The 56,068-nt window shown below is 68.0% G+C and carries 44 protein-coding genes and 13 pseudogenes (1 of these 57 running past the window's edge); 29 read left to right on the top strand and 28 right to left on the bottom strand.

The genetic code is table 11. The features are described from left to right. Positions 1-12 precede the first annotated feature (12 nt). Complete coding sequence (locus LRS04_RS18455) at positions 13-903, bottom strand: aldose 1-epimerase (RefSeq protein WP_257819184.1); 891 nt, start codon at positions 901-903, stop codon at positions 13-15. 387 nt (positions 904-1,290) lie between these two features. Here LRS04_RS18455 and LRS04_RS18450 point away from each other — a divergent pair. After that, positions 1,291-2,075: pseudogene (locus tag LRS04_RS18450) on the top strand (IS3 family transposase); the annotation flags it as partial. On the opposite strand, the gene LRS04_RS28280 reads toward LRS04_RS18450, so the two are convergent. Next, complete coding sequence (locus LRS04_RS28280; RefSeq protein ID WP_374577254.1) at positions 1,978-2,280, bottom strand: hypothetical protein; 303 nt, start codon at positions 2,278-2,280, stop codon at positions 1,978-1,980. The pseudogene LRS04_RS18450 and the gene LRS04_RS28280 sit on opposite strands and share 98 nt — an antisense overlap. A 101-nt stretch (positions 2,281-2,381) precedes the next feature. After that, a pseudogene (locus LRS04_RS18445) lies at positions 2,382-2,617 on the bottom strand (transposase); the annotation flags it as partial. Positions 2,618-2,877: 260 nt separating this feature from the next. Between LRS04_RS18445 and LRS04_RS18440 the strand changes: the two are divergent. From LRS04_RS18440 to LRS04_RS28275, 10 genes and pseudogenes are all read left to right on the top strand, one after another. Next, on the top strand, positions 2,878-5,340 hold the full coding sequence (locus tag LRS04_RS18440) for a TonB-dependent receptor (RefSeq protein ID WP_257817578.1): 2,463 nt from the start codon (positions 2,878-2,880) through the stop codon (positions 5,338-5,340). 60 nt (positions 5,341-5,400) lie between these two features. After that, positions 5,401-6,450, top strand: a pseudogene (locus tag LRS04_RS18435) (carboxylesterase/lipase family protein); the annotation flags it as partial. A 9-nt stretch (positions 6,451-6,459) separates the two neighbouring features. Beyond that, positions 6,460-6,984, top strand: coding sequence for a carboxylesterase family protein (locus tag LRS04_RS18430; RefSeq protein ID WP_308238392.1), 525 nt, complete (start codon positions 6,460-6,462; stop codon positions 6,982-6,984). A gap of 3 nt (positions 6,985-6,987) precedes the next feature. Continuing rightward, positions 6,988-7,989: a sulfatase-like hydrolase/transferase gene (locus LRS04_RS18425; RefSeq protein WP_308238178.1), complete on the top strand. Its 1,002-nt coding sequence runs from the start codon at positions 6,988-6,990 to the stop codon at positions 7,987-7,989. Continuing rightward, on the top strand, positions 7,935-8,768 hold the full coding sequence (locus LRS04_RS18420; RefSeq protein WP_257817577.1) for a sulfatase-like hydrolase/transferase: 834 nt from the start codon (positions 7,935-7,937) through the stop codon (positions 8,766-8,768). Before LRS04_RS18425 ends, LRS04_RS18420 begins: the two co-directional genes overlap by 55 nt. Positions 8,769-9,002: 234 nt before the next feature. Then, positions 9,003-10,241: a sugar MFS transporter gene (locus LRS04_RS18415; RefSeq protein ID WP_257817576.1), complete on the top strand. Its 1,239-nt coding sequence runs from the start codon at positions 9,003-9,005 to the stop codon at positions 10,239-10,241. Positions 10,242-10,264: 23 nt separating this feature from the next. Further along, a pseudogene (glk, locus tag LRS04_RS18405) lies at positions 10,265-11,298 on the top strand (glucokinase). A 102-nt stretch (positions 11,299-11,400) separates the two neighbouring features. After that, positions 11,401-11,991 carry a LacI family DNA-binding transcriptional regulator gene (locus LRS04_RS18400; protein ID WP_257817574.1) on the top strand — a complete coding sequence of 197 codons (591 nt, stop codon included), beginning with the start codon at positions 11,401-11,403 and terminating at the stop codon, positions 11,989-11,991. A 70-nt stretch (positions 11,992-12,061) separates the two neighbouring features. Then, positions 12,062-12,358, top strand: coding sequence for a LacI family DNA-binding transcriptional regulator (locus LRS04_RS18395; protein ID WP_374576603.1), 297 nt, complete (start codon positions 12,062-12,064; stop codon positions 12,356-12,358). 253 nt (positions 12,359-12,611) lie between these two features. Continuing rightward, a pseudogene (locus tag LRS04_RS28275) lies at positions 12,612-13,570 on the top strand (formylglycine-generating enzyme family protein). Positions 13,571-13,666: 96 nt separating this feature from the next. On the opposite strand, the gene LRS04_RS18385 reads toward LRS04_RS28275, so the two are convergent. Together LRS04_RS18385 and LRS04_RS18380 are read right to left on the bottom strand one after the other, a co-directional pair. After that, entirely contained in the window at positions 13,667-14,230 is a 564-nt protein-coding gene (locus tag LRS04_RS18385) for a hypothetical protein (protein WP_257817571.1), read from the bottom strand. Between the two features lie 357 nt (positions 14,231-14,587). Beyond that, a complete protein-coding gene (locus tag LRS04_RS18380; RefSeq protein WP_257817570.1) occupies positions 14,588-14,716 on the bottom strand; it encodes a hypothetical protein in 129 nt (42 codons plus the stop codon). A gap of 350 nt (positions 14,717-15,066) precedes the next feature. On the opposite strand from LRS04_RS18380, the pseudogene istA reads away from it, so the two are divergent. Further along, a pseudogene (gene istA / locus LRS04_RS18375) lies at positions 15,067-16,503 on the top strand (IS21 family transposase); the annotation flags it as partial. A gap of 289 nt (positions 16,504-16,792) precedes the next feature. Then, positions 16,793-17,239 (top strand): ATP-binding protein, encoded by a 447-nt coding sequence (locus LRS04_RS27090; RefSeq protein WP_308238177.1) that lies wholly within the window; start codon positions 16,793-16,795, stop codon positions 17,237-17,239. Between the two features lie 372 nt (positions 17,240-17,611). On the opposite strand, the gene LRS04_RS18360 is transcribed toward LRS04_RS27090, so the two are convergent. From LRS04_RS18360 to LRS04_RS18345, 4 genes are read right to left on the bottom strand one after another with little or no spacing between them, the layout of a single operon-like run. Beyond that, positions 17,612-18,343, bottom strand: coding sequence for a hypothetical protein (locus LRS04_RS18360; RefSeq protein WP_257817569.1), 732 nt, complete (start codon positions 18,341-18,343; stop codon positions 17,612-17,614). Beyond that, positions 18,307-18,714: a hypothetical protein gene (locus LRS04_RS18355; RefSeq protein WP_257817568.1), complete on the bottom strand. Its 408-nt coding sequence runs from the start codon at positions 18,712-18,714 to the stop codon at positions 18,307-18,309. Before LRS04_RS18355 ends, LRS04_RS18360 begins: the two co-directional genes overlap by 37 nt. Beyond that, complete coding sequence (locus tag LRS04_RS18350; RefSeq protein ID WP_257817567.1) at positions 18,714-19,241, bottom strand: NAD(P)/FAD-dependent oxidoreductase; 528 nt, start codon at positions 19,239-19,241, stop codon at positions 18,714-18,716. Before LRS04_RS18350 ends, LRS04_RS18355 begins: the two co-directional genes overlap by 1 nt. Continuing rightward, the gene (locus LRS04_RS18345; protein ID WP_257817566.1) at positions 19,238-19,420 is read right to left on the bottom strand and encodes a hypothetical protein; all 183 of its coding nucleotides are present in this window, start codon (positions 19,418-19,420) and stop codon (positions 19,238-19,240) included. Before LRS04_RS18345 ends, LRS04_RS18350 begins: the two co-directional genes overlap by 4 nt. A 688-nt stretch (positions 19,421-20,108) precedes the next feature. On the opposite strand from LRS04_RS18345, the gene LRS04_RS18340 reads away from it, so the two are divergent. The 3 genes and pseudogenes from LRS04_RS18340 to LRS04_RS18335 form a co-directional block, all read left to right on the top strand. Beyond that, positions 20,109-20,273, top strand: coding sequence for a hypothetical protein (locus LRS04_RS18340; RefSeq protein WP_257817565.1), 165 nt, complete (start codon positions 20,109-20,111; stop codon positions 20,271-20,273). Positions 20,274-20,279: 6 nt separating this feature from the next. Beyond that, positions 20,280-20,507 (top strand): annotated as a pseudogene (locus LRS04_RS28270) (alpha/beta hydrolase fold domain-containing protein); the annotation flags it as partial. A gap of 7 nt (positions 20,508-20,514) precedes the next feature. After that, positions 20,515-20,967 (top strand): annotated as a pseudogene (locus LRS04_RS18335) (prolyl oligopeptidase family serine peptidase); the annotation flags it as partial. Positions 20,968-21,143: 176 nt separating this feature from the next. Here the strand turns inward: LRS04_RS18335 and LRS04_RS18330 are convergent. Then, on the bottom strand, positions 21,144-21,467 hold the full coding sequence (locus LRS04_RS18330) for a mobilization protein (RefSeq protein ID WP_257817564.1): 324 nt from the start codon (positions 21,465-21,467) through the stop codon (positions 21,144-21,146). A 394-nt stretch (positions 21,468-21,861) separates the two neighbouring features. Here LRS04_RS18330 and traA point away from each other — a divergent pair, with 394 nt between their 5' ends. Further along, positions 21,862-24,906, top strand: a complete 3,045-nt coding sequence (gene traA / locus LRS04_RS18325; RefSeq protein WP_257817563.1) for a Ti-type conjugative transfer relaxase TraA — start codon at positions 21,862-21,864, stop codon at positions 24,904-24,906. 18 nt (positions 24,907-24,924) lie between these two features. Then, on the top strand, positions 24,925-25,629 hold the full coding sequence (locus LRS04_RS18320) for a DUF6118 family protein (protein WP_257817562.1): 705 nt from the start codon (positions 24,925-24,927) through the stop codon (positions 25,627-25,629). Positions 25,630-25,659: 30 nt separating this feature from the next. Here the strand turns inward: LRS04_RS18320 and LRS04_RS18315 are convergent, their stop codons facing one another. Together LRS04_RS18315 and LRS04_RS18310 are read right to left on the bottom strand one after the other, a co-directional pair. Next, complete coding sequence (locus LRS04_RS18315; protein ID WP_257817561.1) at positions 25,660-26,361, bottom strand: phospholipase D-like domain-containing protein; 702 nt, start codon at positions 26,359-26,361, stop codon at positions 25,660-25,662. A gap of 156 nt (positions 26,362-26,517) precedes the next feature. Further along, on the bottom strand, positions 26,518-26,766 hold the full coding sequence (locus tag LRS04_RS18310) for a helix-turn-helix domain-containing protein (RefSeq protein ID WP_257817560.1): 249 nt from the start codon (positions 26,764-26,766) through the stop codon (positions 26,518-26,520). A 100-nt stretch (positions 26,767-26,866) separates the two neighbouring features. On the opposite strand from LRS04_RS18310, the gene LRS04_RS18305 reads away from it, so the two are divergent. Together LRS04_RS18305 and LRS04_RS18300 are read left to right on the top strand one after the other, a co-directional pair. Continuing rightward, the gene (locus tag LRS04_RS18305) at positions 26,867-27,406 is read left to right on the top strand and encodes a helicase (RefSeq protein WP_257817559.1); all 540 of its coding nucleotides are present in this window, start codon (positions 26,867-26,869) and stop codon (positions 27,404-27,406) included. A 54-nt stretch (positions 27,407-27,460) separates the two neighbouring features. After that, positions 27,461-27,853 carry a helix-turn-helix domain-containing protein gene (locus LRS04_RS18300; protein ID WP_257817558.1) on the top strand — a complete coding sequence of 131 codons (393 nt, stop codon included), beginning with the start codon at positions 27,461-27,463 and terminating at the stop codon, positions 27,851-27,853. 792 nt (positions 27,854-28,645) lie between these two features. Here LRS04_RS18300 and LRS04_RS18295 read toward each other — a convergent pair. Then, positions 28,646-30,016, bottom strand: a complete 1,371-nt coding sequence (locus LRS04_RS18295; protein ID WP_257817557.1) for a hypothetical protein — start codon at positions 30,014-30,016, stop codon at positions 28,646-28,648. 31 nt (positions 30,017-30,047) lie between these two features. Here LRS04_RS18295 and LRS04_RS18290 point away from each other — a divergent pair, with 31 nt between their 5' ends. Together LRS04_RS18290 and LRS04_RS18285 are read left to right on the top strand one after the other, a co-directional pair. Beyond that, the gene (locus LRS04_RS18290; protein WP_308238388.1) at positions 30,048-30,398 is read left to right on the top strand and encodes an amidohydrolase family protein; all 351 of its coding nucleotides are present in this window, start codon (positions 30,048-30,050) and stop codon (positions 30,396-30,398) included. A gap of 48 nt (positions 30,399-30,446) precedes the next feature. Further along, positions 30,447-31,040, top strand: coding sequence for an exopolysaccharide biosynthesis protein (locus LRS04_RS18285; RefSeq protein ID WP_257817556.1), 594 nt, complete (start codon positions 30,447-30,449; stop codon positions 31,038-31,040). Here the strand turns inward: LRS04_RS18285 and LRS04_RS18280 are convergent. The 8 genes and pseudogenes from LRS04_RS18280 to LRS04_RS18245 form a co-directional block, all read right to left on the bottom strand. Further along, complete coding sequence (locus tag LRS04_RS18280; protein WP_308238176.1) at positions 31,037-31,507, bottom strand: GNAT family N-acetyltransferase; 471 nt, start codon at positions 31,505-31,507, stop codon at positions 31,037-31,039. The two genes, LRS04_RS18285 and LRS04_RS18280, sit on opposite strands and share 4 nt — an antisense overlap. 53 nt (positions 31,508-31,560) lie before the next feature. Further along, positions 31,561-34,258, bottom strand: a pseudogene (gene ppdK, locus LRS04_RS18275) (pyruvate, phosphate dikinase). A 38-nt stretch (positions 34,259-34,296) separates the two neighbouring features. Next, positions 34,297-36,307: pseudogene (gene glyS / locus LRS04_RS18270) on the bottom strand (glycine--tRNA ligase subunit beta). Beyond that, entirely contained in the window at positions 36,307-36,810 is a 504-nt protein-coding gene (locus LRS04_RS18265) for a DUF2314 domain-containing protein (protein ID WP_257817555.1), read from the bottom strand. Before LRS04_RS18265 ends, glyS begins: the two are co-directional and overlap by 1 nt. Then, positions 36,810-37,694, bottom strand: coding sequence for a glycine--tRNA ligase subunit alpha (locus LRS04_RS18260; RefSeq protein ID WP_257817554.1), 885 nt, complete (start codon positions 37,692-37,694; stop codon positions 36,810-36,812). Before LRS04_RS18260 ends, LRS04_RS18265 begins: the two co-directional genes overlap by 1 nt. A gap of 88 nt (positions 37,695-37,782) precedes the next feature. Further along, positions 37,783-38,208, bottom strand: coding sequence for a hypothetical protein (locus LRS04_RS18255; protein ID WP_257817553.1), 426 nt, complete (start codon positions 38,206-38,208; stop codon positions 37,783-37,785). Between the two features lie 136 nt (positions 38,209-38,344). Next, positions 38,345-38,743, bottom strand: coding sequence for a hypothetical protein (locus LRS04_RS18250; protein ID WP_257817552.1), 399 nt, complete (start codon positions 38,741-38,743; stop codon positions 38,345-38,347). Between the two features lie 54 nt (positions 38,744-38,797). Further along, entirely contained in the window at positions 38,798-39,571 is a 774-nt protein-coding gene (locus tag LRS04_RS18245) for a fasciclin domain-containing protein (RefSeq protein ID WP_257817551.1), read from the bottom strand. A gap of 379 nt (positions 39,572-39,950) precedes the next feature. Between LRS04_RS18245 and LRS04_RS18240 the strand changes: the two genes are divergently transcribed. Then, positions 39,951-40,289 (top strand): P-II family nitrogen regulator, encoded by a 339-nt coding sequence (locus LRS04_RS18240; RefSeq protein WP_257817550.1) that lies wholly within the window; start codon positions 39,951-39,953, stop codon positions 40,287-40,289. 29 nt (positions 40,290-40,318) lie between these two features. Further along, a complete protein-coding gene (locus LRS04_RS18235) occupies positions 40,319-41,866 on the top strand; it encodes an ammonium transporter (RefSeq protein ID WP_374576602.1) in 1,548 nt (515 codons plus the stop codon). A gap of 68 nt (positions 41,867-41,934) precedes the next feature. On the opposite strand, the pseudogene LRS04_RS18230 reads toward LRS04_RS18235, so the two are convergent. The 4 genes and pseudogenes from LRS04_RS18230 to LRS04_RS18215 form a co-directional block, all read right to left on the bottom strand. Further along, positions 41,935-42,817: pseudogene (locus LRS04_RS18230) on the bottom strand (4-(cytidine 5'-diphospho)-2-C-methyl-D-erythritol kinase). A gap of 3 nt (positions 42,818-42,820) precedes the next feature. Then, entirely contained in the window at positions 42,821-44,497 is a 1,677-nt protein-coding gene (locus LRS04_RS18225; RefSeq protein WP_257817548.1) for a tetratricopeptide repeat protein, read from the bottom strand. A 91-nt stretch (positions 44,498-44,588) separates the two neighbouring features. Then, positions 44,589-46,263 (bottom strand): annotated as a pseudogene (locus LRS04_RS18220) (electron transfer flavoprotein-ubiquinone oxidoreductase). A gap of 157 nt (positions 46,264-46,420) precedes the next feature. Next, complete coding sequence (locus LRS04_RS18215) at positions 46,421-47,782, bottom strand: sialate O-acetylesterase (protein ID WP_257817547.1); 1,362 nt, start codon at positions 47,780-47,782, stop codon at positions 46,421-46,423. A gap of 157 nt (positions 47,783-47,939) precedes the next feature. On the opposite strand from LRS04_RS18215, the gene LRS04_RS18210 reads away from it, so the two are divergent. From LRS04_RS18210 to LRS04_RS18200, 3 genes are all read left to right on the top strand, one after another. Then, entirely contained in the window at positions 47,940-49,142 is a 1,203-nt protein-coding gene (locus tag LRS04_RS18210) for a cation:proton antiporter (protein WP_257817546.1), read from the top strand. Positions 49,143-49,175: 33 nt separating this feature from the next. Then, positions 49,176-50,012: a uracil-DNA glycosylase gene (locus LRS04_RS18205; RefSeq protein ID WP_257817545.1), complete on the top strand. Its 837-nt coding sequence runs from the start codon at positions 49,176-49,178 to the stop codon at positions 50,010-50,012. A 183-nt stretch (positions 50,013-50,195) separates the two neighbouring features. Beyond that, on the top strand, positions 50,196-51,854 hold the full coding sequence (locus LRS04_RS18200) for a lytic transglycosylase domain-containing protein (protein ID WP_257817544.1): 1,659 nt from the start codon (positions 50,196-50,198) through the stop codon (positions 51,852-51,854). Here LRS04_RS18200 and LRS04_RS18195 read toward each other — a convergent pair. Next, on the bottom strand, positions 51,777-52,235 hold the full coding sequence (locus LRS04_RS18195) for a hypothetical protein (RefSeq protein WP_257817543.1): 459 nt from the start codon (positions 52,233-52,235) through the stop codon (positions 51,777-51,779). The genes LRS04_RS18200 and LRS04_RS18195 overlap by 78 nt on opposite strands. A 100-nt stretch (positions 52,236-52,335) precedes the next feature. Between LRS04_RS18195 and LRS04_RS18190 the strand changes: the two genes are divergently transcribed. Then, positions 52,336-53,391 (top strand): PA0069 family radical SAM protein, encoded by a 1,056-nt coding sequence (locus LRS04_RS18190; RefSeq protein WP_257819178.1) that lies wholly within the window; start codon positions 52,336-52,338, stop codon positions 53,389-53,391. On the opposite strand, the gene LRS04_RS18185 is transcribed toward LRS04_RS18190, so the two are convergent. After that, positions 53,388-54,392, bottom strand: a complete 1,005-nt coding sequence (locus tag LRS04_RS18185; RefSeq protein WP_257817542.1) for an LLM class flavin-dependent oxidoreductase — start codon at positions 54,390-54,392, stop codon at positions 53,388-53,390. The two genes, LRS04_RS18190 and LRS04_RS18185, sit on opposite strands and share 4 nt — an antisense overlap. A 27-nt stretch (positions 54,393-54,419) precedes the next feature. After that, positions 54,420-55,621 (bottom strand): annotated as a pseudogene (locus tag LRS04_RS18180) (class I SAM-dependent RNA methyltransferase). Between the two features lie 232 nt (positions 55,622-55,853). Between LRS04_RS18180 and LRS04_RS18175 the strand changes: the two are divergent. Further along, positions 55,854-56,068: the 5' portion of a glycine zipper domain-containing protein gene (locus LRS04_RS18175; protein ID WP_257817541.1), read on the top strand. It continues 430 nt past the right edge of the window; the window shows 215 of its 645 coding nt (coding positions 1-215); its start codon is at positions 55,854-55,856; its stop codon lies beyond the right edge, outside the window.

Genomic DNA, 56,068 nt, shown 5'->3' with positions numbered 1-56,068 from the left:
TTGATGGTGATGTCAGGCCGTCTCCGTCACTTCGACAGCGATCGTCCAGATGTAGGCGCTTCCCGGCTCTAGTCGGATCAGGCCGTCGCCGCTCGCCAGCGAGTTCTGCTTGCCCACCCAGGGCTCGGGGCTGAAGAACCCGGCGCCCGGATCTCCCCACAGGTTGAACAACACGGGCTCTCCGTCAGGAAGACGGTCGGGAGTGTGCCGAACCGTAATCGTGAGGCCGCCCGCGTCGCGGAGTCTCGCCCAGATATCGCCGGAGCGATAGCCGCCCATCGAATATGCTGTGCGCGGGGCCAGGGTTCCGAGCGGTACGGCGCCTGGCTTCCCGAAGGGGCGGACTTCGCCCGTGGGGCGTCCTTGCGAGTCGGTAATAATCTGGCGTGTGGCTGGGGTTTCCACCAGCACAGAGGACGCGCTTCCACCCGGCAAGAGGGGGACACGGAAGGCAATATGATTGCCAATTGAGAAAGGCATCGGGGCAGTGTTGGTTCTGTCCGCGACGATACGCTGGCGCAGCGTGAGCGATTCGCCTTGGGCGACGTAATCGGCGCTGAAGATGAATCCGAACGGGTAGTATCGGCGGATTTCAGCGGTGTCTTTGAGAACAAGGCCCACCGAGGCGGGCGTGCGACGGGCGACCCGCCATGCCTGCGCTCTGGCGAAGCCGTGGATCGGCATAGGGTAGGTCCGGCCTTGCCAAGTCCAGCCGAACTCCTCGCTCATCGCAGAGATGAAGTTGCGCCCCGTAGCTGGCCAGAGGATCGGCGCGCGGCCCTCAAAGTCAGTGGTGGGGGTAAAGTCCCCGCCGCGGTAGAGAAGCTCAAGCCATCGGCCATGACGGCGGATCTGCAGGCTCGTAAGCTCGGCCCCCTCGTTGGGGCGACGGCGGCGCGCAATGTCGCCGAAGCGAAAGAGTGCACCGGCGGTGGGGGCCCCGCCGCGGCGAGGAGCGGCGCCACAGCAAGCAGCCGACGCCGGGTGAGCGGAAACTGACGCCCGTTTCGGGTCTCAAGGGTCATGGAGCGGCTCTCCACAAAGACAGGGCGCATTCGCGATCGTCGAGCAGACTACTGCGCGGCACGATTTGCGACAACGCTGTCAATGCATGTCGTGATCTCCTCCGTAGCGTCCACTGACGTGGCAACCATCATCCGCCACGACCAGAGCGCGGATCGCTACGGTAGGTCATTTCCGCTCGATGAGCGTGGGAGTGCGCGACGTCGTGACCTGCCCCCTTCCTGATCCCGCGGTTTGAGTGAGAGTCCGTCACCAGAGGAGACGGACGTGAAGAAGAGCAGGTTCAACGAGGCGCAGATCATCGGCGTGCTGCGGGAGCAGGAGGCGGGGAGCCCGACGGCGGAAGTTTGCCGACGGCACGGGATCAGCGAGCAGACCTTCTACCGCTGGAAGGCCAAGTACAGCGGCATGAACGTGTCGGATGCCCAGAAGCTGAAGGCGCTGGAGGACGAGAACCGGCGGCTGAAGAAGCTGCTGGCGGAGTCGATGCTGGACGTCTCGGCCTTGAAGGATCTTCTGGGAAAAAACTGATCGGGCCCGCATCGCGTCGGGAGGCCGTGCTTCGCCTGATGGCGGAGCGCGGCTTCTCGCAGCGGCGCGCCTGCGGGCTGGTCCAGGTCGATCCCAAGACGGTGCGCCGCGTGGCTGAGCCGGGCGATGCGGACGTGCGCGAGCGGCTGCGGGGCCTGGCGGCGGAGCGTCGCCGCTTCGGCTACCGGCGGCTGGGCATCCTGCTGCAGCGTGAGGGCGTCAGCATGAACAAGAAGAAGCTCTTCCGGCTCTACCGCGAGGAGGGTCTGGCGGTGCGCCGGCGGCGCGGCCGCAAGCGCGCGACCGGCACGCGGGCGCCCATGACGCTGCCGGACGGACCCAACCAGCGCTGGAGCCTGGACTTCGTCGCCGACACCCTGTCGTGGGGCCGGCGCTTCCGGATCCTGTGCATCGTCGACGACTTCACCCGCGAAGCCCTGGCGCTGGTGGTCGACACCTCGATCGGCGGCCATCGCATGGCCCGCGAGCTGGACGCCCTGATCGCCCGGCGTGGCGCTCCACGCTGGCGATCAGGAAGTCCAGGTGCCCCGCCAGCTTGCCGCCGCCCGTCGGCCGACCCTGCCGCGCCGGCGCCGCCGACCCCGTCCGCTCCACCCGCGCCAGCAGCTTCACCGAACAGCTGTCGCTCACCCCGAACTGCCGCGCCGCGCCCCGACGGCTCCCGCCGGCCGACACATGCGCCACGATCCGCTCCCGCAGATCCATCGAGTACGGCTTGCCCATGATCCACCTCCAGCCATGGTGAATCACGCTTCGGCACATCAGGGAATCCTCTCGCTTCCCGTTTCAAGCACGATGCTCTAGCCGCTGTCGTTGAGGGCCGCCAGCAGCGCGTCCCAAGCCGGCCAGCGTCCAGCGCCGGAACTGGCGGTAGACCGAGCTCCACTTGCCGAAGTGGTCGTGCAGATCCCGCGAGGGCGAGCCCGTCCGCGCGATCCAGAACCCCGTCCAGCACCAGACGGTGGTTACGCGGTCTCCGACCGCGCCGGGGGCCGCTCTCGATTACGAACGGCGCGAAGAACGCCCACTCCTCGTCGGACATCAGGCCACGAACCACGAAGCACAGCCGCCCTCCCCAAAGAGCGGCCTTGAATCAGCGATTACCTGATTTGGGAATCCACTTCGTCAACAGGACCTAGCTCAAGTGGAGGGAGCAGGAAGGCGCGCAGGTCAAGCAGCTTGACCACACCCGAATTATCGAGGAAAGTTTAGACAACGCTGTCAAAACAATCGCAGCGGGAGGGTCTCTGCTAACGAAGCTGCTTTGTTAGTGCCGAGGCGAACGGTTGAAAGGGGGGCGGAATGGAAAAAGTTCGTGTTAAGATCGTCAGCTTCGCGGCTTTGGCGGCTTCCATGGGAAGCCTGCCGGCGATGGCGCAGACGACTTCTTCGACGACGCAGGATAAGCAGCCGGCGCCGACATCAGACTCACGTGGCATCGCACCGGCGCCTTCTGTCGCTGCCAGCCTGGTCGATCATTCGGTCGGGGAGATTGTCGTCACGGCGCAGAAGCGAACGGAGCGCCTGATCGATGTGCCGGTCGCGGTTTCGGTAGTCACTGGTGAGAGGTTAGCCAGCCAGCAGATCAACGATTCGCAGTCGCTAACCCGCGCTGTCCCCGCGCTTACCTATCAACAAGGCGGTGCTCCAAACAACAGCAGCTTCCGAATTCGTGGCGTTGGCACCTCGCTTTTCGGACAAGGCGTGGAGCCGTCTGTTTCAGTGGTCGTCGATGGCGTCGTGGCGCCGCGGGCCAGCTCAGGCTTCGCCGACCTGCTCGACATCGAACGCGTAGAGGTGCTGCGGGGTCCTCAAGGCACATTATTCGGCAAGAACGCCACCGCTGGAGTGATCAATATCGTCACCGCCCGGCCTGCCAACGAATTCGGCGGCCATGTGGAAGCGACCATCGCCGAGCGGCAAGAGTATCGGGTTAAGGGCACACTGACAGGATCGATTGCAGAGGGCCTGCGCGGCAGGCTGTCCGGCTACTACAACAATGTGGGCGGTCATCTCTATAACATCAAGACCGACAGCTACCAGGGTGGCTTTGAAAGCTGGGGCTTGCGCGGCAAGCTTGAGTGGGACCCGACGTCTTCGCTGAACTTTCTGCTCAGCGCCGAAGTGCGCGAGTACGATGCGAATTGCTGTGCCACGCCATTTGTGCGGGTCGAGAATCCAGTTCTGGCCCAAATTCTCCGTCCGCTAGTAGTTACCTCATCTGACAATCATACGAACAACAACGACAATTTGAGCTACGTGAAGACAGATCTGACGCAGATCTCGCTCCAAGCGGACTGGGATATTGGACCCGTGACCATCACATCAATCACGGCCTTCCAGGGCTACCAGGAACTCAATCAACTCGAACAGGACCAGATCGTGAGCGATCCGACTCCGTTCGTGGGTGCGGCCGCCTTTGCGTCGTGGAACTTCCAGCCGGCCCGTCAAAAGCAAAAATCGTACACCGAGGAGGTCCGGATCGCATCCAATGGCGGCGGCGATCTGACCTATGTCGCGGGCATCTTCCTCAGCAAGCTCGATCTGCACCGCAATCTGGTCCGCCGCCGGCAGACCTGCTCGGCCGGCGTTGTCGGGCAGCCTTGCACCGGCACGATCGTCAACCAAAGCGGCGGCTTCGACGCGCAGTTCGACAGCGAAAGCGCCTCGATCTTCGGGCAAGCCGACTATCGGATCTGGGGCGGACTGCACGTACTTGGGGGACTTCGCGGCCAATATGAGAAGCAGAGGGTCGAGGGCAGCCAATTCGGGCCTTTGATGACCGGTGACGTGCTGTTCCCTGGGACCACTGTTAACGAGGGGATCAGCGAGCGCGACGGCACCGCGGTGACTGGTAAGGCAGGGCTGCGCTACGAAATCGACCGAAACTTGCAAACATATTTTAGCTACACGCGCGGCTACAAGGCATTTGCCCTCGATCTGGGGGCCACAACGATCTTCACCAACAATCCCGGTCTGAACCCGGAGCATGTCGACGCCTACGAGCTCGGTGCCAAGTGGCGGCATGCAAGCGGCGTCTTCGATCTAAACGCCGCGCTCTTCCGATCGGACTACAAGGATCTGCAGACCCAGACCGTCATCAGCGACCCGGTTACCGGCGTTTTCACAGTCCAGCAGATCAATGCCGGAAAGTCCCGGACGCAGGGCTTCGAAATCGAGTCGACCATGAGGCCGTCCGACACCCTGTCCATAGCAATGAGTTTTTCCTACACAGATGCGACCATCGATGTCGATGGCCTCCAGTGCGCCCTTCAGCAGCAGGCGGCGGCACCGATCCTCACGGCTAACTTTCCAATCAATTCATGCTACCGACGCCGTATAACAACCAACGGCGTGGTGACGACCTCACCTCCGATCGTCGATGTTCGCGGCGGGCAACTTCCAGTTGCCCCCAAGTACCGCGTGAGTATTCAGCCGCGCTATGAAGCCGAGTTCGGCTCAACCTTTAGGGCTTTTGCTCAAGCGAGCATAAATTTCCAAAGTTCATCGCTCTTTGCGGTAAACCAGGATCCATTGCTGAAGCAGAAATCCTATGCCATAGTGGATTTAACCGCAGGGTTCAGCGATGCCAGCGAGCGATACACTGTGTCAGTGTTCGTTCGGAACCTGTTCAATACAAACTATTACACGGGCCTCGCCCATGCCGCCATCCTGCAGTCGACGACCCAGCCCTTCGATCTGCAAGCCAGCTACGCCAAGGATTCCCAACGCTATGCGGGTGCAACACTTAGTCTTCGGTTTTGAGAATGCCGGGCCGTGACATCCAGGCTTGCGGATGTGCCGATCCGAGCGGGAGTGAAATCAATGCGCAAGAAGATGGTGCTGGTCACCGCGGCCCTTGCTTTCGTGTTCATGGCGCCGGCAGCACGGGCAGAGAAGGCCCCACAGGTCAGAATTTCCGCTGGCGTTCTCGCCGGTGCAAGCGAGAACGGCGTCGAGAGTTTTAAGGGCGTACCTTTCGCTGCGCCGCCCGCGGGTTCCTTGCGCTGGCGCGCTCCCCAACCCGTCCGCCCGTGGTCTGGGCTGCGGCCAGCGACCGGATATGCCCCTGACTGTATGCAGACCCCGGTGCCTGGAATCGCTGCGCCCTTAGGCGCGCCCTCGTTGTCGGAGGATTGCCTTTATCTGAACGTCTGGCGCCCGGCGGGCGCCGGGCAGGCGGTGGTTTGCCGGTAATGGTCTGGATTCATGGTGGCGGCTTTGTAAATGGGGGGTGCCTCGCCAGCCGTATTCCGTGGCGACAGTTTCGCTCAGCATGGCGTGATCATGGTGGGCATCGCCTACAGAGTGGGCAGGTTTGGTTTCTTCGCCCATCCCGCACTGACTGCCGCGAACGAAGATGACGGGCTGCTCGGCAATTATGGTTACATGGACCAGATTGCTGCGCTCCATTGGGTCCGGGACAATATTGCGGCGTTTGGCGGCGATCCGAAGCGCGTCACGATCTTTGGCGAGTCAGCAGGCGGCTGGTCGGTTCAGATGCTGCTCACCTCCCCTCTCGCGAAGGGCCTGTTCGCCGGAGCCATCGTACAGTCGGGCGGAGGCCGAGGTGACCTGATGGGAACACGGCACGTCCGCCAGGATAGCGGCCAGGTCCCGTCCCTCGAGACCGTCGGCGTAGCGTTCGCACGGTCGAATGGCATTGAAGGCGAGGGGCCGGAGGCGCTGCGCGCGCTGCGCGCGCTCCCCGACCAACAGGTGAACGCCGGCCTCAACATGAGGACGATGATGGAGCACAGGGCCACTTATGGCGGCCCATCCATCGACGGCAAGATCGTGATCGCCTCGCCCGATCAAAGCTATCGACGTGGTGCTCAAGAGCGCGTGCCGTTGATCATCGGTGCGACCAGCGCCGATATCGGAATGCTCTCGGGATCGAAGGAACGTTTGTTCGCAATGTTCGGGCCCCGAGCGGCCGCCGCGCGCCGCGCTTACGATCCGACCGGAACGGCCGACGATGTAAGCGTAGCGGCAGCGGTCGGAGGCGACATGGCGATGGTGGAGCCGAGCCGCTACGTGGCGGCGCTGTTCAGCGATCAGGGACTTCCGGCATGGCACTTCCGCTTCTCCTACGTGGCGGAAAGCCTTCGCGACAAAATGAAGGGCGCTCCCCACGCTTCCGACATCCCATATGTGATGGACACCGTTCGCTACCGCTATGGCGAGGCCACCACGGCCCGCGATGAAGCGATGGCCAAGATCATGAACCGTTATTGGGCGAATTTCGCCAAGACGGGCGACCCCAATGGCTCGGGACTTCCGCAATGGCCCCGTTACGATCGGAAAACCGACATCTTGATGGACTTCGCGGAGGAGGGCGAGGCGGTGGCAAAGCCTGACCCGCGACGGGAGAGGCTTGATCTGATCGCGAGCATGGCGAAGGAATAGCTCATGCCCCAACGGGAGCCAGTAGGACGCCGCCGCTTCCTGCGGCAGCTGGTGGGCGCCACAACGGGCGCGGTGGCGACCTTAATGCCTATCTCAAGAGTCAGTGCGGCTGCTGCGGCGAACCCGCCGGCGAACCGGCCCAATGTAGTCGTGATTGTGCTTGACGATGTCGGCTTTGCCGATCTCGGCGCCTTTGGTTCGGAAATCAGAACGCCGAACATCGACGCTCTGGCTGTCGCCGGCATCCGATACAACCGCTTCGACTCACGCGCGATCTGCTCTGCGACGCGTGCTTCCTTGCTGACCGGGCGCAACAATCAAACGGTACGGATGGAGGATCTTGCTTCCAAGCTAAGGGAACCAGATTCCGACGATAAGAGCGCGAGCAAGGGAGAGATGCCGACCAATGCCGAGACGCTGGCGCAAGCGCTAAGGCATGTCGGCTATGGGACCGATGCAATCGGGAAATGGCATCTCGCACCAGACTACGACGAGGCTCCCGGTCAAAATCGGCGTTCGTGGCCGTTGCAGCGCGGCTTCGATTATTTCTACGGGTTTCTCAAGGGGTGGACCGACCAGTACAAGCCGCTGCTGATCGAGAACAACGCCCGCCTGCCCGCGCCGACCGCTCAGAGCTATCACTTTTCCATCGACATCACCGATCGCGCGATCGAGCGCTGGCGGGCCGGCCGGGCTGCGCGGCCTACGGCGCCGCGCTTCCTCTATCTCGCGTACGGCGCGGCGCACTCGCCGATCCAGGTACCGCGGTCATATATCGATGCCTACCGCGGAATCTATGACAGGGGTGGGATGCCCTGCGCGAGGAGCGGTTCGCGCGGCAGAAACGGCTGGGGATTATCCCGGCCACCACCATTCTGCCGCCACGCAATGCCGGCGACGTGGCATGGAGCACGCTTGATACCGAGCATCATCGCGTGTTTACCCGGTTCATGGAAACCTACGCCGGGTTCCTCACGCATGCCGACGAGCAGATCGGTCGTCTGATCGACTTTCTCAAGCAAACCGGAGAGTACGACAATACCCTATTCGTTCTACTTTCGGACAACGGCGCGGCCTCTGAAGGCGGCGCCAACGGGGCGTTTTGGGAACATTACAGCGACTCGACCCCAATTGCCGAGATGGCCGCGAACCTGGAAAAATTGGGGGGCCCGAAAACACATTCGCTTTACCAACGGCCGTGGGCAATGGCCGGTGTCACTCCGTTTCGACGGTACAAATTGTGGCCGTATGCTGGCGGCGTGCGAACCCCGCTCATCATAACGTGGGCCGACCGGATCAAAGCCGCGGGTGCGGTTCGCCAGCAACCTGTGGACACTATCGACATCGCGCCCACCATTCTTGAAGCGGCGGGAACGAAATTTCGGGATGTGATCGACGGCAACAAGCAGATTCCGGTGGCTGGGCGCTCGATTCTTCCGACCTGGGCTTCACCAACCGCAGCCACCCGGCCGTTGCAGTTCTTCGAGTTGCGCGGCAACCGGGCAATCCGGTCGGGAAAGTGGCGAGCGGTCGCCGTTCACCGGATCAATACCGATTTCAGCCGGGATCAGTGGGAGCTCTATGATACCGAGGCGGACTTCTCCGAAGCTGTCGACGTGTCGGCCAGATACCCGGAAAAGTTGCGCGAGCTTCAACAGCTTTGGTGGGCAGAAGCGCAGCGTTTCAGCGACCCGCCGTTGACGGAGCCGGTCGAAAGTCTTTATCGCGCGAACCGCATCGAGGACCACTTCGCGGAGCCGTCAGGAGTTCATCGACGCCAGTAGCGTCATGCTTCGACATCTAAGGCCGTTCCGCCCTTCTCTGCCAGCAACTGCTCTCCAGGATGACTGTGATCTGCTGACAGAGCAGATTGACAACGCTGTCGAGGGCTCCGTACGGTCGAAACATTGAACCCAGCTTCAACCTTGGCGCTGCAAGCGTCGGAGAGGAACACAGTCATGGTAGGCACGCCGCTGCGACCGCCGGCAACAAGCGGCGGGACCGGTCCGGGCGCTGGCGTGCTCGTCCCCGCCGTCGTCACTCTGTTCTTCGCGTGGGGCTTCGCCACGGTCCTCATCGACACCTTGATCCCGAAGCTAAAGGGGCTCTTTGCCCTTAGCTACGCGGAGGCCATGCTGACGCAGTTCGCCTTCTTCATAGCCTACCTGCTCGTCTCGGTCCCCGCGGGCATGTTGCTGGCGCGCATCGGCTACCTGCGGGCGATCGTCACCGGCTTGGTGGTCATGGCGGGCGGCTGCCTGATGTTCGCGCCCGCCGCACAGGCTGGCCTCTATGGCGGCTTCCTGGCCGCCCTGTTCATCATGGCCTGCGGGATCACCACCCTGCAGGTGGCGGCAAATCCGCTGATCGCGAACCTGGGCTCGACGGAAACGTCGCACAGCCGGCTAAACCTCGCCCAGGCGTTCAACTCCTTCGGCACCTTTGTCGGTCCCTTCGTCGGCGCGGCGCTGATCCTGCGCGGCGGAGTCGAGACGCCCGATCCAGCGAGCATGTCAGCAGACGCGCTGGTCGCCGTTCGCGCCGCGCACGCCCACCAGGTGCAGTTGCCCTTCCTGGGCATCGCCGCCCTGCTCGTTGTGCTCGCCGCGACGATCTGGGTGCTCCGCAACTCGCCCGCGGTCCCCAGCGCCGCACCCAATGAAACCCGGCTGTCGTCGTTCTCCCTCCTAACCAAGCGGCCGCGGCTGGCCTGGGGGGTCCTGTCGATCTTCCTTTACGTAGGCGCCGAGGTCTCGATCGGCAGCCTGATGATCAACTATCTAATGGAGCCGCGCACTCTTGGCGCCACCGCAGAGGCCGCCGGGCGCCTCGTCGCCTTCTACTGGGGCGGGGCGATGGTGGGGCGCGCGATCGGTTCCGGTCTGATGCTGCGCGTGCCGGCCGGCCGAGTGCTGATGGCCTGCGCCTTGGGCGCGGTGGCGCTCGTCGTCGCCTCCAGCGCCTCGTCAGGGTGGCTGGCGGCGGGGAGCATCATCGCGGTCGGCCTTTGCAACTCGATCATGTTTCCGACGATCTTCAGCCTCGCGATCGAAGGTCTACAAGCCGATACCCCGCAAGGCTCCGGACTTCTGTGCATGGCCATCGTGGGCGGCGCCGTCGTGCCGGTGCTGACCGGTAGCCTGGCGGACCACGCAGGTCTGGCGCTGGCGCTTCTGGCGCCCGCCGCCTGCTATCTAGGGATTGCCGCCTTCGGCCTGCTTGCCTCCACCGGCAAGCTCGACGCGCGGCCCAGATAGCCACACTTCGGGAGATACACACTTTGACTTCCAACCAGTGTCTCGTCGGCGACATCGGCGGCACGAACGCGCGCTTCGCGGTCGCCGACCCCGCCGGCGCGAGGGCAGAACTCCGCCAACCGTTGAGCCTGGTCTGCGCGGAATTCGCGAGCCCCGAAGAGGCCATCGACCGGTATTTCGAGACGACGGGTTTGCTGCGGCCCTCTTCCGCCGTTATAGCGATTGCTGGTCCGGTTAGAGGGGGGAGGCGTCAACCACGAACGGAGCCTGGCGACTGTCGGAAGAACGTCTGCGCGCCGCCGGCTTCCAAACCGCGAGGCTGATCAATGACTACACGGCGCTCGCGGCGGCCTGCCCGGTCCTTGTTCAGGACGATGTAGCCGGGATCGGTCCTGACCTGGAGCGAAGCCCGGGCGAGAACATCGCCATTGTCGGGGCCGGCACCGGGTTCGGCGTGAGCGCCCTCGCACGCTGCGATGGCTGCTCCATGACTGTGGTGAGCGAGGGCGGGCACGCGGCATTCGCACCCTGCAACGATCTTGAAATCGAGATCCTGAAGGTCCTCACCGGTCGATACGGGCGCGTCTCCGTCGAGAGAATCCTGTCGGGCGGCGGCATCGGGGACCTTCACTGGGCGCTGGCGCGCGTCCATGGCCGCGACGAGACGCGGCTCAAGGCCCACGACATCGTGAGTCGGGGCCTGACGGGCGACGCGGTCTGCGCCGAGACCCTTGAGCGGTTCTGCGAGGTCTACGGCTCCGTCGCCGGGGATTTCGCGCTCGCCTTCGGCGCCCGAGGCGGGGTGTTCCTCGCCGGCGGCATCGCGCCGCGCATGGTCTCCCTCCTGCAGTCCGGCGGATTCCGTCGCCGTTTTGAAGACAAGGGACGCTTCAGCGCCTATACGGCCCAGATTCGGTCCGACGTGATCGTCTATCCTCATGCCGCCCTGATCGGCGCCGCCACCCTCGCACCGGTGACTGCCAAGCCCGCCGACGCCGGAGCTTGTCGTCCGGTGAACGCCCGGGCACTGGGTTGTCGGAACGATCGCCCGGTTTAGAGTGATCCCGTGATGGTGAGGCTTCGCACCGCGGGGCCCAGACATGAGTAAGGCACTGAATTGGCGACCATCGAAGACGTTGCGAGACACGCGGGGGTTTCGATGAAGACTGTCTCGCGGGTCTTGAATAATGAGCCTCACGTCCGCGAGGAGCTTCGCAAGCGCGTTCAGGGGGCGGCAGCGGCCCTCAATTATCTGCCAAACCAGGCGGCCCGCCGCCTGGCGGGCAAGCGGTCCTTCCTGATCGCCTATCTCTATGACAACCCCAACCCAGCCTACGTCTTCGCGGTGCAAGCTGGCGCGGCGCGGCGCTGCCGGGAGCTCGGCTGTCACCTCGTCGTCGAACCCATCAACAGCAGGTCGGAGACGTCGAGCGACGTCATCCACCGGCTGATGGTAATGCTCGCCCCCGACGGGATCATCTTGACGCCACCGCTGTCCGACAACGCCGACTTGGTTGCCGCGCTCAAGCGACAGAACGTCCGCGTCGCACGCATCGCGGGCGCCGTTCCCGGGAATGACATCCGCATCTTCATGGACGAACAGGGCGCGGGCCGCTCGGTGACCGCGCATCTGCTGTCGCTCGGGCACCGGCGGATCGGCATCATCCGGGGACACCCTGAGCATTCTGCCGCTGCGAAGCGGCTCGACGGCTATCGCGAGGCGCTGACGGCGGCGGGCGTGCGATTCTGACGCAAAGCTCGTGGCACAGGGTTATTTTGACCTGCAGTCCGGTGTCGAAGCGGGGCGCAAACTGTTGTCGATGCGCGAACGGCCCACCGCAGTGTTCGCGACCAACGACGAGATGGCCCTGGGCGTCGTCATCGCCGCCCGCGAGCAAGGCATCAGCGTGCCGCAGGACCTTTCGCTCGCGGGGTTCGACGACATCCCGCTCAGCCGTCAAATATGGCCGGCGCTGACCACCATCCGCCAGCCTCTGGAGGAGATGGGATGGTCCGCGGTCGAGGCGCTGCTGAACGGCAAGTCGGTCAAGGCCGAGATCGAGCTTCCATTCGAGCTCGAGGTCCGAGCCTCCACCGCCCCGCCTCCGCGGGACTGAGCGCGTGGGTGTCGTTTCCAACGAGCTTGTCACGGCTTTAGGGGGCAATGCGGTTGCGTGGCAGCCGGCGGCGCCTTGTCGGCGGAGTTGATCATACGATGTCAGGTGCGCCACGTGCCTTGCTCGGCCAGGGCGTCATGCGCGATGATACACCCGCGATTGGGCTGAAAGACCTACAAGTCTGCGCCGCCTGTCCCCATCTCCTCCCTCCGCCGCCTTGTCTCTTTGCCATAGCAGCATCGTCAACCACCTGATGTCGCGAATCCTGAAGTCCAAGCCGGCTCGGCGCTCAAAGCTTTTGGGCATGCGCCTCATCCGCGGTGGCGTATTCCTAATGGGCGCTGCCGACCGATATCCCGAAGAGGCGCCTGTGCGCAGCGCCAGCGTCGGCGACTTCTGGATCGATGAGCATCCAGTGACAAACCGCGAGTTCGCCGCTTTCGTAAACGCGACAGGATACCGGACTTTGGCCGAAGTCGCCCCCGATCCACGAGATTACCCAGGCATGCCGCCGGAGATGGCGGTCGCCGGGTCGGCCGTATTCATGCCGCCGGATACGCCAACCGGGACGGAAGACCCCACCCGTTGGTGGAGCTTCGTCTTCGGCGCTGACTGGCGGCATCCCCTCGGACCCCATAGCCGCGCCGAGGATATCCCCGATCATCCGGTGGTTCACGTGAGCTATGGGGACGCGATGGCCTACGCCCGTTGGAGGGGAAGACGCTGCCTACCGAGGCGGAATGGGAGTATGCTGCGCGGGGCGGCCTCGCCGGGGCCACCTATTCTTGGGGCGAGACGTTCGAGCCGGATGGCAAACCCCAAGCCAATTACTGGCAAGGCCGCTTCCCCGAAGAGAATACGCTTGCCGACGGCTATGAGCGGACCTCGCCCGTCGGAGTCTATCCGCCGAACGGCTATGGTCTCTACGATATGATCGGCAATGTATGGGAGTGGACGACCGATTGGTATGCCGAGGGGGCCGCAGAGACGGGGCGGAACTGCTGCGCGCCTGCCCGCGCGCGCACCGCCGCCGAACACGAAAGCTACGATCCGGCGACGCAGCACATGCGGATTCCGCGGAAGGTGCTCAAAGGCGGCTCGCATCTGTGCGCTGAAAACTATTGCCAGCGCTATCGGCCTGCCGCCCGCCACCCGCAGCCGATCGATAGCCCGACCTCGCACATCGGGTTCCGCTGCATCGTGCGGCGCTAAGTTCATAGCTCAGCGCCTACAACCTCCACCGCCCCAACGCCGGCCTCGAAGACCTCAGCCCCTGGCAAAAACTGACAACGTTCTTGGCAAGGACATCTAGGCTGGAATCGGCTCTTTCTCGCCGAGCGCGTCGAACTCCTTCAGGAATGCCTTGCCCTTAGTGTCGCCGAGTCCGGCGATGACCTGGCAGCCGATGTCGGCGCGGGTGCGTTCGCGGGCGAGCTCGCGCTCTCGCCGGCCGTGCCACTCGACCATCTGGGCCCAGAGGGGATCAAGAACCGCTGCGGCAGGCTTCATCCCGCCGGAGACTGTTTTGAGCGTGAAGCTGCGGAGCTCGGAAAGCGCCACGCGGAGATAGGCTACGTGAATCGCCTCGTCTTGACGGATGCGCTCAACGATCTGCGCGGCCTGCTCGGCCGCCGCCCGGCGGTCGGTGAAGTTGGCCGGACTGCGGAAGACGGCGCAGCAGAAGGCGAAGAAGCTCTCGGCGCGCACCTCGATGAGAAGCACGTTCATGAGCATCTTGATCAGCGCCTCGAACTGCGGCGGCAGGTCGGGCAGCTCGCGCTCGCCGGACTCGGGGCGCGAAATGTTCTCCGGGACCTCGGGCAGGGGGTAGGCGTCCTTGCCGAAGACGGCGTCGCGGACGGCGAACCACATCTGGTCGTGAGCCCGAGGCCTGGCGTGCGCGGATCGCCCCCGCCCTCGTCCCAGCCGTGGGCTTCGAAGAGGCCGCTTGCAGGTGGCCGAGCGTCGTTTCGGAGAGGTCTTCGACCACGACGTCCTGGATGTTAGGCATGGCGGTCGTGGCAAGCACCTTGCCGCGCGCCTCGATCACGCCGGTGACGGTGAGCGAGTTCCAGAGCAATTGACCGAAGCCCGCCGAAAGCAAGAGCCGCTCCTGGGCGACGTTCGGATAGTTGGGGAGCTTGAGCAGGCTCGTGGTGGCGTCGAGTAGTGGGAAGCCGCGCGCCTGAAGCGCCGCGCTCCAGGCCGCCACCGCCGGCCAGCGATTCTTCACCCGGGGCGAGACATAGGCGCCCGCGGAATCCAGCCCGCCGTGCAGCCGGTAGCCGCCGCCTCATGAGGCCGGGCGAAGGTGTGGCTCTCGATCAGCTCGTCCCGGCTGTAGCGCAGCTTGGCCATTGGCGGTCCTCCGCAGAGTAGCCTGATACCGCCGCAAGGCGCTGTCAACGTGACGCTGGCGTCAGGATTGGCTGAGACGATATGCAGTGACGCAATCCTGACCCGACGCACTTTCCGGCGCTACAAACGGATCGGTCGCACCGAGCTTTTCGAAGGGTGTCGCGACGTGCCGGAAGTGCTTCAGCTTGAGAATAAGGTGCGAATTCCACGTGATGGTGGGCACGGACTCCACGCGAAGGTGGGCAGCCATTCCACGGGATGGTGGGCGCCCCTGACCTGAAGGGGTGAGCACGGTTCGGCCGACAATCTGAGGGCTAAGGAGCCCCTCTGTGTGTGAGCAGGGGGACCCGATGCCGAGCGAGAGATTGTCGATGCGCCGGATACGAGAGTTGTTGCGCCTGAGGTTCGAGGTCGGCCTGAGCACCCGGCTGATCGCGAGGTCGCTGGGGATCAGCAAGGGCGCGGTGAGCGACTACCTGCAGCGGGCCCAGGTGGCGGGGCTGGGCTGGCCGTTGCCCGAGGCGCTGGACGACACCGCGCTGGAGCGGAGGCTGTTCCCCGGCCAGCCGCCGAGCAAGGCGCCGCGGGCCGAGCCGGACTGGGCGGCCGTGGACCGGGAGCTGCGGCGCAAGGGCGTGACTCGCTCGCTCTTGTGGCAGGAGTACCGGGCGGAGCATCCCGAAGGTTACGGCTACGCCTGGTTCTGCCAGCACTACGACGCCTGGAAGGCGCGGCAGGCGCCGACCAGGCGCCAGCGGCACGTGGGCGGCGAGAAGGTCTTCGTCGACTACGCCGGCGACACCCTCGAGGTGATCGATCCCGAGACCGGCGCGGTCCGGCCGATGAAGCTCTTCGTGGCCGCCATGGGGCGTCGAGCTACGTCTATGCCGAGGCCCGGCCGAGCGAGGGCCTGGCGGACTGGATCGGCTGCCATGTCGGGCTCTTCGCCGCCCTCGGCGGGTCCCGGCGACCATCGTCTGCGACAACCTCAAGGCGGGCGTGGCGCGCGGCGACCGCTACGAGCCGCAGATCAACCGCACCTACCAGGACCTGGCGCGGCACTACGGGACCGCGGTGATCCCGGCGCGGCCCTACAAGCCGCGCGACAAGGCCAAGGTCGAGCAGGCGGTGCTGCTGGCCGAGCGCTGGATCCTGGCGCGGCTGCGCAACCGGCGCGTCTTCGGGCTGGCGGAGCTCAACGCCGCAATCGCCGAGCTGGTGGCCGAGCTCAACGGGCGGGTGATGCGCGCCTACGGCCTGAGCCGCGCGGAGCTCTTCGCCCAGGTGGACGCCCCGGCGCTGAAGCCGCTGCCGGCGGCGCCCACGCCTTCGCCGAGTGGAAGGTCTGCCGGGCGGGGCTCGACTACCACGTCGAGATCGACGGCTCCTGGTACTCCGTCCCCTACCGGCTGATCCGCGAGCAGGTCGACGTGCGGATGAGCGAGCGCACGGTGGAGGTCTTCCACAAGGGCCAGCGCGTCGCCAGCCACGCCCGGTCCCCAGGCCGCCGCGGCCACACGACGATCCCCGAGCACATGCCCAGCTTGCACCGCCGGCACGCCGAATGGACGCCGGCGCGCCTCATGGCCGGCGCGCAGAAGATCGGCCCGGCGGCGGCGGCGCTGGTCTCGGCCATCATGGCCGAGCGGCCGCATCCGGAGCAGGGCTTCCGCAGCTGCATGGGCATCCTGGCCCTGGAGAAGAGCTACGGCCGCGCCCGTCTGAAGGCGGCCTGCCAGCGCGCTGTCAACGCCGCTCGAAAAATCCGCGGAACCGCCGAAGTAAAAATCCCCACTTCCGCCGGTCAGCCCACTGGGTTGGCGTAGCCATTTTTCGGAGGGCGACCCCGAGGAGGCGGGATGGGCGTCACGGCGGGCGGCGCGATGCTGGCCTTGGAGCGGACGTGCTCGGGCATTAGCTCGGCGTGCTGGCGCAACCGGTAGCTTGAGCCCTCGATCTGGATGACGACGGCGTGGTGTACCCTCGCGCGAGATCCGCCGCTCCAGGCGCAGTACCGAGCGGAACGGCGCCAACGGCAGCGGTCTGAGGTGCGGCCGCTCTTCGCCGAAGGCCTCGTTGACGATCCCCGCGTTCAGCTTCGAGGAGCGCATCGGCATCATGGCCGACCGCGAGGCGGCCGAGTTCGACAGCAAGCGGCTGACCGCACGGCTGAAGTTTGCCGCGCTCCGCCAGGACGCCTGTGTCGAAGACCTCGACCTGAAGACGCCGCGCGGCCTGGACCGCGCGCTGCTCGCCCGCCTCGTCGCCGGCGATTGGATCGGCCGCCATCAGCAAAATGATCGGCACGTGCTTCTCACCACGGCCGGTGGAGTTCCGCAGGTCCTCGACGACGTCGAGGCCAACCTGCCCAAAGGACCTGGACGTCCGCTCGGTCATGGACAACTACGCACAGAGAAGATCCCGCTCCGCGCATGGCTGGAGAAGCGGCGCCGCTGGCACGTCCACCTGACCCACAAAGCTCCTCCTGGCTCAATCAGGTCGAACCGTTCTTCGCCCTGCTAACGGAGAGGTATATCTGCCGCGGCGTCGATCGCATGTCGCCGATCTTGAGGCGACATCTCAGCCTTCATCGACCGCCACAACGCCGATCCTAAGCCCTTTCGCTGTGGACCAAGTCCGCTGAGACTGACTGAGGCCGTGTAAAAACTCGCCGCGGCCAAAATCCCGCGCAAGATCCCGCCGCGCAACAGGCGAAACATGGCTGGATTTTGCGCCGACCGGCCCGCGAGTACATGCGCGAGCAAGATCATTGCGCCGAAGATTCCGGCGGCTGAGCTTTTACACGGCCTCGACTCCTTGCTTCCCGTCGAACGCTTGTGCGTCTACAACGCCATCGCGAGCAATCACGAGCCGGCGAACTTCTGAAGTGGGGCACTAGCGGAACGCCAGTCCCTCGAAGTCGCCGCTGCTGCGCCAGCCCGCCAGATAGCGGAAGAAGGCGGTGGGGCCAGCCGGAAACCCAACGTTGTAGCGTGCCGCCGCTCCTGGATCCTGGCCCTCGTTATTGTAGTAGCCGGGTGTGCAGTCGGCGGAGCCCACGATGCGCCCCATGCCGGTCAGCAGCAGCTCTACCCAGGCCTCCTGCGCCTCCCTCGTGACCTCCACCTCCTTGGCGCCCCGCTCCAGCGCGGCGGAGACCACGGCGGCGATGGTGCGGCCCGATTCCGTCAGGTTGTGCGGCACGTTCGAGATGAGGTTCGCGCCCTGCGTTGGTTGGACGAAGAAGGCGTTGGGGAAGCCGTGCACGTGGACGCCGTGCAGCGAGCGCATCCCCTCGCTCCACGCCTCTGACAGCTTCAGCCCGTGGCGCCCCGTCAGGTCGAAGCCGGCGCGGCGCCTGTACTCGGTGCCGACTTCAAAGCCCGAGGCGTAGATGATGCAGTCGACCTCGTATTCGCGCCCGGCGACGACGAACCCCTTGTCGGTGATCGCCTCGACGCCCTGGCCGTCGGTGTCGACGAGGTGGGTGTTCGGATTGTTGAACGCCTCCAGATACTCGTCGTGGAAGCACGGCCGCTTGCAGAGCTGCCGGTACCAGGCCTTCAGCTTCTCGGCTGTCTCCTCGTCCTTCACGATCGTCTCGGCGCGGGCGCGGATCTCCTCCATCTTCTCGAAATCGGGTCCTCGTAGGCCGCCAGCATGTTCATCGGCGTGCGCTGATCAGGCGGCAGCTGGGCGATCTTCGCGCGGATCCGCCGCGAGAGGTCCGTCCAGCCGTCCTGCACCAGGTCCACGTCGGCCGCGCCGCCCGCCTGGTTCTCGGTGAAGTTCTCCAGCCAGCGTTGCTGCCAGCCGGGCGTGGCGATCCCCTCGAACCACTCCGGGTCGATCGGCTGGTTGGCGCGCACGTCCACCGACGAGGGGGTGCGCTGAACGACGTAGAGCGTGGCGCAGGCGCGAGCGAGGTGCGGCACCGCCTGGACGCTGGTCGCGCCGGTGCCAATGATCGCCACGCGCTTGTCGGCGAGCTTCTCCATCAGCGCGCCACTCGGATCGCCCCCGTGTAGGCGTAGTCCCAGCGGCTCGTGTGGAACGAATGGCCCCTGAACCGCTCGATGCCCGGGATGCCCGGCAGCTTGGGCACGTGCAGCGGACCGGTGCCCAGGCCGATGAAGCTGGTGGTGAACTCGTCGCCGCGGTTGGTTCGGATCACCCAGGCGGAGCGCGCCTCGTCCCAGGAGAGGTCTGTGACCTCGGTGTGGAACAGCGCCTTTTCATAGAGGCCGTACTGGCGGCCGATCCGCCGGCACTGCTCTAGGATCTCCGGGGCATGGGCGTATTTCTCGGTGGGGCGGTGGCCGGTCTCCTCCAGGAGCGGCAAGTAAACCATCGAGGCTGTGTCGCACTGAGCACCGGGATAGCGGTTCCAGTACCACGTGCCGCCGAAGTCGCCGGCCTTGTCGAGGATGCGCAGGTCGCGAACGCCGGCCTCCATCAGCCGCGCGCCGGTCACGAGGCCGGCAGATCCGCCCCCGACGAACGTGAAAGTGACGTGATCGGTCACCGGGGGCGCTGTACGAAAGGCGTGTAGGGATCCTCAAGATAGTGGGTCAGGTGCGTGCCCCGGAGTTCGAGGTACTGGGCGTTCCCCTCCGGCAGCAGGCGCTTGTCACGCTCGGTCCGGTACCTCTCCAGCAGCGCCTGCTTGTCGATGGGCCGCGTCGCCGCCGCTGTTTCGCTCATCAATTGGACCTCCGAAAGTGCTAAGCACAGTGTGCAGGATTTTACGACGCGTTCGACGCGCCGGAGAAGGGACACGGACGCCGAACCGGCCTTACCGGCGGCCCGGAAAGCCGTTTGACCCGTCGTGAGGAGTTCGTTGCCGATAAGCCCAAGCGTACGGCCGCAGGGGACCACAGAGGTCCGGCCGAAGCGAACCTCAAGCCGGACTTCGCCATCAATAGGCCAACGCCAAGCCGCCGAAGAGGGCGTCAAGATATCCGCAGAAGTCAACTTTTGGGTGCTGTGCTGCTGGTGCAGCACCATGTGTACGGTGCCGATCGTCCGGGCGCCCCGATCGCTTTAAGTGCGTGCGCTCCTTCGGAACGACGCCGCACGCGCGGTTCGAGGAGCGGCGGGAGCTGTTGGTCCATTGCAACGACGAACGCGACCGATTGCGAGATCCGGGCTGGTGGTTTCCACCGATGTCCTGATCCGGCTCCGTAACACGCGTCGATCGTCAGCCCGGAATGGTTTGAAGAACGCGTCATCGGTCGCCGCGGCCGCTTCCCGCGAATTCCGCGACTGCGACGGCGGCCTTGAACCAGATCGCTTCTTAACCCTAATCGCAATACGGACGCGGCTTCGGGATAAGAGCACGATGGGTACTTCAGCACGGGGGATTGGGGCGGAAAGACTGATCAGGAAGCACATGGGACTCGCACTGGCCGTCGCCGCAGGCTTTGCACTCGCCACCGCCGCCGAGTGCGCGCCGGTGCAAGCCACCGTCGCCGAAAAGGTCGTGAGCAGCGATCGGTTCCCGAAGCTGACGGCGACCTATCCAGGCGGCGTGACAGCCCATCCCGACTTGGTCTAGTCGCAGATTAACGGCTTCCGCCTGATTACGCTGGACCTCTACGCGCCGCCCAAGGTGGGCGGGCCGAAGCCGCTGGTGATCTACGTCCACGGCGGCGGCTGGATGATCGGCACATCGCGCAGCGGCCAAGCCTTTGCAGACTTCCCGAGCGTGCTGGCAAGCCTCGCGGCGAAGGGCTACGTCGTGGCCTCGCTAAACTACCGGCTGGGCGCCGAGGCCAAGTTCCCGGCGGCCCACGGAGGATGTCGACGCCGCCATCCGCTGGCTGAAGACGCACGCCGCGGACTACGGCATCGACAAGGCCCGCGTGGCGATCTGGGGCGGCTCGGCAGGCGGCCAGTTGGCCGCGCTCGCCGCTACGGACTGCTCACCCGCCGGCGACGCGGGCGGCGAGAGCGACTGCGTGCAGGCCGCCGCCATTTGGTTCGGCGTCTTCGACATCCCGGCCCTGTCGAATAGCGACCTGAGCTACTTCGCGGGCCAAGAGGCCAAGGCCAGCGCGGTGAACTTCCTCGACGCGGCGGATCCGCCGTTCCTCCTGGTGCACGGAGACAATGACCACAGCGTGCCTGTCGGCCAGTCCCGCGAGATGTTCGAGAGGCTAAAAGCCGCCGGCGTGAAGGGCAGTTACGCCGGGGCCGAGCCATGCACGTCCGTCTGGATCGGCGCGAGTTTTCGGCGCCACGTCCCATAGCCGGCGAAGGCGCCCGTTCCTCCGAACAGAAGGATGAGGAGGGTCTGGCCCAGATGATTGCGCCAAGTGGGGATCGCGATCGCCACGACGAGGTCGGCGACCAAATTGCCGATGAGGAAGCCGACAACCAGATGGGCCGCGAGCGAGACGTATCTCATGGCGTCGGCGGGGGCGGTTCAGGCCTGCGGACGAGCTTGCGCCGCCCCCGAGCCTTTCTCCGACCTCCGCGTCGTGGCGGCAGGTTCGCCCAGTAGATCGACGAACAGTGCGGCGTCATCCTCACGGGTGATGAAGCCGGGCAGCTCGCGCCGTAGCCAGTCCGGCAACTCGACCTTCGAAAAGGCGTCCTGACCCTTCTCCAGCCGGTAGAGGATGAAGGCGCCCAGCAGCACCTTGCGGCGCGTGTCCTTGGCGCGTTCCTGTTTGCTGAGTTTGGTCTGGAGGGTTTTGCGCTGGGCTTCTAGTTGCGCCAGGCGCTCGGCGATCGTCCGCTTTGCCATCGTCCTCTCCCGATGCACGCCCCCTCGCGCCTCCACCATAGCTGGTCCCGCTTGAGCCGTCACCAGTTCCAAAGCTTTCGGCAAGTCGTCGCAGCCGTGTTGCCACGACTAGGCGGTGTCCATACCTTCCGACTGCGTGCTGTTTGCGATTCCGAGGGTCGTCACCTCCGCTGCTTGCTCTGCGCTTCTCTGATGCGCTGCCAAGCTTGTTCACATGCGGGGCACCCCGAGTTGTCTGAGCAAAGTGAAGACTAGCGAAGGAGCGCACTTACGAGTTGCTGTGCAACTCAGCGCTTGTTAGCTTCAGATCGACGGACTTGAGGACGCTACGGGGCTTGCGCACCCTGGGCCCGCCAGGATCGCCGCAGTGCGCGGCGCCACCTGAGTGTTCGTCATGGCGATCTATCACTTGGCGATGAAGCCGATCAGCCGCAGCAGCGGGCGCAGCGCGGTCGCCGCCGCCGCCTATCGCGCCTCGCAAAGGCTGACCAACGAACGCGACGGCCTGACCCACGACTTCACCCATCGGCGGGGCGTGGAGCACACCGAGATCGTGCTGCCGGAGGGCGTTGAGGCCGAGTGGGCGCAGGACCGTTCGCGGCTATGGAATGCGGCCGAGGCGGCGGAGACGCGCAAGGACGCGCGGGTGGCGCGTGAGATCGAGGTCGCGCTACCCCATGAGCTATCCGCCGCCCAGCGTCTTGAGCTGACGCGGGAGTTCGCGCACGAGCTGGCCGATCGCTACGGCGTGGCGGTGGATTTCGCGATTCACAGCCCGCACGGCGACACCGACGTGCGCAACCACCACGCCCACATCATGCTCACCACCCGGAAGGTGGAACAGGATGGGCTCGGCAAGAAGTCTGACCTGGAGCTGGAGAACAAGAAGCTCGCCGCGCTGGGCCTGCCGACTTCGCACGACCAGCTCCGCGACATCCGCATGGATTGGGAGGATCGCGCCAACCGGCATCTGGCGCTCGCCGGCCACGACATCCGCATTGACCACCGTTCGCACCACGACTGCGGCCTGGAGATCGAGCCCACCCAGCATATGGGCGTTCACGCCACCCAGATGGACCGGCGCGGGAAGTCCGTTGTGCGCGCCCGTCAGGACGAGGAGCAGGCGCGGCGAAACGCCAAGCTGATCCGCGAAAAGCCCGAGCAGGCGCTGACTCTCGTCACCAACGAAAAGAGCGTGTTCGACCGCACCGACGTGGCGCGAACATTGCACCGCTACATCGACGATCCTGACACCTTCCAAGCGGCATTCGCCAAGGCGATGGCGTCCCCCGCATTGGTCGAACTGCGGCCCGAGCAAAGGGACGAATTCGGCCGCACGCTGGAGCCGGCCCGCTACTCCACCAAGGAGATGATCGCTGTCGAGCGGCAGATGGCCGAGAGCGCCGACCGGATGGCGGAAAGCCGGACGTTCGGCGTCAGCCGCGGCAACGTCGAACAGGCCATCGCGGATCGGCCCTTCCTAGCGGAAGAGCAGAAGGCGGCTGTCCGCCACATCACCGGTCCCGAACGCATCGAGGCCGTGGTCGGCATCGCCGGGGCGGGCAAGAGCACGATGCTCGGCGCCGGGCGCCAGGCTTGGGAAGCCGAAGGTTATCAGGTCATGGGCGCGGCCCTGGCCGGCAAGGCGGCGGAAGGATTGGAGGAGTCCTCCGGTATCCGAAGCCGAACGCTGGCGAGTTGGGAACGCAGTTGGGAGCGCGGGCGCGACATGCTCGGCCCGCGCAGCGTGCTGGTGATCGACGAAGCCGGGATGGTGGGAAGCCGTCAGCTTTCGCGGGTCTTGGCCCAGGCCGATCAGGCGGGCGCCAAGGTGGTGCTGGTGGGCGATCCCGAACAGCTCCAGCCGATAGGACCGGGCGCGGCGTTTCGAGCGGTGGCCGAGCGCGCCGGCTTCGTGGAATTGGGCGAAATCCGCCGACAGCGCGAAGGCTGGCAGAGGGCGGCATCCGTCGACTTCGCGCGCCATCGCACAGCCGAGGGGCTGGGCGCCTACGCTGAGCGCGGCGCCATCCGCTTCGAGCTCGACATCGGCGCGGCCCGTCACGCCATCGTGGGCGACGTGATCGCCGACATGGATGCGCGGCCGAACGGCTCGCGGTTGGTGCTGGCGCATCGCCGGGCCGACGTGGCGGATTTGAACGACGCGATCCGCGCCGTGCGCCGGGGCCGTGGCGAACTTCAGAACGAGCACCTCTACCAGACGACGGAGGGCGAACGCGCCTTCGCGTCTGGCGACCGCATCCTGTTCCGCGAGAACAACCGCGACCTCGGGGTGAAGAACGGCATGCTGGGCACGGTGGAGCGAGCCGAGCCCGGCCGGCTGGAGGTCCGCCTGGACGGCGCCAGAGGCCCCGGTACGGGACGGGCGGTGTCCGTTTCGATGGCCGACTATGCGGCGGTGGACCACGGCTACGCCACCACCATCCATAAGGCCCAGGGCGCCACAGTGGACCGCGCCCATGTGCTGGCGTCCGGCACGATGGACCGCCATCTCACCTATGTCGCCATGACCCGCCATCGGGACGCCGTGACGCTCTACGCCGGCCGAGAAGAATTCACGGACGTGGCGGCCTTGTCGTCGCGACTCTCGCGCGCCGGGCTGAAGGAAACCACGCTGGACTACGCAGCGCGGCGCGGGCTCGAACAGCCCATCGTCGTGCCAGAAGGGTTGCAAACAGGGGCGATGCGGCGTGGGGCGCGGGACCGTACTCCCGCTTCAGATGTCGAGCCGGCGCGTAAGCGCGGGATGTTCGATGGTCTAACGCTGAACCCACGCCGGCCGGCGCCGGCGATGGGACGCGTTGAGGCCCTGCCGCTGTCCAAGTCGGATCGCGTCGCGCCAGCGCCACGGCAGCCGCTGGCGCAGGCGGCGGAGCGTTATGCGCAGGCGTTGGACGGCGCAGAGCGGATGCGCGCCCAGGCGCTACCGGTTCTGGAGCATCAGAAGCGGGAATTGCGCGAGGCGGCCCGCGCGCTGGACGCGGCGCGGCCAGGCGCGACGCGCGACTTGCACAATGCGCTGCGGCACGAGCCGGCGACATGGCGGGCGATGCGGGATCTTCGCGGCCCGGAACGCGGCGCCGAGCTAGCCGGCGCCGTCCGCCGTGAGGAGCAAGTGCGGCGCGATCCGGTGCTGAAGGCCGACCGCCTCGTGAACGAATGGAAGCGGCTGGAGGCGCAGCGCGACCGGCTGCACGGCTGGCGACATGCTGAGGCGCGCCGCCGCCTCGAAGGCCGCATGAAAGCGATGGCGGGAGCGCTCAAGGGCGATCCGCAGTTGGAGTCTCTGGTGCGGTCTCGCGCGCCCGCCTTGGGCGTGGAGCGGGGCTCGGCGCTGACCCGGGTGATCGCGGCGCCGGGCGCCCGGCAAGCGGCGATGGAAATCGGGCGAAGCCGGGACCCCGGCATGTCGTTGTAGCGGGTGCGGAGGGCCAGGATGGCGGTTGAACAGGCGGGCGATCCCGCCCAGGCGTTCGAGGATTTGCGGGCCGAGGTCTCGGTGCTGCGGCGGGCGATCGAGGCCCTGCCGGCGGCCATGCGTGAGAACCGGCCCCCGGACTACAGCGCGGACCTCGGCGTCATCGGCAAGGGATTGGACGAGCTTGGCGAGCAGTTGGACTCCATCCTGGAGTCGCCTGCGCTGCGCCTGACGCCTGAGCAGCAGGGTCAAGCCATCGCGAACGCCGGAACGGCGCTGGTGCGCGAGGCGGCGCAGAGGCTTGACCGGGCCGCCCAGGAGGCCGAGCGCGAGCGGTCGCGGCTGGCGGGCATCGTCGGCCAAGCCTGGGCGCAGGACCGGCAGTTCAAGCTGCTGTGCTGGACCGGCGGCGTCGCCTTGGCGGTCGGGCTGGTGTTGTCGCCGATCATCGCAGGCTTTCTGCCGCTCGGGGTCAACACCCGCGTCGCGGCCCTGGTCATGCGCCAAGATCGGTGGACGGCCGGCGGCGACTTGATGCGTGCGGCCAACGCCGAGGGCTGGGCTCAACTTGCCGCCGACACCACACTTGTGAGCGACAACCGAGAGGCCGTCGCGGCCTGCCGCGCTGCGCTGGCCCGCAGCGGCAAGGCGCAACGCTGTTCCTTGACCCTGAACCCGGCGCCGATGGCGCAACAGCGGCGAACCGCCACGGGTGGGGAGTGAGTGTGGGGGCGCTACCGTCGCCTAACGTCCTTAGGTTCCGATCCGGTATTCCGGCGCGACCCAATCGCTGGTCCAGTCCAGGGCTTCCGAGAAGGCCATGATCTGCCCGTACTCTCGGGCATAGGCATCCGCGACCTCGGCACTGTGGATCAGCACTGCGTTTTCCCAGGACGCCGCCGCGTTGGCGCTGATGTTGTAGCTCCCAGTCCAGACCCGGCGCGGCACCACGCAAGGGTCGCCCGCGTCGTCTCGTCCGTGTTCGCAGAAAACCAGGAACTTGTTGTGCATCCTCGGCGAGGCCGCCTTCTTGTCCCGGTTGTGGTTGCCCACGCATCGGACTGGGGCGATGCTGGGGTCACACGCATAGCTCAAGCCGGCCACTCCGCCGGGCAGATCGTAGCGGGTCAGGGGTGAGGGCAGAGCACCGTAGAGCTTACGTAGGTTCTGCGCCCAGGCTCCCCTGTACCCCAGGTCGGGCCTCAGAAAATCCTCCTTTTGGACGACGATGCTGACGTGCTCGCATTTGGCCAGCGCCTGTAGGACGGCATTATCCGTAAGCCACGCGACACAGCCGAGAACCACGGTGGATTGCTGAATTTCGTCGATCAGCCGGGCGCGTTGGTTTCGAAAGATGACATCGATCTTCGCGACCGCAGACAAGCCATGATCCACCTGGGCTTCCGGGTGACCGTCGGTGGGGACCCCCAACTCATTGAGATTCACTGCGTTCATTGTTGAGCTTCTCCGCGCCCCTGAAGCGAGCGGCCCCTTTCGAGGCCTCCAGGCCAGCCATTGCCAAGCTTAGCACCGCCGGGCGCGAGATGGTGTCTCATTCAAGCTGAGCACCACCCGACGTGATCGCACGGGGCGACCTGGGAGCGCCGCCCCCTAGGAACTCTGCTTGAGCCGCACGCCTGGTCCAACAGCGCTTGCGTCATCGGCTTCCAAGAACAGAACGCCGGCGTTCTCTAGAGCGCGCTGCACAGCTTCGACGTTGGCGGCGGAACTGCGGCCAGGGCCAAGCTGGCTCTCCATGCGAACAATGGTCGGGAGCGACAGCCCCGATGCCTTTGCCAAAGCCGGCTGGCTCCAACCCAACAATGCGCGTGCCGCCCGGATTTGAGTTGCCGTCAACATGTCATGATAATTTTCTAATCGTATGAGATGATTTCATGTTGACGCCCCGTCGCCTCCGCGCGATCATAAAGTTATCATAGGTGATTAGAAGGCTTCGGTCATGGACTCGCGTCGCAAGACGGGCGTCGAAGGCGTGCGCCTGCCTGAACTCTCCAGGCGCGCCGTCATCGCCGGAACTTCGGTTGCGGCCTTGGGCGCCGCTAAGCCGGTCGCGGCGACGGGCGCTATCCCGCCGGCCGCTACGTTGGTCCCTTCGGACGAAGGGACGAGGCGGTGCGCGCGTTGGCTGGCGATCGAGGCCAAGATCGCGCGTCTCCAGACGCGCTGGGCCAAACTGGAAACTTGGCTGGCGAAAAATCACAATTGGTTCCGCCTGAGCCCCGCCGAGCAGCAGGCCTTACCGTGGGCGAAGGAGCTGCGCGACATCGACGGCTGCCTGGACGTGCTGTTCGAGCAGCGCGAAGCGGCGCTGAAATCCATTCCGAGTTCCGGTTCGGCCGACCTGGAATCGATCATTGCGAAGTTGGCCGTGGTGGAGCGTCTGATCTGGCGCGAGGAACACCCGGAAGTTCACGCCCTGATCACCGGAGCACGCCGAGATCTCACGGCCATGTCACGCCGGCATTCGGAGACCGGCTAGCCGCCGTTCCAGACGGCCCGTACATGGAAGCCGCCTCGACTTTGAAGGTGTATGATGCCTCCTCCGCCTGACGACCGCCGCGATCCTGTCGATGTTTCCGTCGGCGCACGTATCCGTTTGACTCGCAAGATGCGAGGGGGCTCGCAGCAGGCGCTTGCCGAGGCGGTCGGCGTGACTTTCCAACAGGTGCAGAAGTACGAAAGGGGCACCAACCGCGTGAGCGCTTCGATGCTGGCGCGGATTGCGGCGGCCCTGGATGTCCCGGTCGCCGAGTTCTTCGGGCCGGTCGAAGCGGTGTCTCAGATCAGCGACGATCTTGCCGCGATGTTGGGTGAGCCGGGCGCGCTCAAGCTGCTAAGCAGCTATTGCCGGTTGCCGCGTGGCCACAAAGCAGCGCTCGTGTCGTTCATTGACGCCTTGTCCAAGCCCGAGGGACCCAGGTCCTAGCGGCAAGGTCTGTGTCCGATACATCGACAGCCAGAAGTTTGAATCTCCGGGGCTATGACACCGCCCTGACGACCGGCTCTCCGATTGTGGTGGTCACGGAACCTCAGCGGCTTCGAGCGGTGAGCGTTCTGCGCCAGGCCCGCCGCCGGTCAACCCAGCTCGCTTCCTCCGCCTTCGGCTCCGTGCAGCTCCGCTCCCTTCGGGCGCGCTGGCGCGCGGGGTGTGACCGCCGGCTCATGGCCTGTCGCCTTGGCTCCCCATGAAGCCGCGGGATGGTCCCGCGGCGGATCAGGAGAACCACCATGGCCAGCAAGTCTCAATCCCCAGCCACCCAAACCTCTGCTGCTGCCGAAGCGCCGCGCCGGCCGACCCACCGGCTGTACCGCGTCAACGGCGAGGGCAGCGCCGCGATCTGGACCCCCATCGGCGCCGCTTGGCCGAACAGGGACGGCAAGGGCTTCAATCTGAATTGCGACGCGGTGCCGCTCACCGGCCGCATCGTCCTGCGGCTCATAGAGCCGAGGCCGGAGACGGGAGCCCCCCGCTTGAGACGGTCCTCCTCGGCGGCAGGCTCGTCCTGCCGCCGGCAACCGGCTGGCCTCAGCCGGTTGTGGGAATCGCTAGGAACTGCCAAGGTTGGGCTCTCCCGCACAACCCTTGCAGATTCTTCTGCACAGTTCCTACACGGGCGAAATGAGCCTGTTTTTATCCAAGAAAGTCAGATGGATAAACAGGTGGGGTCATTTCGCCGGGATGAGCGGAGAAGGGGTGGCCGGATGGCGGAAGACCTGACTACCCTCCCTCCAGTCTGGGGGAGCTTTCCGCATGAAGACCTTCGCCGTGGCCGCGGGCCTGAGCCTGCTGCTCGCCACCTCCGCCCTCGCCCAGCCGGGCTACGACCTGGTGATCCGCGGCGGCGAGATCTACGACGGCTCGGGCGGCCAGCCCTTCAAGGGCGATGTCGCAGTCCGCGGCGACCGCATCGTGTATGTGGGACCGAAGGCTCCGGGCACGGCGAAGGCGGAGGTGAACGCCACGGGCAAGGCCGTCTCTCCGGGCTTCATCAACATGCTGTCCTGGTCGACCGAGAGCCTGCTCTACGACGGCCGCGGCCAGTCGGAGCTTCGCCAGGGCGTCACCCTGCAGGTGATGGGCGAAGGGACCTCCATGGGCCCCTGGAGCGACGCCCAGAAGGCCTACACGGTGCGCAACCAGTCCGACATCAAGTACGACGTCGCCTGGACCACGCTCGACCAGTATCTGCGCCATCTCCAGGCGAAGGGCGTCTCGCAGAACGTCGCCTCCTTCGTGGGGGCGGAGACGGTGCGGGTGAACATCCTCGGCCAGGACGACGTGGACCCGACGCCCGAGCAGCTCGCGAAGATGCGGGCCCTGGTCGTGCAGGCCATGCAGGACGGCGCCCTGGGCGTCGGCACGAGCCTGATCTATGCGCCCGGCTCCTTCGCCGAAACGGACGAGCTGGTCGCCCTGGCCACCGAGGCCGGGCGCTGCGGCGGGATCTACATCAGTCACATGCGCTCGGAAGGCGCGCGCCTGCTGGAAGCGATCGACGAGCTGATCGAGATCTCCCGCCGCTCCGGCGCGCCGGCCGAGATCTACCACCTGAAGGCGTCCGGCCAGGAGAACTGGGGCAAGCTCGACCAAGCCATCGCGAAGGTCGAGGCCGCCCGCGCCCAGGGCCTGCGGATCACGGCCGACATGTACACCTACCCCGCCGGCTCCACCGGTCTCGACGCGGCCATGCCGACCTGGGTTCAGGCCGGCGGCGTGGAGAAGTGGATCGAGCGGCTGAAGGACCCCGCCACCCGGGCCAAGGTCCTGGCCGAGATGCGCGCTCCGCCCAAGGGGTTCGAGAACCTGCAGCGCAACGCCGGCGCCGAGGGCACCCTGCTGGTCGGCTTCAAGAACCCGAAGCTGAAGCCGCTGACCGGCAAGACCCTGGCCGAGGTCGCCAGCCAACGCGGGGTCAGCCCTGAGGACGCCGCCATCGATCTCGTGATCGAGGACGGCTCCCGCGTGCAGGTGGTCTATTTCCTGATGTCCGAGGAGAACGTCGCGCGCCAGACGGCGCTCCCCTGGATGAGCTTCGGTTCGGACGCCGAGGGCCAGGCGCCCGAGGGCCCCTTCCTGCTCTCCCTCCACCCACCCGCGCGCCTACGGCAATTTCGCCCGGCTGCTGGCGAAGTACGTGCGCGAGGAGAAGCGGCTGACCCTGGCCGAGGCTGTTCGAAAGCTCTCCGCCCAGCCGGCGGCGAACCTCGGGATCGCCGAGCGCGGCCGGCTGAAGGACGGCTACTTCGCCGACGTGGTTGTGTTCGACCCGGCGGCGATCCAGGACCACGCGACCTTCGACAAGCCGCAGCAGTTCGCGACCGGTGTCAGCCATGTGGTGGTGAACGGCCAGTTGGCCCTGGCCGACGGCGAACCCACCGCGGCCCGGCCAGGCCGCGTCGTGCGGGGCCGCGGCTGGACCGGCGCGCCAGGCGGCGGCTGCAAGGCGAAAGCGTCGGACTGGACCTGGTAGCCGAAACCGCTTCCCGCGCGTTCTGGCCTCCTGACCCCGGAGGCCTGGATGGCGGAACTGCGCACCCGCGACCTGCAGGAGGTCCTCGACGACCTCGACAAGGCGGCGAACAGCAACGGCGCCCGCGTGTCCGTGGGCGAAATCCTGGACACGGTGGGCAAGCGCTCCTTCGGCCCTCTGTTGCTGGTCGCCGGCCTGGCCGGGATGACGCCCGTCTCGGCGATCCCGACGGTGCCCAGCCTGATCGCGGTGATCACCCTGCTGGTCGCCGTGCAACTGCTCCTGGGCCGCGAAAGCGTCTGGGTGCCGCGGATGATCGAGAAGCTCTCGGTGCGCGCCACGGCGCTCCGCAAGACCGTCCACGCCAGTCAGAGGCCGGTACGCGTCGTCGACCGGCTCACCCGGCCGCGCCTGGCGGTGTTCACGAAGCCCTGGGCCGACAAGCTGGTGGCCGCGATCTGCGTGCTGCTCGCGCTCTGCACGCCGCCGCTGGAGCTGCTGCCCTTCGTGGCCTTCTTTCCCAGCCTGGCGATCTTCACCTTCGGCCTGGCCCTGGTGGTGCGCGACGGCCTGCTGGTGATCCTCGCGCTGGCGATCAGCGCAAGCCTGATCGGCCTGATCGTCTGGCGGCTGCTGGCCTAGAGCCGCTTCTCCAGCACAACGAACTCCAGGTCGTCGCGCATGGGCTCGCCGAACTGGGCGTCGCCATAGGGGAACGGCCGCCGCTCGCCGGTCAGGACGTAGCCGCGCCGCTGGTACCAGGCGATCAGGGTGTCGCGGACCTGGACGACGCTGAGCTGCATCCGCGTCTTCCCGGCCCTCGCCGCTTCCGCCTCCGCCGCCTCCAGCAGCCGCCGGCCGAGACCGCGGGCCTGGAGGTCCGGCCGGACGGTCAGCATGGCGACGTAAGCGCCCTTCCCGTCCCCCAGGGGCTCCAGCCAGAAGCAGGCGATCATCTCGCCGGCTTCGCGCAGCACGTGGATGCGCGCGCCCGGCGTCTCGGCCAGGTCGCGCGCCAGCTTGGCCGGGTCGGTGCGCTGGCCGCCGAGGTAGTCCGCCTCGGTGGTCCAGCCGGCGCGCGAACTCTCGCCGCGGTAGGCGGAGTTCACGAGGGCCGCGACGGCCGGCAGGTCCGCCGGCCCCGCGATCTCGAAGCCGCCGCTCAGCGGTCCTTCTCGCGCTCGCCAATGGCGGCCTGGGCCGCCGCCAGGCGGGCGATCGGCACGCGGTAGGCCGAGCAGCTCACGTAGTCGAGGCCCACGTCCTCGCAGAACTGGATCGAGGCGGGATCGCCCCCGTGCTCGCCGCAGATGCCGAGCTTCACGTCCGGCCGCACGGCCCGTCCCCGCTCGGCGGCGATGCGGATCAGGTCGCCGACGCCCTCCTGGTCGAGGCTCACGAAGGGGTCCTTCTCGAAGATGCCCTTCTCGATGTAGGCGTTCAGGAACCGGCCCGAGGTCATCCCGGCTGATGCCGAAGGTCGTCTGGGTCAGGTCGTTGGTGCCGAACGAGAAGAACTCGGCGTTCTCGGCCAGGTCGCCGGCGCGGATCGCGGCGCGCGGCAGCTCGACCATGGTGCCGACCATGTACTCGATCTGGCAGCCCTGCTCTTCGATGACCTTTTTCGCTGTCTTGTCCGTGAGAAGGCGGAGGAACTTCATCTCCTCGCCCTTGGCGACGAGCGGGTGCATGATCTCCGGGATCGGGGCCGGCTTGCCGGCCTTCGAAACCTCGCAGGCGGCCTCGATGATGGCCCGCACCTGCATCTCGTAGATCTCGGGATAGGCCACGCCGAGGCGGCAGCCGCGGTGGCCCAGCATGGGGTTCACCTCGTGCAGCTCCTTGGCCCGCCGCAGCAGCTTCTTCGGGTCGAGGCCGGTGGCGGCCGCGACCGAGGCCACGTCCTCCTCGGTATGCGGCAGGAACTCGTGCAGCGGCGGGTCGAGCAGCCGGATGGTGACCGGCAGACCCTCCATGATCCCGAACAGCTCCACGAAGTCCCGGCGCTGCATCGGCAGGATCTTCTCCAGCGCCGTGCGGCGGCCGGCCTCGTCGTCGGCCAGGATCATCTCGCGCACAGCGGCGATCCGGTCGGGATCGAAGAACATGTGCTCGGTGCGGCAGAGCCCGATCCCCTCCGCGCCGAACTGGCGGGCGGTCTTGGCGTCGAGCGCGGTCTCGGCGTTGGCGCGCACCTTCAGGCGGCGCACGCTGTCGGCCCAGCCCATCAGGGTGGCGAAGTCGCCGGAGAGCTCCGGCTCGATCATCTTCACCTGGCCGGCCAGCACCTCGCCGGTGGAGCCGTCGATGGTGATGACGTCGTAGGCCTTGAAGGTCTTGCCCCGGCAGTGGAACTCGCCGACCTTCTGGTCGATGCGGATCTCGCCGGCGCCGGAGACGCAGGGGCGGCCCATGCCGCGGGCCACCACGGCGGCGTGGCTGGTCATGCCGCCGCGGGCGGTGACGATGCCGCGGGCCGCGTCCATGCCGCGGATGTCCTCGGGGCTGGTCTCCTCGCGCATCAGGATCACCGCCTCGCCGGAGCCGCCGAGCTTCTCGGCCTCCTCCGCGGTGAACACGACCTTGCCGGTGGCGGCGCCGGGCGAGGCCGGCAGGCCATTGGCGATCACGTCGCGCGGGCTGCCCGGGTCGATGGTCGGGTGCAGGAGCTGGTCGAGGCTGCCGGGCTCCACCCGCATCACCGCCTCTTCCTTGGTGATCAGGCCCTCGGAGGCGAGGTCCACGGCGACCTTCAGGGCTGCCTTGGCCGTCCTTTTGCCGTTGCGCGTCTGCAGCATGTACAGACGGCCCTTCTCCACCGTGAACTCGATGTCCTGCATGTCGCGGTAGTGTTTCTCGAGCTTCTCCACGACGGACTTGAACTGGGTGAAGACCTCCGGAAGGGCCTCCTCCATGGAGGGGTTCTTCTCGCCCATCTCCTCGCGGGCGATCTTGGTCAGCGCCTGCGGGGTGCGGATGCCCGCGACCACGTCCTCGCCCTGGGCATTGATGAGGAACTCGCCGTAGAGCCGGTTCTCGCCGGTCGAGGGGTTGCGGGTGAAGGCCACGCCGGTGGCCGAGGTCTCGCCCATGTTGCCGAACACCATGGACTGGACGTTCACCGCCGTGCCCCAGCTCTCGGGGATGTCGTGCATGCGGCGATAGAACTTCGCCCGGTCGTTCATCCAGCTGGCGAACACCGCCCCGATGGCGCCCCAGAGCTGCTCGTGCGGATCCTGCGGGAACGGCCGGCCGAGCTCGCGCTCGACGGCGCGCTTGTAGTCGGCGACGACGGCCTCCCAGTCCTCGGCCGAGAGGCCGGTGTCGACGTGGGTGTCCAGCCGGTCCTTATGCTCGTCGAGGATCTCCTCGAACATGTGGTGGTCGAGGTCCAGAACCACGGCCGAGTACATCTGGATGAAGCGGCGGTAGCTGTCGAAGGCGAAGCGGCGGTCGCCGGCCAGTGCGGCCAGGCCCTCGGCGGTCTCGTCGTTGAGACCGAGGTTGAGGACCGTGTCCATCATCCCGGGCATCGAGGCCCGCGCGCCGGAGCGCACCGAGACCAGCAGCGGATTGGCGGCGTCGCCGAAGGTCTTGCCGGTCAGGCTCTCGACGGTCTTAAGGCCCGCGGCCACCTGGGCCTTGAGGTCGGCCGGATACTGCCGTTCGTTGGCGTAGTAGTGGACGCAGGCTTCCGTGGTGATGGTGAAGCCGGGCGGCACCGGCAGGCCGAGCGAGGACATCTCGGCGAGGTTCGCGCCCTTGCCGCCGAGCAGGTTCTTCATCGAGGCGTCGCCGTCGGCGCCCCCGCCGCCGAAGGCATAGACCCAGCGCGTCTTCACCATCGTGTCGGCCGTCATATGTCGAAACCCTCCGAAAGTCCCGGCCGGGGCCGGGATCAACCCGTAACCTGTGAGAAGTCCGCAACCCGCCCCATGGCGTCGCGAACCTTCACCAGAAGCCGCAACCGGTTGTCCCGTTCCGCAGCGACGTCCGAGTTCACCAAAACCTTCTCGAAGAAAGCGTCCACCGGCTCGCGCAGCTTGGCGAGTTCGCGCATGGCGGCTTCGAAATCCTCGCGCTCCAGCGCCTTGGCGACCTCGATCTCCACGTGGCCGGCCCGCGCGATCAGGCCGAGCTCCTCGTCCGGCGCCCCGGCCATCTCGACGGGCTCGCCGCTCGGCAGCGGGCCCCTTCTTTTCCTCGGCCTTCAGGATGTTCACGGCACGCTTGTAGCCGGCGAGGAGGTTCTTCCCGTCCTCGGAGCCCAGGAAGCCGTCGAGGGCGTTCACGCGGGAGACGATCCGCACGAGATCGTCGTCGCCCAGGGCGAACACCGCCTGGACGAGATCATGCCGCTGCCCCTGCTCGCGCAGGAGAACGGTCAGGCGGTCGGCGAAGAAGGCGATGAGCTCCGGCGAACAGAAGGTGCGCAGCGGCAGCCGGGCGCGGTTCTGCAGGAGGATGCGGATAACGCCCAGGGCCGCGCGGCGGAGCGCGAACGGATCGCGGCTGCCCGTCGGCTTCTCGTCGATGCCGAAGAAGCTGATGAGGGTGTCCAGCTTGTCGGCCAGGGCCACGGTGGCGGCCACGGCCTGGACCGGCACATCGTCGCTCGGGCCCTGCGGGCGGTAGTGGTGGCGGATGGCGTCGGCGATCTCGGGGTCGAGGCGCTCCTTGTCGGCGTAGTATCCGCCCATGAGACCTTGGAGCTCGGGAAACTCGCCCACCATTCCGGTGGTCAGGTCGGCCTTGGCGAGCCTGGCGGCCTCGATCGCCTTCGCCTTGGTCTCTGCGTCGTCGCGGACATAGGGCGCGAGCTCGCCGGCCAGGGCCGCGATCCGCTCGACCCGCTCGTACATGGTGCCGAGCTTGGCGTGGAAGGTGACGCCCTTCAGCTTCTCCAGCCGGTCGGCGAGCTTCGTCCGCTGGTCTTCCGTCCAGAAGAACCTGGCGTCCGACAGGCGCGCCGACAGCACCTTGGCGTTGCCGAGCGCGATGGTCTCGCCGCCGTCCTTGGCCTGGATGTTGGCCACGGTGATGAAGTGCGGGACCAGGAAGCCCGACTTCGGGTCGCGGACCGCGAAGTAGCGCTGGTGCACCCGCATGGACGTGCGGATGACCTCGGGCGGCAGTTCCAGGAACACGGGGTCCATGTCGCCCATCACCGGAACCGGCCATTCGGCGAGGCCGGCGACCTCTTCCAGGAGGCCCTCGTCCTCGACGAGCTCGAAGTTGCGGGCGAACGCGAGCGTGCGCGCCGCATCCATGATCCGTTCCTTGCGCTCCTCGGGATCGAGCACGACCGCGTTGCCGACCAGGCCGTCCTGGTAGGCGTCGAAGTCGCGGGCGCGGATCGGCTGCTTCGAGCCCATGAACCGATGCCCCTCGGTCAGGTCGCCGGCCACGATGCCTTCGATGTTCAGCGGCACGACCTCGCCGTCGAAGACGCAGAGGATGCGCTTCAGCGGCCGCACCCAGCGCAGCCGGCTGGTCCCGGAAACCATCGACTTCGGCCAGGGGAAGTTGCGGACGATCGCCTCGACCATCTCGGTGACGATCTCGGCGGTCTGCCGGCCCTTGCGGTGAAGGTGGGCGAAGTAGACGCCGTCCTTCTCGACGAGCTGGTCCCGGGTCAGGCCGTTCTTGCGCAGGAAGCCTTCCAGCGCCTGCTCGGGGGCGTTGGCGCGCGGGCCCTTCACCTCCTCGTGGCGGTCGGCCTGGGCGGCGGGCAGCCCCTCGGCCACCAGGGTCAGGCGGCGCGGACCGGCGAAGGTCTTCAGCGCCTCGGGGAGCAGCCCTTCGGCGGCGAGCTTCTCCCGCGCCAGGCGCTCCAGGTCGCGCGCGGCGTTGGCCTGCATGCGCGCGGGGATCTCTTCGGAGAACAGTTCAAGAAGAAGTTGGGGCATCAGCGGACTTCGGTTTCAAGCGGCTCGGCGGCGAGGATCGCAGCAGCCTGGGCCCGCTGTTCGGGTGTGGCGTACTGGGTCAAGGCACGTGTCGTGAAGTGGCCGTAGTATTTTCCGTCCTTGCCGTAGGCCCAGTCCGAAATCTGGTTCGGCTGGACGCGCACCTCGGAGCCGTACGCAAGACCGGTCACGCGCACGGGATCGTTGAGCAGCTTGGCCACCACCTCGGCCTCGCTGTGGGTCAGGGGCTGCGCCCAAATGTGTTCCGTGTAGCCGCCGGGCGCCTGGAGAGCGACCTTGACGCTGTAGTTACTCGTCCCAGGAGCCTGCTGATCGAACTTGCTCCAGAAGACGGGCAGGGTCTCGCGGGCCCGCTTCTCGGCCGCGGCAAGAGCGGCATCCTCCGCCGGGGGCTGAACGATCGCTTCGGCCGCGGGCGCAGCGCCGCCCTGCCCGCACGCGGCAAGCAGCGTCATGGCGGCGCCGATGGTGAGCGCACGCATCAGGCGTTCCCGCCCTGGCTCTCGACCCAGGCCTCGGCGCACATCTTGGTGAGGTCGCGGATGCGGCCGATGTAGCTCTGGCGCTCGGCGACGGCGATCGCGCCACGGGCGTCCATGATGTTGAACAGGTGGCTGGCCTTCAGCACGTGGTCGTAGGCCGGCAGGGCCAGGGGCTGACCCTGGCGGCCGCGCGCCGCGAGGATGCGCGGGACCTGCCGCTCCATGTCCTCGAACTGGCGCTTGCAGGTCTCCACGTCGGCCACTTCCAGCTCGAAGGCGGAGAACTGCTGCTCGTTGGCCAGGAAGATGTCGCCGTACTTGAATTCCCCATTGAAATCCAAGTCGTAGACGTTGTCCTGGTCCTGCAGATAGAGGCTGAGCCGTTCCAGGCCGTAGGTCAGTTCGCCGGCCACGGGGAAGACGTCCAGGCCGCCCACTTGCTGGAAGTAGGTGTACTGGGTGATCTCCATCCCGTCGCACCAGACCTCCCAGCCGAGGCCCCAGGCGCCGACGGTGGGGTTCTCCCAGTCGTCCTCGACGAAGCGCAGGTCGTGCAGCATCGGGTCGATCCCGATGGCCTCCAGGCTGCCCAGGTAGAGGTCCTGCAGGTTCTCCGGGTTCGGCTTCAGGATCACCTGATACTGGTGGTGTTGGTGCAGACGGTTCGGGTTCTCGCCGTATCGGCCGTCCGCGGGACGACGCGAGGGCTGGACGTAGGCGACCTTCCACGGCTTCGGGCCGAGGGTGCGCAGGACCGTCATCGGCGAGAGCGTGCCCGCGCCGACCTCGACGTCATAGGGCTGCAGGATCACGCAGCCCTGCTGGCTCCAATAGTCGTGGAGTTTCAGGATCAGGCCCTGAAACGAAAGGGGCTTCTCAGGCATCGGAAAGGGGCTTGTTCGCAGGCGCAAAAAAGTCGGCGGACCATAGGGCCCGCCGACCTTGGCTTCAAGCGCGGTGACAGCTTGGCTGTCAGTTCCCGCGGGCGCTCGTCATCTTGCCGGCGCGCGAGAGCGGACCGCCGTACTTGGCGCGGTTCTCGGCGGTGTCCGGCACCGGGCCGTTGGTGGTCAGGGTGGTGGTGACGGAGGCGCCTGTCGAGGCGTTGATCGCCGTCTCGCTGACGCTGGTCGCCGGCGCCGTCGCGCTGACGGTGGCGTCGGTGCTGACGGTCGCGCCCGTGGTGTCGCCCGGCGTCGCGCCGGTGGTCGTGGTGGTCGTGGTGGTCGTGGATTCGACGGCCGGGGCCGACGGCGGGGCCGTGCCGTCCGCGGGCGTGTTCACCTGGCCGGCGGGGGTGGCGGTCGTGGTGCTGGTCGGGGCCGGGGCTTGGGCGTAGGCCGCGCCGGCGAAGAGCGCCGAGGCGGCAGCCGCGGCGAACAGGGTCCTGAGGGTCATGGTTGCGCTCCTGGGTCTCGGTGCGGAGAAAAGCGCAATCGCAGGTCGATGGTTCCGCTTGCACGCGTCGAGACCGGCGCCGTGCGAACGACGGCGCCGGTCGCCGCTTCGGAAGCGGCTGGAACGACGGCGTGGACTAGTTGCCGCGGGCGGCGGTCATCTTGCCGGCGAGGGACATCGGGCCGCCGAACCTGGCGCGATTTTCCGCCGTATCCGGCACCGGGCCGTTGGTGACCAGGGTGGTCGTCACGCTCGGCGCCGTCGCGGAGACGTCCGCGGTAGCGTCCGGCGCGACCGCCGCGTCGGCGACCGGCGCGGTGTCGTAAGGCTCGGCCGTGGTGGTGGTCACGGTGGTGACCGACGTGCCGTGCGACGGCTGGACGCGTTCGCTGGTGAGCGAGCCGTCGGTCGGCGCGTGCGCGCCGTTCCAGTCGCCGGTGCGCTCGCCCGGCTGGGCGGCGTTGGATTGGGCGTGGGCGGCGCCGCCGAGCAGCGCACAGGCCGCCGCGGCGGTGAGCAGGTGGTTGAGCTTCATGTCTTCACTCCTCGTGTGACGACCGCAGAAAGCCCAACCCCCCGGCGAAGGTTCCTACGGCTTGGTCGGAGTCGTGCTCGATGCAGGGTCCGGCGTCGCGGTGGCGCTGGCGCCGGTGGCGGTCCCCGTCGTCGCGGCCGCCGCCTGGCCAGCGTCGCCCTGGCCGGCGATCAGCACCTTGTCGACCACGTGCAGGATGCCGTTCGACGCACGCACATCGGCTTGCACGATCGTCGCGCCGTCGGCCTTCAGGACGCCGGGCTCGCTGCCGTCCAGCAGGACGCTGTCCTGGGCCACGGAGGGCACGGGCCCCTTGGCGCCGGAGATCTTCGCGGAATCCACCGGCGCATTGATGATGTGGTGGGTGATCAGCTTCTGAAGCGCCGCCTTGTCGCCCATCAGCCGGGCGAGCTCGCCGGCCGGCAGCGACTGGAAGGCGGCGTCCGTCGGCGCGAAGACCGTCAGGTTCTTGTTGTTCTTCATCAGCGCCGTGAGGTTCGTGGCGTCCGCCGCCTTCAGGAAGGTGGTGAACTGTCCCGACGCGCGGGCGGTCTCGATGATGTCGCCGGACGGCGCCACCTGCGCGCCGGACGCCACCGGAGTCGACGGCGCCGCACCCTGGGCGGCGGCGACCGGAGCCGCGCCTTGCTGCACGGCCTTGGCCGCGCCCTGCGCCTGGGTGGCGGCCGGCTGATCGGTCGTCGCCTTGCCGGTCGCGGCCTTGGCCTCGGCTTCCGTCTTGGCGGTGGCCGGCGTCTGCGCCTGGGCTCCGGTAGCGAAGGCGGCCGCAAGCGCGGCGGCTGCGGTGGCGGTCAGCAGGCGATGCATGGTCTCTGGCTCCTGTGGAATTCCGGTCAGCCCCAAGGGAACGCACCCGCGGGGCTCGGGTCGTCGATTGCGATACGCACGGACGGGCCAGGGGTTGCGGGCATCACGCTCACGTGAACCTTCTTGATCGGACGGCGCCTCAATGACTGTCCCGAGGGCGTTTTCGCCCATTTCCTGAGCAACTTCGGTCCGCATCGCCCAGCTTTTGCGCTGCGACTGCCTTCTTGCGCGGCGACGGCCCGCCGGCGGCGCTTGGTCCGCCCACGCATGTCTAGCGTCTGCCGACCGCCGCGCTTGGGGATGGGGAACGTCCGCGGCGGTCCTATGAGCAATGCAAGGACGGGTCGGCCCAGCCCAAGGGTCGCGCGGGAGCGAGCGGATGAAACTCATCATGGCGATCGTCAAACCCTTCAAGCTGGACGACGTGCGCGAAGCGCTGGTCGCCGCCGGCGTCGAGGGCCTGACGGTCTCGGAAGTCAAAGGCTACGGCCGGCAGAAGGGGCAGACCGAGATCTACCGGGGCGCGGAGTACCAAGTGAACTTCCTGCCGAAGGTGAAGCTCGAGGCGGTCGTCGACGACGCCGCCGCGCCCAAGGCCGTGGAGGCCATCAAGGCCGCCGCCGCCACCGGCAAGATCGGTGACGGCAAGATCTTCGTGCTCGACGTGGCCGAGGCCGTCCGGATCCGGACCGGCGAAACCGGCTCCGCGGCGATCTGAGCGCAAGGGACACAAGGGGATCCATGACAATGAAGTTCGTTCCGACCAAGGCGCTCGCGGGGCTCGCCCTCGCCGCCGCGATGATCGGAGGCCCGCTCTCGGCGCCGGCCTTCGCCCAGGAGGCCGCCGCGCCCGCGCCCGCGGAGGCTGCGGCTCCGGCCCCCGCTGAAGCGGCCCCTGCGCCCGCGCCGGCGGAAGCCGCCGCGCCGGCCGCCGAAGAGGCCCCTGCCCCGGCCCCCGTGCCGGACAAGGGCGACACCGCCTGGATGATGGTTTCGGCGGTGCTCGTGCTGCTGATGATCGTCCCCGGCCTGGCCCTGTTCTACGGCGGCCTGGTGCGCCAGAAGAACATGCTGTCGATGCTGATGCAGACCTCGACGGTCGCGGTCATCGGCATGATGGCCTGGGTGCTCTACGGCTACAGCCTGGCCTTCACCGACGGCGGCGCGCTCGACACCTTCGTCGGCGGCGGCGGACGGCTGTTCCTCAAGGACGTGACCCCAGCCTCCAACGCGGCCACGTTCTCCACGGGCATCTATATCCCGGAGCTGGCTTTCATCGGCTTCCAGATGACCTTCGCCGCCATCACCGCCTGCCTGGTGCTCGGCGGCGTGGCTGAACGGATGAAGTTCGCCGCCTGTGTGGTGTTCGCCGTCCTGTGGCCGCTGCTCTCCTACTACCCGATGGCCCACATGGTCTGGTGGTGGCCGGGTCCGGACGCCATCGCCGGCGATCCGACCGCGCCGGTGAAGTCCGGCCTGCTCTGGGGCTGGGGCGCGCTCGATTTCGCGGGCGGCACCGTGGTGCACATCAACGCCGGCGTCGCCGCCCTGGTGGGCGCCCTGATCCTGGGACCGCGCAAGGGCTACCGCTCCGAGCCGATGCAGCCGCACTCGCTGACGCTCACCCTGGTCGGCGCGGGCCTGCTATGGGTCGGCTGGTTCGGCTTCAACGCCGGCTCCAACCTGGAAGCCAACGGCTACGCCGCGCTCGCCCTGGTCAACACCTTCATCGCCACCGCCGCGGCGGGCTTCTCCTGGGCCGTCACCGAGTGGGTGACGCGCAAGAAGGCCTCGATGCTCGGCATGGCGTCGGGCCTGATCGCCGGCCTCGTGGCCGTCACCCCGGCCGCCGGCTTCGCCGGTCCGGTGGGCGCCCTGGTGCTCGGCCTGATCGTCTCGCCGATCTGCGTGTTCTTCTGCTCGGTCGTGAAGAACGCCCTGAAGTACGACGACAGCCTGGACGCCTTCGGCATCCACGCCATCGGCGGCATAGTCGGCGCGCTGGGCACCGGCATCCTGGTCTCGGCCAGCCTCGGCGGCGCCGGGATCGTGGACTACACGACCTGCGCGGCGGACGGCGACATCTCCACCTGCGACGCCCTGGCCACCTACACCATGGGCGCCCAGTTCATCACCCAGCTGAAGGCCGTTCTGGTGGCCGTCGCCTGGTCCGGCGTCGCCAGCGCCATCGTCTTCACGATCATCAAGTACACGATCGGCCTCAAGGTCTCCGCGGACACTGAGGAAGAAGGCCTCGACATCGTCGAGCACGGCGAGCGCGCCTACCACAGCTGAGGGGGGAGCCTCGGCTGACGGGAACGGGGGTCCTTCGGGGCCCCCGTTTTCGTTTCGGAGTATGCCAGTCAGTCCCAGGGGCCGCCGAGGCGGACCCGCTTCACCCACCAGTGCGGGGCGATGGCCTCGATCCGCTCCGCCAGGCCCTCGGCCTCGATGTCGGAGCCGCAGAGCGCGAAGCAGGTGCCGCCCGAACCCGAGACCCGGGCCAGCAGGGCTTCGGGCTCGCCGGCCAGGGTCTCCAGCACGGCGCCCACCTCCGGCGCGACCGCGATGGCCGCCGGCTCCAGGTCGTTGCGCTGCATTGAAAGCCAGGCCGCGAGCTCGGCAGGACTCTCGAAACTGTCCGGCGCCGGCGGCGGGGCGACGTCGCCGAACCGGCCCAGGGCGTCGAACGTCCGATAGACCTCCGGCGTCGAGACCGGCACGCCCGGATTGACCAGCACGGCGTCGACCGGGGCGAACCCCGGCGCGGCCGACAGTCGCTCTCCCCGCCCCTCGGCCACCACCGGGCGCCCCCCAGAGGCAGGCCGCGCCGTCCGCGCCCAGGCTCGCCGCCAGGGCCTCCAGCCGTGCGTCGTCCACCGCGAGCGCCGGGTCGTCCCGCAGCAGCCTGAGCGCCGCGCCCGCATCGCTCGATCCCCCGCCGAGCCCGGCCGCCACCGGCAGGCGTTTCTCGAGGGTCAGCGCGAAGGGCGACACCGGCCGCCTCGCCGCGCCGAGCAGGGCCGCGGCGGCCCGGGTCACCAGGTTGTCCGGAGCTCCCTCCAGCGCGCCGGCGAACGGGCCGGTGACCTTGAGGTCGAGCGCGTCGGCGGCCTGCACGCTCAGCCGGTCGCCGAAGTCGGCGAAGGCCATCAGGCTGGAGAGCGGGTGATAGCCGTCGTCGCCCGGCGCGCCGACGTGCAGGTAGAGGTTGACCTTGGCCGGCGCCAGCGCGGTCCGCGCCACGACCTACTGCCCGGCGATCTGGCGCTTGGGCCCGAGGCCGGAGGCGAGCTTGGCCTCCACGTCTGCCTTGATCCTGGCGTCCGGATCGAGGGTCAGCACCCGCCGCCACTGAAAGACCGCCTCGTCCTTGCGCCCCACCATCCAGTAGGCGTCGCCGAGGTGGTTGTTGATCTCGGGATCGCCCGCTTCCAGTTCGACGGCCTGCTCAAGCCTCTCGACGGCCTTCTTGAAGTCGCCCATCCGGTAGTGGGCCCACCCCAGGCTGTCGATCATCGCGCCGGAGCGCGGGTTGGCGGCGACGGCCTTCTCGACCATGGCCATCGCCTCCGGCAGGCGCTCACCGCGGTCGATCCAGGTGTAGCCCAGGTAGTTGAGCAGCTCGGGCTCGTCGGGCCGGAGCTTGAGCGCCGCCTGCAGGTCGGTCTCGGCCTCGGGCCAGCGGCCCAGGCGCTCGAAGGCCACGCCGCGCGAGTAGTACAGCCGCCAGTCGGGCGTCTTGGAGCCCTGGATCAAGCCGCCGAGCACTTCCACGGCTTCGCCATAGTGCTCGTTGGCGCGCAGCAGATCGGCCAGAGTCATGCGGGCGTCCACGTCGCCCGAGGCGGCGGCCGCCCGGGCGAGGCGAAGCGCGCTCTCCGGGTCCTTGTCCGACTGATAGGTCCAGGCGAGCTTCGCCTGGGCCCCCGCATATTCCGGCGAGCCGGGCTTCGGCTTGGCATAGGCCGCGCGGGCGGCGACGCTGTCGCCGGTCGTCTGCATGATGTCGCCGACCATCACCCAGGCCTGGTCGCGGTCGGGATCGAGGCGCAGCGCCAGCCGAAGATAGACGAGGGAAAGCTGGGTCTGCTTGGCCTGCAGCATGGTGGCGGCGGGCGCCAGCATAGCCTGGGCCGCGCCCTGGCGGAGCGTCAGCGCCGGCGGGGCGGCCTTGCCGGCCGCGGCGCGCGCCCGCGCGGCCGCCACAGGCAGGCTCATCGGCTCCTGGGCCAGCAGGGTGTCGTAGAGGACGATGGCGTCCGGGCGCCGGTTCCGGCGCTCCAGGAATCCGCCATAGGCCAGGATCGCCATCTCGCTGCTGGCGGTGGAAGCGGCGGCCTTGAAGTCGGTTTCCGCCTCGTCGTAGCGACGGGCGCGCTCGAAGAGGCTCGCCCGGCCGAGCTGGCCGAAGTAGTCGACGATCCGGTCGCCCCGAACCTGCGGGCGGACCAGCGAGCCTTCCGTGTCGCCGGCCATCGCCGCCGCCCAGGGGGCCAGAAGGGCCGCCACGCCGCGGTGCGGGAAGCTGATGTCGTCGCCGGTGAGCAGCTCCCGGGCCGGCTTGCCCTTGCCGTCAGCCAGGTGCTCCACCGCCTCAGTCAGGCGCGCGAGCCGGTTGGTCGCCTCCGAGACCTGCGGTCCGGTCGGCGCGATCTGCACCGCCTTCTCGATGTCCCCGGCCAGGACCGCGGCGGTGAACGCCCGCTCGCCCACCACGACGTCGGTGTCGGCATGGGCGTTGGCCTGGGCGAAGAACCGGGCGGCGTCGTCGCTGCGGCCGTCGTTCAGCGCGGCCTGGCCGGCCAGGAACATGCCGTAGGGCGACAGGCTGTAGGTTTCGGGCGCACGGCGGCCGGCGGGATCGCTGGCGCAGGCGCTGAGCAGGACGAGCGGGGCGGCGGCGGCAAGCAGGAAGCGGCGCATGCCCGGAACTTCGGCGCTAATCGCGTCCGCCGCAAGGCGCAGGACCGCGCAGCTCGAAGAAAGAGAGGCCGCCTGGGCGGCCTCCCGGGGATCACATGTTCGGATAGTTCGGCCCGTCGCCGCCCTGGGGCGTGGTCCAGTCGATGTTCTGGGACGGGTCCTTGATGTCGCACGTCTTGCAGTGGACGCAGTTCTGGAAGTTGATCTGGAACTTCGGATTGTCGCCCTTCTCGTCGTAGAGCACCTCATAGACGCCCGCCGGGCAGTAGAGGCGCGCGGGCTCGCCGTGCTTCGGCAGGTTCACCGCGATCGGCACGCTCGGATCGCGCAGCTTGAGGTGCGCCGGCTGGTTCTCGTCGTGGTTCGTCGACGACAGGAAGACGCTGGAGAGTTTGTCGAACGACAGCACGCCGTCCGGCTTCGGATAGACGATCGGCTGGTAGTCCTTCGCCAGGCCCGTCGATTCGGCGTCGCTCTTCTTGTGCTTCAGGGTGCCGAAGAACGAGAAGCCGCCGAGCAGGTGCGTGGTCCACAGGTCGAACATGCCCACCGCGCCGCCGACCAGCGGGCCGAAGATCCCCAGGATCGGCTTGAAGTTGCGGACCGTGTGCAGCTCCTTGCGGACCCAGGACGTCCGGAAGGCTTCCTCGTACTCGACGAGTTCATCGCCCGCACGGCCGCCCTTGATGGCGGCGTGGGCGGCTTCCGCGGCCAGCATGCCGCTCTTCATGGCGTTATGGCTGCCCTTGATCCTCGGCAGGTTCACCAGGCCCGCGGAATCGCCCAGCAGCACGCCGCCCGGGAAGTAGAGCTTCGGCACCGATTGCAGGCCGCCCTCGCTGAGCGCCCGGGCGCCGTAGGCGATCCGCTTGCCCCCGGCCAGGTGCTTGGCCACCTCGGGGTGGTGCTTCCAGCGCTGGAACTCGTCGAACGGCGAGAGCCAGGGGTTCTTGTAGTTGAGGTGCACCACGTAGCCGACGGCGATGTAGTTGTCGCCGAAGTGGTACATGAAGCTGCCGCCCTCGGTCTTCGGGTCGAGCGGCCATCCCAGGGTGTGGATGACCAGGCCCGGCTGGAACACCTCGTCTGGGACCTGCCACAGCTCCTTGATGCCGATGCCGAACTTCTCGGGATTGGCGTCCTTCCCGAGGCCGTACTTCTTGCGCAGCACCTTGGCCAGCGACCCGCGCACGCCTTCGCCGATGAAGACGTACTTGCCGCGCAGCTCCATCCCGGGCTCGTAGTTGGGGCCGGGCCTGCCGTCCTTGTCGCGACCGAACTCGCCGACCACCACGCCGACCATCGCATCGCCGTCGAACACCGGCTCGGAGGCGGCCATGCCCGGATAGATCTCGACGCCCAGGCCCTCGGCCTGTCCCGCGAGCCAGCGGCAGACGTTGCCGAGGCTGGCGATGTAGTTGCCGTGGTTGTCCATGAAGGACGGCATGGCCCAGATCGGGAGATCCAGGTTCCCCCTGCGGTCCGAGGATCGAGAAGACGTCCTTGGTCACCGGAGTCTCGAGCGGCGCGCCCAGCTCCTTCCAGTTCGGAAGCAGTTCGTTGAGGGCCTTCGGATCGATCACCGCGCCGGAAAGGATGTGCGCGCCGACCTCGGCGCCCTTTTCGATGACCGCGACGGTGAGCTCAGGGTCGAGCTGCTTCAGCCGGATCGCAGCGGCCAGGCCCGAAGGACCGGCGCCGACGATGACAACGTCGTACTCCATGGCCTCGCGTTCAACGCCAGCATTGGCGACGCCTTCGCTCATGATCCCGCTCCCCTCGCGCGCGGCCGCAAATTCCCGCACGGCATTGATACGTCGGGGGTCTTATCGGGACGTGACCGCGCGCCGGTCAAGCGGCAAGCGGCCGCGAAGTGATCGCTCGGTCACCGATCTGCCGGCGCTGTAGCGCGCGGGCCGCAGCTCAGAAGGTGAAGATCCAGTCGCCGGTGAGCGAGGCCGAATCGACGCCGACCAGGACCACCTGACCGCCGCCGCTGAGCGAAATGACGGTGTCCGCGCCCTGCTGGCTGACCTGCCAGGTCGTGCCGGGGTCTAGCTGGATGCGGTCGCCCTCGGCGCGGCTGAAGTCCATGATCCGGTCGAGCCCGGCGTCGCCGAAGCTGTGGAAGACGTCCGCGCCCGAACCGCCGGTCACGGTGTCGTCGCCGCGATCGCCGGAGAGCCAGTCGTCCCCGGCCCCGCCGATGACGATGTCGTTCCCCTGCCCGCCGCGCACCAGGTCGGCCCCCGCGCCGCCGTCGCAGTAGTCGTCGCCGAGGTTGCCATAGACGATGTCGTCGCCCTCGTCGCCGAACAGCCGGTCCTGATCCTTGCCGCCGACCACCCAGTCGTCGCCCAGGCCGCCCGAGAGCGTGTCATTGCCCTGGTTGCCGTGCACGTCGTCGAAGTCGTCGCCGCCGGAGATCCGGTCGTTCCCCTCTCCGCCACGCAGGTAGTCGAGACCCGCCGCGCCGGCGATGCTGTCGTCGCCCGCGCCGCCGATCAGGGTGTCCGCGGCCGCCGTGCCGTTGAGCTGCTGGCCGCCGCCCACCGATCCGCCGCCCTGCCAGGCGTCGTAGAGGCGGTAGAACTCCTCGCCCAGCCGCCGGTAGCCCTCGGCGGCGTAGTGGACGCTGTCATTCTGCATCGGGAAGGCGGAGGGGTCGAACGACCACGCATTCGGATCCTCGGCGTCGACCGTGGCCTGCCCCTGCCGCACGTCGCCCAGGAACGGCGCGTAGCCGGCGATCTGGAAGAAGGCGACCTTGCCGCTGGGGTCGCCCAGCCACTCGGCGCGGGCCGCCGCCAGGAAGGCCTGCAGGTTCTGGCCATAGGCCTGGGCGTCGCCAGACGAATTGGCGTCCTCCTCGCCCTGGCCCCAGAAGAGCGCCTCGGGCTTCGCGCCGCCCAGGGATTGGCTGGCGTCGCGGATCATCGCCGTCACGCGGTCGAACAGCTCCGCGTCGCTCGTCGGCGACCAGTCGTAGGCCCATTGCGCCGAATCCACCGCCAGGCCAGTGCCGCCCTCGGCGTGCTTGACGATGTACAGCGTCTCGCCCGGGTTCGCCTGCCGGAACGCCAGGGCGAAAGCCATCTCGGGGCCCCAGCCTGAGGGATAGCCCGCATAGCCGGAGTTCACGCCGGGATTGTAGGTCGCCCACGCCTTCTGGCTGGCGTCCCAGATCTTGATGTTCGAATCGGGCGTCCAGGCCTGCGGCAGGGTGGATGCGCTCTGGCCGTAGCCGCCGGTGTTCGACTGCCCAGCGAAGACGACGAAGGCCATAGAAAATCGCTCCCCCGGCTCGGCGCCGGCGCTTGTCCCGGTCGCGAGAAGCCAAAGCGCGGCCTTTGGTTCCCAGGGCGGCGCTTTCGGGGCTTCATGGGGTTGACGCCGCGGCCGAGGCCCCTCACGTCGGGGGGCCCCCGAACCCGGAGATCCGATGCCGCACGACGACAGCCTTATCCTCATGCTCGTGGGCGGCTTCGTGCTGGCCTTCGTCCTCGGAATGCTGGCCCTGCGGTTCAAGCTTTCGCCCCTTGTGGGCTATCTCCTGGCGGGCGTGATCGTCGGCCCCTTCACCCCGGGCTGGGTGGCCGACGCCGGCCTCGCAAGTCAGCTCGCCGAAATCGGCGTCATCCTGCTGATGTTCGGGGTCGGCCTGCACTTCTCGCTGCCGGATCTGATGAAGGTCCGAAAGATCGCGCTGCCCGGCGCGCTGGTTCAGATCACCGTCGCCACTGCGCTCGGCTGGGGCGTCGGCCGCCTAATGGGCCTGGGCGACGCGGAGGCCGCCCTCATGGGCTTCGCGCTCTCCGTCGCCTCCACCGTGGTGCTGCTGCGCGCCCTCGAGGAGCGGAAGGCGGTCAAGACCGAGACGGGGGCCATCGCGGTGGGTTGGCTGATCGTCGAGGACCTGGTGATGGTCATCGGCCTCGTTCTCGTGCCCCTGCTGGCCGCCGCGGGCGCCACGCCCGACGTCGGCCAGATCGCGCTCAAGATCGGCGGCACCCTGCTCAGCGTCGCGATCTTCATCGTGTTCATGCTCATCGCCGGCGCACGGATCCTGCCCTGGATCCTTGTGCGCATCGCCCACACCCGTTCGCGGGAACTGTTCACCCTGGGCGTCCTGGCCATCGCGCTGGGCATCGCCTACCTGGCCTATGCGGTGTTCGGGGCTTCCTTCGCGCTCGGGGCCTTCATCGCTGGGGTGGTGCTGAACGGCACCCCGCTCGGCCACAACGCCGCCGAGCGCTCCCTGCCGCTGCGCGACGCCTTCGCGGTGCTGTTCTTCGTCTCGGTGGGGATGCTGTTCGACCCGAAGGTGCTGATCGAACAGCCGGGGCCGGTGGCCGCCATCCTGGCCATCATCATCCTCGGCAAGACGGCGGCCGCCCTGGCGATTACGACCGTCTTCAAGCTCGAGCGCAAATCCAGCCTGGTGATCGCCGCCAGCCTCGCCCAGATCGGCGAGTTCTCGTTCATCCTGGCCGGCGTCGGCCTGAAGCTGGACGTCCTCAGCCGTGGCACCCACGACCTGATCCTCGCTGCCGCCCTGCTGTCGATCGTGCTGAACCCCTTCGTCTTCAAGCTCGCCGACCGGTTTGCCGGCAAGGCGGAGAGAGCGAAGCCGGCAGAGGCCTAGCCAAACGCCGGACGGCGCCGCAGAACTGGACCCATGCCCCCCGCGGCCGATCCCGCTTCCCGCCTCTACGCCGAGAGCCTGCTCGCCTTCTGGGCCGAGGCGGGCGTCGACGCCATGCTGCTCGACGAGGCCGTCGACCGGATCGAGGCCGGCAAGTTCGTGCCGCCGCCCGCCCCGACGCGGCCGGCGCCCACGGCCACCGTTTCCCCGATCCGCCCGATCGCCGGCGCCGGCCAGCCCGACGTCTCGGGCGCCGTCGCCCAGGCCCAGGCGCTCGCCGCCCAGGCCGAGACCCTGGACCAGCTCGCCGCGCTGATCGCCGACTTCGAGGGCTGTCCGCTCAGCAGCGAGGGCGCCGCCACGCAGGCGGTCTTCGCCCGCGGCGCGCCGGACGCCCCAGTCATGGTCATCGGTGAAGGCCCCGGCGCCGACGAGGACCGCCAGGGCGCACCGTTCGTCGGCCGGGCGGGCCAGCTCCTCGACCGGATGCTCGGCGCCGCCGGCCTGACCGGCCGTGTGTTCATCACCAACACGGTCTTCTGGCGGCCGCCCGGCAATCGGACGCCCACGCCGGCCGAGCAGACGATCTGCGCTCCCTTCGTCGAGCGGGCCGTCCAGCTCGTGAAGCCGCGGATGCTGCTGCTGGTCGGCGGGGCGTCGGCCAAGTCCATGCTGAAGCGCGACGAAGGCATCCTTTCACTGCGCGGCCGCTGGATCGAATGGCGCTCGGCCGACGGGTCGCTGGAGCTGCCGGCCATGCCGACCCTGCACCCGGCCTTCCTGCTGCGCCAGCCGGCCGCCAAGAAGCGCGCCTGGGCCGATCTCCTGACGCTGACTGAGCGCCTGGACCGTCCCGAACGGCCCGAATAGCCCGCTAAACAGCCAAGCTTCGCCCGATCCGCCTGCGACGAACGGGCGCGTGACGCTCACGCCTCCGTGACCGGGCCCCTGGGTTGATCCGCCTCAAGGCGCCCCGTAACACTACGAATCTGTTCGAGAATTAAGGGGTCCGCGTAACCTCCCGTTAGAGGGGTATGCGGCAGTAAGGACGGCATGACGCTCGTAAAGCGCCTATGCATCGGGGTTTCGGCCCTCGCATGCGCCGCCTCCATCGCCGGGCTCGCCTCGGCGGCCAGCTTCGCGCCGCTGTCGAACGATGACGCGCGGGCCTATTCGCTCGCCTTCGAGGCGGCCGACCGCGGCGACTTCATCGACGCCCAGATGAAGACCCTGGAGATCAAGGACCCGTCGCTCCTGGGCTACGTGTCCTTCCGCCAGCTCATGCACCCCTCGGCGCACAAGGCGAACTACGACGAGCTGACCGGCTGGCTGAACCGCTTCCGCGACCTGCCGCTGGCCGAACGGATCTTCTCGCTCGCCGCCAAGCGCAAACCCGCCGACGCCGCCGAGCCGCCGCGCCCCGAGCTTTCCGCCGAGGACATGGCCCGCCTGCCGCAGGCCGACCGCGGGTTCATGGCGCGCTACGCCTTCTACACCGGCGACGTGAAGCGGGCCGCCGAGCTGGCCCCCGCCGCCGGCGAGCGCTGGGTGGCCGGCCTCGCCGCCTGGCGGCTGAAGTCCTATTCCGACGCCTTCGCCTGGTTCGCCGACCTGGCCCAGGATCCCGTCGAAGACGCCTGGACCCGCTCGGCCGGCGCCTTCTGGGCGTCGCGGTCGGCCGCCATGCTCGGCGACGCCGCCGAGGCCGCCCGCTTCCTGCAGCTCGCCGCCCAGGGTGGCGACACCTTCTACGGCCTGATCGCCAGCCGGCAGCTTCAGCTCCAGCAACCGCTCGCCCAGAACGGCGGCGCGCAGGTCATCCGCGCCGCCTGGCGGCCGGCCGTCCGTCCGCAGGCCGAGGTGAAGATCCGCGACTTCGGCGCCGCGCCCGGGCCAGATCCCGAGCTGACCAAGCTCGCCGCCGAGCGTCCACGCGCCCACCGCGCCGCCGCCCTCGTCCAGATCGGCCGCTGGGACGAGGCCCGCCAGGAGCTGCGCGCCGGCCTCGGCTTCGCCGCCAACGACAAGGAGCGCGACGGCTGGCTGAAGCTGATCGACGCGCTCGACGCTGCGGCCCCACGGAAGGTGAAGACCCAGACGCGGCCGCGCGCCTACTGGGAATACCCGACGCCGACGCTGGAGCCGAAGGCCGGCTTCACGGTCGACAAGGCGCTGGTCTATGCGATCACCTACCAGGAGAGCCGCTTCAATCCGCAGGCCGTCAGCCACGCAGGCGCCATCGGCCTGATGCAACTCCTCCCCGAGAGCGCGGCGCGTGCGTCGGGCGACGACAAGCTCATGAAGCAGCCGAAGCGGCTGTTCGACCCCGCCACCAACCTCAAGGCCGGCCAGGACTACCTGACCTGGCTGATGGACCGCGGCGTCGGCTACGACATCCTGCGCATGGTCGCGGCCTACAACGGCGGCCCGGGCGCGGTGAACAAGGCGCTGGAGCGCGTCGGGCGCGACGATGACCCGCTGCTGCTCATCGAATGCCTCCCGGCCGAGGAGACCCGCGACTACGTCGAGAAGGTGATGACCGCCTACTGGAGCTACAAGAAGCTCTGGGGCCAGGAGACCCGCACCCTCGACGCGCTCGCCGGCGGCGCCCGCATCATCGACGCGCGTATGGACCTACCGCAGGCGCTTCCCGCCGCCGACGCCCCCGCCGCCGAGCTTTCGGCGCAGAGCCTGAATATCGGGCTCGACTAGGTCCGCCGCCGCGGACTTCTGGATCAGCACGCCGTAGGGCCGGCCTCCGAACAGGCCGCCCGCCCTCTCGCCTTCCAGGACGGCCGTGCGGCCGCCGGCCGCCAGGTGGTCGTTCAGCCGCTCGACCCAGCCATTGGCGAACCGGATCTCCGGCGGCAGCACCAGCAGCAGGTCGGCCTTCGCCCGGCCGATCGCCTCGCGCAGGCTGCCGGCCTGTTCCGCGCCGGTGTCCTCGCACAGGGCGTCCAACGGCTCGCTCCCTGCCGACCCGACAACCAGCACCTCCTTCACGAGACCCTCGACCGCAGCCGGGGTCAGGGCGGCCAGCAGGCCCGGGAGGCGGTCCTCCCGTCGGGCCACGTCGATGATCACGGACAGCATGGGCGCCAGTGGCGTCGGCGTCGTACTCGCCGTCAATCTGGTTCTTGTTTTGTTCCACGTGAAACATTAGGCTCCGCGGGTGACTTCCCTGCCCCAACAGATGCGCGGCCGTGGCGCACGCTCGAACGCCTCCGGCCGGTACGAAAGCCAGGCCCGGGAGGCGTTCGACGATGGCTGGACGCCCGACGAGCCGGATCCCAAGGGCTTCACGACCGAGGTGCAGCCGGAGAAGGCGCGGGTGATCATCAGCCGCAACGACAGCCCCGACGTCGGGTTCTCGGCGTCGATCAATCCCTACCGGGGCTGCGAGCACGGCTGCATCTACTGCTACGCCCGGCCGGCGCACGCCTACATGGGCCTCTCCCCCGGCCTCGACTTCGAGCAGAAGCTGTTCTTCAAGCCCGAGGCCGCCCGGCTGCTGGAAGCGGAGCTCTCCAAGCCGAAATATGTCCCCGAGACGGTGCACATCGGCGGCAACACCGACCCCTACCAGCCGCAGGAGCGGAAGCTGCAGGTCACCCGCAGCGTCATCGAGGTGCTGAGCCGGTACAGCCACCCCTTCTCGGTGATCACCAAATCGGCGCTGGTCCTGCGCGATCTCGACCTCATTGCGCCCATGGGCCGCCGGAACCTGGCGCGCGTGGCGATCTCGGTGACCAGTCTGGACCGCAGGCTCGCGCGGTCCATGGAACCCCGCGCCGCGACGCCCGAGCGCCGCATCGAGGCGATCCGCCAGCTGACCGAGGCCGGCGTTCCGGTGACGGTGATGTTCGCGCCGGTGATACCCGGTCTCAACGACCACGAGCTGGAGGCGGTGCTGGAGCGCGCCGCGGGGGCGGGCGCGACCGGCGCGGGCTATGTGGCGCTGCGCCTGCCGCTGGAGATCAAGGACCTCTTCCAGGAATGGCTGCAGACCGACCATCCGGACCGGGCGGGCCGGGTCATGTCCCTGGTCCGCCAGATGCGCGGCGGCAAGGATTACGACAGCCAGTGGGGAAGCCGGATGCGCGGTCAGGGGCCCCTCGCCGACCTGATGCGCGCCCGCATGGACGCCGCATACAAACGCTACGGCCTGGTCCGCGATCGCACCCCGCTCGACGTCAGCCAGTTCCGGGTCCCGCCCAAGGCGGGGGATCAGCTCGGGTTGTTCGGCTAAGCCGCCTTCTGCAGCGCGTCCCGCGCCTCGGCGACGATCTCGAACGAACGCACGCGGGCGGCGTGGTCGTAGATCTGGGCGGTGATCATCACCTCGTCCGGCCCGTAGCGGCGGATGAAGTCGTCGAGGCCGGCCCGCACGGTCTGCGGCCCGCCGACCACGGCCTTGGCCAGCGCGCCCATGCTGTTCGGGTCGAGGCCGAACTCGGCGAAGCGGGGCGCGATGTCGTCGATCGGCGGCGGCAGCGGAGACGGCCGGCCGTAGCGCAGGTTGAGGAACGCCTGCTGCAGGGAGGTGAAGAGCCGCTTCGCCTCGGCGTCCGTCTCGGCGGCGACCACATTCAGCGCCAGCATGAGGTGGGGCTTGTCCAGGAACTCCGAGGGTTCGAATCGCTCGCGGTAGATGCGGCTGGCGACCTCGAGGTCCTGCGGCGCGAAGTGAGAGGCGAAGGCGTATGGCAGGCCCAGGGCCGCGGCGAGCTGGGCGCCGTAGGTGCTGGACCCCAGGATCCAGACGGGCACGTCGAGCCCAGCGCCCGGCACGGCGCGGACGAGCTGGTTCGGCTGGGCTTCGCGGAAGTAGGCGATCAGCTCGACCACGTCCTGCGGAAAGCGGTCGACGTCGCCGGCGAGGGTCCGGCGCAGGGCCCGGGCGGTGACCTGGTCGGTGCCGGGCGCCCGGCCGACTCCGAGGTCGATCCGGCCCGGGTAGAGCGAGGCCAGGGTCCCGAACTGCTCGGCGATCACCAGGGGCGCATGGTTGGGCAGCATGATGCCGCCGGCCCCCACGCGGATCGTCGAGGTGCCGCCGGCCACGTGGCCGATGACCACGGCGGTCGCCGCGCTGGCGACGCCCGGCATGTTGTGGTGCTCGGCCAGCCAGAAGCGCTGGAAGCCCAGCCGCTCGGCCTGACGGGCGAGATCGAGGGTGTTTCGGAACGACTGGGCGGCGTCGGAGCCTTCCAGGATCGGCGACAGGTCGAGGACGGAGAGCGGAACCATGCCCCGCAATATGGGGCGGCTCAGCGGCTAAACACCCCCCACAAGTTCTATGTGCGGACTCCAGAGGAACTGGTCGACCGGCAGAACGCGGTCCAGCCGGAAGCCGGCGTCGACCAGGATCCGGGCGTCGCGGGCGAAGGTCCCGGGGTTGCAGGAGACGCCGATCACCCGGGCGACCCCCGACCGGGCCAGCTCGGCGGCCTGTTCGGCAGCGCCGGCCCGCGGGGGTCGAAGACCGCGACGTCGGTCTTCTTCAGCTCCTCGGCCAGCACCGGCCGGCGCGCCAGGTCGCGCGCCTCGGCGGTGACGCCGTGCAGCCCGGGCGCGGAAGCCAGCGCCGAGGTCAGGGCGGAGATCGCCTCGGGGGCGAAATCGGCCGCGTGGACCTGGGCGACACCGGCCAGCCGGAAGGTGAAGGTGCCGACCCCGCAGTAGAGGTCGGCGATGCGGCTCGCGCCGGCCGCCTGCTCGGCGACGAAGGCCGACATGGCCTCCTCCGCGCCGAGGGTGGCCTGCAGGAAGGCCCCGGGCGGCAGGCTGACCACGGCCGGGCCAAAACGGACCTGAGGCATGCGGGCCAGGTAGGCGATCTCGCCGCCGATGGTGACGCGGGCGAAGTCGGCCTCGGCGGCGCGCTCGGCGACCTGCATCCGGCCGTCGGCGGAAAGCCCGCCGCTCCTGGCCTCGACGCCGGAAATCTCCACGTCGATCCCCGTCGCGGTGAGCGTGGTGTGCAGCGTCGGCGCAGACTTCGGATGCTCGAAGAGCGGCGCCGCCAGCCGCTTCAGCGCCGGGATCGCCGCCACCAGGCGCGGGTCGGAGATCGGACAGGCGACGATGTCCACCAGGTCCCAGGACTTCCGCGCCTTGTAGCCGGCCCTGGCGGCGTCGCGGGTTCCCCGCCGGGCGTGCAAGGCAAACCGGCGCCGGGTCTCGGGCGCCGCGGCGTAGGCGGGCAGGACCTCGGTCTCCAGGTACTGGCGCGCCAGCGTGCCGCCCAGCCGTTCGACCTTCCACGCGAGATAGGCGCCGTGATCCCAGTGCTGCAGGGCGCATCCGCCGCAGACGCCGAAATGCGGGCAAGGCGGCTCGACTCGCTCGGCGCTCGCCTGCAGGACATCGACCAGCTCACGGCGCTCGCCGGCGCCGACAGCGCGGACGCGCTCGCCCGGCAGGGTGAAGGGCACGTAGACGCCGCCGGCCGCGACTCCGTCGCCCTCCCCGCCCATCGCCTCGATGAGCAGCTCGACGGGCGGCCCCGCCGGCGCCGGGGACGGGGATCGCGGCTGGGGTCTCTGCTGGTGACGGGGTCGACGCATCGCGGGCCTATAGCAGGTCGCCGGCGCCGGAAGATGAACGAAGATGAACGACCCGCTCAACGGGCGTTCAGGTTGCGCGCCCGATAACCGGGCCAACACGCGCCCGTGGGGGCGGCGGACCAGGGATTCGAGAGGGGATTAGATGTCCAAGCGTTCCATCTTCGCGCGCTCCGCGCTGATCGCGGCCGCGGGCGCCGTCGCGCTGACCGCCGGCGCCGCGTCGGCCCAGCCCTACGGCCAGTACGGCTACAACACGCCCTCCTACAGCTATGACCCGTGCAAGCGCGAGCAGACCGGCCGCGGCGTGGTCGGCGCCCTGCTGGGCGGCGCGATCGGGGCTGCCGTGGGCGCCAACGC

This window comes from Phenylobacterium sp. J367 (assembly GCF_024699985.1).
Lineage (GTDB): Bacteria > Pseudomonadota > Alphaproteobacteria > Caulobacterales > Caulobacteraceae > Phenylobacterium.
Note: the sequence above shows the minus strand (reverse complement) of the source record. Positions and strands in the feature narration are given on the sequence as shown.

What these genes read in the sequence shown, in the direction of transcription:
- LRS04_RS28280 (WP_374577254.1), bottom strand. Translation starts at nt 2,280, where the DNA reads ATGGATCTGCGGGAGCGGATCGTGGCGCATGTGTCGGCCGGCGGGAGC.
- LRS04_RS18440 (WP_257817578.1), top strand. Translation starts at nt 2,878, where the DNA reads ATGGAAAAAGTTCGTGTTAAGATCGTCAGCTTCGCGGCTTTGGCGGCT.
- LRS04_RS18430 (WP_308238392.1), top strand. Translation starts at nt 6,460, where the DNA reads ATGCTCTCGGGATCGAAGGAACGTTTGTTCGCAATGTTCGGGCCCCGA.
- LRS04_RS18425 (WP_308238178.1), top strand. Translation starts at nt 6,988, where the DNA reads ATGCCCCAACGGGAGCCAGTAGGACGCCGCCGCTTCCTGCGGCAGCTG.
- LRS04_RS18420 (WP_257817577.1), top strand. Translation starts at nt 7,935, where the DNA reads ATGGAAACCTACGCCGGGTTCCTCACGCATGCCGACGAGCAGATCGGT.
- LRS04_RS18400 (WP_257817574.1), top strand. Translation starts at nt 11,401, where the DNA reads ATGAAGACTGTCTCGCGGGTCTTGAATAATGAGCCTCACGTCCGCGAG.
- LRS04_RS18395 (WP_374576603.1), top strand. Translation starts at nt 12,062, where the DNA reads ATGCGCGAACGGCCCACCGCAGTGTTCGCGACCAACGACGAGATGGCC.
- LRS04_RS18385 (WP_257817571.1), bottom strand. Translation starts at nt 14,230, where the DNA reads ATGTGGTTCGCCGTCCGCGACGCCGTCTTCGGCAAGGACGCCTACCCC.
- LRS04_RS18380 (WP_257817570.1), bottom strand. Translation starts at nt 14,716, where the DNA reads ATGGCCAAGCTGCGCTACAGCCGGGACGAGCTGATCGAGAGCCACACC.
- LRS04_RS18360 (WP_257817569.1), bottom strand. Translation starts at nt 18,343, where the DNA reads ATGGAGGAGATCCGCGCCCGCGCCGAGACGATCGTGAAGGACGAGGAG.
- LRS04_RS18355 (WP_257817568.1), bottom strand. Translation starts at nt 18,714, where the DNA reads ATGGAGAAGCTCGCCGACAAGCGCGTGGCGATCATTGGCACCGGCGCG.
- LRS04_RS18345 (WP_257817566.1), bottom strand. Translation starts at nt 19,420, where the DNA reads ATGAGCGAAACAGCGGCGGCGACGCGGCCCATCGACAAGCAGGCGCTG.
- LRS04_RS18340 (WP_257817565.1), top strand. Translation starts at nt 20,109, where the DNA reads ATGGGACTCGCACTGGCCGTCGCCGCAGGCTTTGCACTCGCCACCGCC.
- LRS04_RS18330 (WP_257817564.1), bottom strand. Translation starts at nt 21,467, where the DNA reads ATGGCAAAGCGGACGATCGCCGAGCGCCTGGCGCAACTAGAAGCCCAG.
- traA (WP_257817563.1), top strand. Translation starts at nt 21,862, where the DNA reads ATGGCGATCTATCACTTGGCGATGAAGCCGATCAGCCGCAGCAGCGGG.
- LRS04_RS18320 (WP_257817562.1), top strand. Translation starts at nt 24,925, where the DNA reads ATGGCGGTTGAACAGGCGGGCGATCCCGCCCAGGCGTTCGAGGATTTG.
- LRS04_RS18315 (WP_257817561.1), bottom strand. Translation starts at nt 26,361, where the DNA reads ATGAACGCAGTGAATCTCAATGAGTTGGGGGTCCCCACCGACGGTCAC.
- LRS04_RS18310 (WP_257817560.1), bottom strand. Translation starts at nt 26,766, where the DNA reads ATGTTGACGGCAACTCAAATCCGGGCGGCACGCGCATTGTTGGGTTGG.
- LRS04_RS18305 (WP_257817559.1), top strand. Translation starts at nt 26,867, where the DNA reads ATGGACTCGCGTCGCAAGACGGGCGTCGAAGGCGTGCGCCTGCCTGAA.
- LRS04_RS18300 (WP_257817558.1), top strand. Translation starts at nt 27,461, where the DNA reads ATGCCTCCTCCGCCTGACGACCGCCGCGATCCTGTCGATGTTTCCGTC.
- LRS04_RS18285 (WP_257817556.1), top strand. Translation starts at nt 30,447, where the DNA reads ATGGCGGAACTGCGCACCCGCGACCTGCAGGAGGTCCTCGACGACCTC.
- LRS04_RS18265 (WP_257817555.1), bottom strand. Translation starts at nt 36,810, where the DNA reads ATGCGTGCGCTCACCATCGGCGCCGCCATGACGCTGCTTGCCGCGTGC.
- LRS04_RS18260 (WP_257817554.1), bottom strand. Translation starts at nt 37,694, where the DNA reads ATGCCTGAGAAGCCCCTTTCGTTTCAGGGCCTGATCCTGAAACTCCAC.
- LRS04_RS18255 (WP_257817553.1), bottom strand. Translation starts at nt 38,208, where the DNA reads ATGACCCTCAGGACCCTGTTCGCCGCGGCTGCCGCCTCGGCGCTCTTC.
- LRS04_RS18250 (WP_257817552.1), bottom strand. Translation starts at nt 38,743, where the DNA reads ATGAAGCTCAACCACCTGCTCACCGCCGCGGCGGCCTGTGCGCTGCTC.
- LRS04_RS18245 (WP_257817551.1), bottom strand. Translation starts at nt 39,571, where the DNA reads ATGCATCGCCTGCTGACCGCCACCGCAGCCGCCGCGCTTGCGGCCGCC.
- LRS04_RS18240 (WP_257817550.1), top strand. Translation starts at nt 39,951, where the DNA reads ATGAAACTCATCATGGCGATCGTCAAACCCTTCAAGCTGGACGACGTG.
- LRS04_RS18235 (WP_374576602.1), top strand. Translation starts at nt 40,319, where the DNA reads ATGAAGTTCGTTCCGACCAAGGCGCTCGCGGGGCTCGCCCTCGCCGCC.
- LRS04_RS18225 (WP_257817548.1), bottom strand. Translation starts at nt 44,497, where the DNA reads ATGCGCCGCTTCCTGCTTGCCGCCGCCGCCCCGCTCGTCCTGCTCAGC.
- LRS04_RS18215 (WP_257817547.1), bottom strand. Translation starts at nt 47,782, where the DNA reads ATGGCCTTCGTCGTCTTCGCTGGGCAGTCGAACACCGGCGGCTACGGC.
- LRS04_RS18210 (WP_257817546.1), top strand. Translation starts at nt 47,940, where the DNA reads ATGCCGCACGACGACAGCCTTATCCTCATGCTCGTGGGCGGCTTCGTG.
- LRS04_RS18205 (WP_257817545.1), top strand. Translation starts at nt 49,176, where the DNA reads ATGCCCCCCGCGGCCGATCCCGCTTCCCGCCTCTACGCCGAGAGCCTG.
- LRS04_RS18200 (WP_257817544.1), top strand. Translation starts at nt 50,196, where the DNA reads ATGACGCTCGTAAAGCGCCTATGCATCGGGGTTTCGGCCCTCGCATGC.
- LRS04_RS18195 (WP_257817543.1), bottom strand. Translation starts at nt 52,235, where the DNA reads ATGCTGTCCGTGATCATCGACGTGGCCCGACGGGAGGACCGCCTCCCG.
- LRS04_RS18190 (WP_257819178.1), top strand. Translation starts at nt 52,336, where the DNA reads ATGCGCGGCCGTGGCGCACGCTCGAACGCCTCCGGCCGGTACGAAAGC.
- LRS04_RS18185 (WP_257817542.1), bottom strand. Translation starts at nt 54,392, where the DNA reads ATGGTTCCGCTCTCCGTCCTCGACCTGTCGCCGATCCTGGAAGGCTCC.